General features: G+C 63.9%; 44 protein-coding genes. 12 read left to right on the plus strand and 32 right to left on the minus strand.

Annotation, left to right across the window (positions count from 1 at the left end; genetic code table 11):
- From DDF70_RS22650 to DDF70_RS22670, 5 genes are all read right to left on the minus strand, one after another.
- On the minus strand, window positions 1-467 hold a 467-nt coding region (locus DDF70_RS22650; protein WP_114946241.1), incomplete at its 3' end, for a helix-turn-helix domain-containing protein.
- A gap of 62 nt (window positions 468-529) precedes the next feature.
- Window positions 530-757: a DUF6894 family protein gene (locus DDF70_RS39255; RefSeq protein ID WP_114947082.1), complete on the minus strand. Its 228-nt coding sequence runs from the start codon at window positions 755-757 to the stop codon at window positions 530-532.
- A 712-nt stretch (window positions 758-1469) separates the two neighbouring features.
- On the minus strand, window positions 1470-1733 hold the full coding sequence (locus tag DDF70_RS22665) for a DUF6894 family protein (protein WP_162820586.1): 264 nt from the start codon (window positions 1731-1733) through the stop codon (window positions 1470-1472).
- 31 nt (window positions 1734-1764) lie between these two features.
- Window positions 1765-1980 (minus strand): DUF6894 family protein, encoded by a 216-nt coding sequence (locus DDF70_RS36845; protein WP_162820587.1) that lies wholly within the window; start codon window positions 1978-1980, stop codon window positions 1765-1767.
- A 152-nt stretch (window positions 1981-2132) separates the two neighbouring features.
- Complete coding sequence (locus DDF70_RS22670) at window positions 2133-3257, minus strand: GGDEF domain-containing protein (RefSeq protein WP_162820588.1); 1125 nt, start codon at window positions 3255-3257, stop codon at window positions 2133-2135.
- 213 nt (window positions 3258-3470) lie between these two features.
- Between DDF70_RS22670 and DDF70_RS22675 the strand changes: the two genes are divergently transcribed.
- The gene (locus DDF70_RS22675) at window positions 3471-4022 is read left to right on the plus strand and encodes a DUF2231 domain-containing protein (protein ID WP_114947120.1); all 552 of its coding nucleotides are present in this window, start codon (window positions 3471-3473) and stop codon (window positions 4020-4022) included.
- 58 nt (window positions 4023-4080) lie between these two features.
- On the plus strand, window positions 4081-4407 hold the full coding sequence (locus DDF70_RS22680) for a porin (protein ID WP_162820589.1): 327 nt from the start codon (window positions 4081-4083) through the stop codon (window positions 4405-4407).
- Here DDF70_RS22680 and DDF70_RS22685 read toward each other — a convergent pair.
- From DDF70_RS22685 to DDF70_RS22695, 3 genes are all read right to left on the minus strand, one after another.
- On the minus strand, window positions 4395-4715 hold the full coding sequence (locus DDF70_RS22685; RefSeq protein ID WP_114947087.1) for a hypothetical protein: 321 nt from the start codon (window positions 4713-4715) through the stop codon (window positions 4395-4397). The genes DDF70_RS22680 and DDF70_RS22685 overlap by 13 nt on opposite strands.
- Before the next feature lie 81 nt (window positions 4716-4796).
- Entirely contained in the window at window positions 4797-5612 is an 816-nt protein-coding gene (locus tag DDF70_RS22690) for a hypothetical protein (RefSeq protein WP_114947088.1), read from the minus strand.
- 92 nt (window positions 5613-5704) lie between these two features.
- Complete coding sequence (locus DDF70_RS22695) at window positions 5705-5905, minus strand: hypothetical protein (protein WP_114947089.1); 201 nt, start codon at window positions 5903-5905, stop codon at window positions 5705-5707.
- Between DDF70_RS22695 and DDF70_RS38795 the strand changes: the two genes are divergently transcribed.
- Window positions 5904-6788, plus strand: coding sequence for a calcium-binding protein (locus tag DDF70_RS38795; protein WP_114947090.1), 885 nt, complete (start codon window positions 5904-5906; stop codon window positions 6786-6788). The two genes, DDF70_RS22695 and DDF70_RS38795, sit on opposite strands and share 2 nt — an antisense overlap.
- A 269-nt stretch (window positions 6789-7057) precedes the next feature.
- On the plus strand, window positions 7058-7213 hold the full coding sequence (locus DDF70_RS22705; protein WP_114947091.1) for a DUF1127 domain-containing protein: 156 nt from the start codon (window positions 7058-7060) through the stop codon (window positions 7211-7213).
- An 80-nt stretch (window positions 7214-7293) separates the two neighbouring features.
- Here the strand turns inward: DDF70_RS22705 and DDF70_RS22710 are convergent, their stop codons facing one another.
- A complete protein-coding gene (locus DDF70_RS22710; protein WP_114947092.1) occupies window positions 7294-8052 on the minus strand; it encodes a glucose 1-dehydrogenase in 759 nt (252 codons plus the stop codon).
- 196 nt (window positions 8053-8248) lie between these two features.
- Here DDF70_RS22710 and trmFO point away from each other — a divergent pair, with 196 nt between their 5' ends.
- Both trmFO and DDF70_RS22720 read left to right on the plus strand, forming a co-directional pair.
- Window positions 8249-9667, plus strand: coding sequence for a methylenetetrahydrofolate--tRNA-(uracil(54)-C(5))-methyltransferase (FADH(2)-oxidizing) TrmFO (gene trmFO, locus DDF70_RS22715; RefSeq protein ID WP_114947093.1), 1419 nt, complete (start codon window positions 8249-8251; stop codon window positions 9665-9667).
- 125 nt (window positions 9668-9792) lie between these two features.
- Window positions 9793-10017 carry a hypothetical protein gene (locus DDF70_RS22720; protein WP_114947094.1) on the plus strand — a complete coding sequence of 75 codons (225 nt, stop codon included), beginning with the start codon at window positions 9793-9795 and terminating at the stop codon, window positions 10015-10017.
- A 27-nt stretch (window positions 10018-10044) separates the two neighbouring features.
- Here the strand turns inward: DDF70_RS22720 and DDF70_RS22725 are convergent, their stop codons facing one another.
- The 5 genes from DDF70_RS22725 to yajC form a co-directional block, all read right to left on the minus strand.
- Window positions 10045-10887, minus strand: a complete 843-nt coding sequence (locus DDF70_RS22725) for a phytoene/squalene synthase family protein (RefSeq protein ID WP_114947095.1) — start codon at window positions 10885-10887, stop codon at window positions 10045-10047.
- A 1-nt stretch (window position 10888) separates the two neighbouring features.
- Window positions 10889-11275, minus strand: a complete 387-nt coding sequence (locus DDF70_RS22730) for an Mth938-like domain-containing protein (RefSeq protein ID WP_114947096.1) — start codon at window positions 11273-11275, stop codon at window positions 10889-10891.
- Between the two features lie 4 nt (window positions 11276-11279).
- Entirely contained in the window at window positions 11280-12218 is a 939-nt protein-coding gene (gene secF, locus DDF70_RS22735; RefSeq protein WP_114947121.1) for a protein translocase subunit SecF, read from the minus strand.
- A gap of 12 nt (window positions 12219-12230) precedes the next feature.
- Window positions 12231-13838: a protein translocase subunit SecD gene (gene secD, locus DDF70_RS22740; protein ID WP_114947097.1), complete on the minus strand. Its 1608-nt coding sequence runs from the start codon at window positions 13836-13838 to the stop codon at window positions 12231-12233.
- Window positions 13839-13930: 92 nt separating this feature from the next.
- Window positions 13931-14263, minus strand: a complete 333-nt coding sequence (yajC, locus tag DDF70_RS22745) for a preprotein translocase subunit YajC (RefSeq protein ID WP_245273005.1) — start codon at window positions 14261-14263, stop codon at window positions 13931-13933.
- Window positions 14264-14487: 224 nt separating this feature from the next.
- Here yajC and DDF70_RS22750 point away from each other — a divergent pair, with 224 nt between their 5' ends.
- Complete coding sequence (locus tag DDF70_RS22750; protein WP_114947098.1) at window positions 14488-15363, plus strand: ATP-binding protein; 876 nt, start codon at window positions 14488-14490, stop codon at window positions 15361-15363.
- 85 nt (window positions 15364-15448) lie between these two features.
- Here the strand turns inward: DDF70_RS22750 and DDF70_RS22755 are convergent, their stop codons facing one another.
- From DDF70_RS22755 to DDF70_RS22820, 14 genes are all read right to left on the minus strand, one after another.
- Complete coding sequence (locus DDF70_RS22755; RefSeq protein ID WP_170316110.1) at window positions 15449-16537, minus strand: M23 family metallopeptidase; 1089 nt, start codon at window positions 16535-16537, stop codon at window positions 15449-15451.
- 114 nt (window positions 16538-16651) lie between these two features.
- The gene (locus DDF70_RS22760) at window positions 16652-17335 is read right to left on the minus strand and encodes a protein-L-isoaspartate O-methyltransferase family protein (RefSeq protein WP_114947099.1); all 684 of its coding nucleotides are present in this window, start codon (window positions 17333-17335) and stop codon (window positions 16652-16654) included.
- Between the two features lie 13 nt (window positions 17336-17348).
- Window positions 17349-18113, minus strand: a complete 765-nt coding sequence (gene surE / locus DDF70_RS22765; protein WP_114947100.1) for a 5'/3'-nucleotidase SurE — start codon at window positions 18111-18113, stop codon at window positions 17349-17351.
- 1 nt (window position 18114) lies between these two features.
- Window positions 18115-19476 (minus strand): serine--tRNA ligase, encoded by a 1362-nt coding sequence (gene serS, locus DDF70_RS22770; RefSeq protein WP_114947101.1) that lies wholly within the window; start codon window positions 19474-19476, stop codon window positions 18115-18117.
- Window positions 19477-19577: 101 nt separating this feature from the next.
- Window positions 19578-20381, minus strand: a complete 804-nt coding sequence (gene tatC, locus DDF70_RS22775) for a twin-arginine translocase subunit TatC (RefSeq protein WP_114947102.1) — start codon at window positions 20379-20381, stop codon at window positions 19578-19580.
- On the minus strand, window positions 20378-20989 hold the full coding sequence (tatB, locus tag DDF70_RS22780) for a Sec-independent protein translocase protein TatB (RefSeq protein ID WP_114947103.1): 612 nt from the start codon (window positions 20987-20989) through the stop codon (window positions 20378-20380). Before tatB ends, tatC begins: the two co-directional genes overlap by 4 nt.
- Window positions 20990-21062: 73 nt before the next feature.
- Complete coding sequence (locus tag DDF70_RS22785; protein WP_114947104.1) at window positions 21063-21305, minus strand: twin-arginine translocase TatA/TatE family subunit; 243 nt, start codon at window positions 21303-21305, stop codon at window positions 21063-21065.
- 57 nt (window positions 21306-21362) lie between these two features.
- Window positions 21363-22487, minus strand: a complete 1125-nt coding sequence (locus DDF70_RS22790) for an ABC transporter ATP-binding protein (protein ID WP_114947105.1) — start codon at window positions 22485-22487, stop codon at window positions 21363-21365.
- Entirely contained in the window at window positions 22484-23203 is a 720-nt protein-coding gene (gene scpB, locus DDF70_RS22795; protein ID WP_114947106.1) for an SMC-Scp complex subunit ScpB, read from the minus strand. Before scpB ends, DDF70_RS22790 begins: the two co-directional genes overlap by 4 nt.
- 1 nt (window position 23204) lies before the next feature.
- The gene (locus DDF70_RS22800; RefSeq protein ID WP_114947107.1) at window positions 23205-24005 is read right to left on the minus strand and encodes a segregation and condensation protein A; all 801 of its coding nucleotides are present in this window, start codon (window positions 24003-24005) and stop codon (window positions 23205-23207) included.
- A 40-nt stretch (window positions 24006-24045) separates the two neighbouring features.
- Window positions 24046-25065, minus strand: a complete 1020-nt coding sequence (gene nagZ, locus DDF70_RS22805) for a beta-N-acetylhexosaminidase (RefSeq protein WP_114947108.1) — start codon at window positions 25063-25065, stop codon at window positions 24046-24048.
- 58 nt (window positions 25066-25123) lie between these two features.
- Complete coding sequence (locus DDF70_RS22810) at window positions 25124-26527, minus strand: SPOR domain-containing protein (protein WP_114947109.1); 1404 nt, start codon at window positions 26525-26527, stop codon at window positions 25124-25126.
- Window positions 26528-26633: 106 nt separating this feature from the next.
- The gene (gene argS, locus DDF70_RS22815; protein ID WP_114947110.1) at window positions 26634-28394 is read right to left on the minus strand and encodes an arginine--tRNA ligase; all 1761 of its coding nucleotides are present in this window, start codon (window positions 28392-28394) and stop codon (window positions 26634-26636) included.
- A gap of 50 nt (window positions 28395-28444) precedes the next feature.
- A complete protein-coding gene (locus DDF70_RS22820; RefSeq protein WP_114947111.1) occupies window positions 28445-29659 on the minus strand; it encodes a deoxyguanosinetriphosphate triphosphohydrolase in 1215 nt (404 codons plus the stop codon).
- A gap of 88 nt (window positions 29660-29747) precedes the next feature.
- Between DDF70_RS22820 and erpA the strand changes: the two genes are divergently transcribed.
- Together erpA and DDF70_RS22830 are read left to right on the plus strand one after the other, a co-directional pair.
- The gene (erpA, locus tag DDF70_RS22825; protein ID WP_114947112.1) at window positions 29748-30074 is read left to right on the plus strand and encodes an iron-sulfur cluster insertion protein ErpA; all 327 of its coding nucleotides are present in this window, start codon (window positions 29748-29750) and stop codon (window positions 30072-30074) included.
- 83 nt (window positions 30075-30157) lie between these two features.
- Window positions 30158-32035, plus strand: coding sequence for a hypothetical protein (locus DDF70_RS22830; protein ID WP_114947113.1), 1878 nt, complete (start codon window positions 30158-30160; stop codon window positions 32033-32035).
- Window positions 32036-32100: 65 nt separating this feature from the next.
- Here the strand turns inward: DDF70_RS22830 and DDF70_RS22835 are convergent, their stop codons facing one another.
- A complete protein-coding gene (locus DDF70_RS22835) occupies window positions 32101-34404 on the minus strand; it encodes an NADP-dependent malic enzyme (protein WP_114947114.1) in 2304 nt (767 codons plus the stop codon).
- Window positions 34405-34503: 99 nt separating this feature from the next.
- Between DDF70_RS22835 and DDF70_RS22840 the strand changes: the two genes are divergently transcribed.
- Window positions 34504-35124 carry a CatB-related O-acetyltransferase gene (locus DDF70_RS22840; RefSeq protein ID WP_114947115.1) on the plus strand — a complete coding sequence of 207 codons (621 nt, stop codon included), beginning with the start codon at window positions 34504-34506 and terminating at the stop codon, window positions 35122-35124.
- Here DDF70_RS22840 and DDF70_RS22845 read toward each other — a convergent pair.
- The 3 genes from DDF70_RS22845 to aspS form a co-directional block, all read right to left on the minus strand.
- Window positions 35096-36190 (minus strand): acyltransferase family protein, encoded by a 1095-nt coding sequence (locus DDF70_RS22845; protein WP_114947116.1) that lies wholly within the window; start codon window positions 36188-36190, stop codon window positions 35096-35098. The two genes, DDF70_RS22840 and DDF70_RS22845, sit on opposite strands and share 29 nt — an antisense overlap.
- A gap of 107 nt (window positions 36191-36297) precedes the next feature.
- Window positions 36298-37152: a glycosyltransferase family 2 protein gene (locus tag DDF70_RS22850; protein WP_114947117.1), complete on the minus strand. Its 855-nt coding sequence runs from the start codon at window positions 37150-37152 to the stop codon at window positions 36298-36300.
- Window positions 37149-38957, minus strand: a complete 1809-nt coding sequence (gene aspS / locus DDF70_RS22855) for an aspartate--tRNA ligase (RefSeq protein ID WP_114947123.1) — start codon at window positions 38955-38957, stop codon at window positions 37149-37151. The genes DDF70_RS22850 and aspS overlap by 4 nt, the downstream gene beginning before the upstream one ends.
- A gap of 147 nt (window positions 38958-39104) precedes the next feature.
- Between aspS and DDF70_RS22860 the strand changes: the two genes are divergently transcribed.
- Window positions 39105-39830, plus strand: a complete 726-nt coding sequence (locus DDF70_RS22860; protein ID WP_114947118.1) for an alpha/beta fold hydrolase — start codon at window positions 39105-39107, stop codon at window positions 39828-39830.
- A 1203-nt stretch (window positions 39831-41033) separates the two neighbouring features.
- Window positions 41034-42731, plus strand: a complete 1698-nt coding sequence (locus DDF70_RS22865) for a cadherin domain-containing protein (RefSeq protein ID WP_162820590.1) — start codon at window positions 41034-41036, stop codon at window positions 42729-42731.
- Window positions 42732-42911: the final 180 nt, after the last annotated feature.

Genomic DNA, 42911 nt, shown 5'->3' on the forward strand with positions numbered 1-42911 from the left:
CGGCTCTTCTGCCAGCTCAGGCCCGCCTCGTGCAGGGTGCGCGCGATGGTGAACCGGCTCACCTGCGGCAGGCCGTCCGGGGCTTGGCGCAAGGCCTTCTGCAGCAGGCTCAGCGACCAGGTCGCGGTGCCGTCCTGCTCGCGCTGCGGCGCTCGCGCCCATTCGGCCAGGATGCGCTGCTGCGCGTGAGCCCCATAGCGGATCCGTGGCCCGCCACCGTGGTGCGGGCGCACGGCGGCCAGGCCCTCGCGGTTGAAGCGACTGACCCAGGCCGAGATGGTCTCGTTGTGGCCGCGCCCGACGAGATGGGCGGCGGCGGTGTAGCTGGCGCCTTCGGCAATCGCCAGCAGGGCACGGGCACGGTCGACTTCAGCGGCAGGAGTACTCTGGGAGCGGCTCAGGCGGGTGAGTTCTTTGCGCTCGTCTACGGTGAGCGGGCGTAGTGGATCTTTCTGGTGGCGCGACATGGGGCACCTCGCAACACGAGGATCACCATGCCACTATACCATATCCGACAGCAGACGACCCACTAGTGCACCGTATTGTTCAGCATCAGGGAATGGAGAAGCCTGCCTCGAGGACACACGATATCGAGGCGCCAACCGGACCAATCTTCAATCTCGGCGCCGATCTCCTGGCGCAGTTCGGTGATGGCAAGGAGAGCTTGTGCCTTGGCACTCTCCAAGTCATGAACTTCGATCCCCGAATTGTCGACGATCTCTTCATGATCGTTCACAAGGTGAAAGAAACAGCGCATGTCGTGACCGTCACCCACACGAACAGGATGAAGTCTGCTAACGTTTTTTCACAGCGAAGTGAAGAGATCTTACGCAGCGGAACATCATTCATCTCTGGTCGGTGCTTCGCCTACGGGATCGAAACTATCCAAAGCAACCCAGCCGATATCAACTCGTGCGACAGGTACGAGATAAGCGCGCCCGCCCTCGAGCCGTTCGATCCGGCAGGTAATCGCCCTCTGGTCTCCTGGAGGACGATACACCACCGTGGCTCCCACTTGGATTCCACCGGAATCGCCCAAGTTCGCCCGCACCGGCGATGACACGTTCTCCAAAGGCTGGGACGAGGGGCCATCGCCATGACCGGCCCGGACTCTGTCAAGAGCAGCAATCGCCAGTCTCGCCCGGTCCCGGTATCGTTCGCTCACCGATCTCAGGAGAGTGCCGCGTGTGCGCCCTGGATACCACGAGGTTCCGCCAGCCTTTGCCAGCTCTTCTGCAACGGCTTCAATTTCTTCCTCTGTCACACTCGCCCCCGGACTTCGTACGCCACCCGTGAGAATCATTGCACGATCTGATTGAAGAGTAATTAACGCAAAGTAATGTGCGATTGTACTTTCAGAAATGGCCAACCACTAGAACTTTAGTACTCAGATCGGCATTCCGTCTGTTCGTACCCGTTATTCTTGGTATCAGTTCTTTGTCTTGGAGCCATAAACGGCCCGAACTGCATCAGAGCGATGCCACATGGATGAGTTCATCGCTTTCGTCCGTCACGGCGACCGTCCAGCAATAGACCGGATCGCTCGCTTGCAGATCACCACGCAGTTCTATCGCGGCCCTGTCGGCAGCGCCCCTGGCAATGGCGGGATCGGGCAGATCGATTCCTTCCTGATCCCAGATGAACTGGTCTCGGGAGCGGAGATGGAAAAAGTAGCGGGGCATGTCGTTCCCCTCCATCACGGCGATCACTTCATGATGTTGGAATACTCTCATGCACTGCATCCCTGCGAAGCAAAGATGCACACTACACAGAAAGAACGAATACGATCCGCCCTGCTTCGTCGGTAATGACGGTTGTTCTATTGGGCAGGGCCTCAATGAAACTCAGCACACGTTTCCAGGAAGCATGGGCAGCCTGGGCCTCGGATCCTCGCGCGGTTCTCAGGTTCGGCAGATCGACACCGTCTCGATCCGGTATGAAATAGTCTCCGACCTGTACATGGAAATGATAGCGGGGCATGCGCGCTCCTGACACCCCCGGCTATAGACTACACGTCCGGAGCTTAAGCGCTTTAACACAGGTTACGGGAGGGGTGATTTAGGACAGCCTTCGAGGAAACGCGCGGCATCGCCTTCCCAACTTATCCCATCCAATTTTTTGACTTGGCCCGCTCAGGCCGCGATGACGATGTTCCGACCACCGCGCTTTGCCCGGTACAGCGCCGCATCGGCGCGCCGGAGCAGCGTTCCGGCATCGACGCCCGTTCCCGAGACGCAGCCGACGCTGACGGTGACCCGGTCTAGCCCGCCGAGGGTGTCGGCACCGGCTGCCGAAAAGGCATGTCGGACCCGATCCGCCAGGAGAGCGGCCTCCCCCGAGACCAGCGGCAGGATGGCCCCGAACTCCTCGCCGCCGAGCCGGCCGAAGGTGCCCTCTGGCAGGTGCCTCGCCAGAAGCTCGCCGAAGACCGTGAGGATCCGGTCGCCGGTATCGTGGCCGTGGCGGTCGTTGATGGCCTTGAAGTTATCGAGGTCGAACAGCAGGCAGCTGACAGAGCTGTTGCCGCTCCGAGCGAGCAGCCGGGACGCGTTCTGCATGAAGGCGCGCCGGTTTGGAACGCCCGTCAGCGGGTCGACCAGAGCCGCCTGTTTGTACTCGAACTCGACGCTCTCCTTGGCCATGGACAGGAACGTGAAGGCGAGGCTCGGGCCGAACACGACCAAGAGAAGTGCCATGGATGGTGACCAGCGATGGGCCAAGGCATCGATCCAGGGAACGGAGGTCGGCGCGAGAGCAATCCCTATGCGGGATAAATTAAACGTCGCAAGACCCAGAAGAAGCACCAGCGCAACGCGCGAGGAGGCCAAAGGCCGTGACGCGTACCGCCCCAGTTCCCAGGCCGAGAGGATCGAATAGGCAAAGGTAAGCAGCGACACGAGAAGCAAACGCTGGCTCTGTGAGGCGTAGATGAAGGGAAAGGCACCGAGCCAGATCGCAGCCCCGGCGAGCGGAGCCGCCAGGGGAACGGAGCGCCCGTTGAAGACGCGACAGCCCGTGTAGAGGGCGCCGTAGCAAAGCAGGCCCAAGGCGTTCGCCACGAGCAGAATCGAATAAGCGGGCTGCCCCTGCCGGATATTGGCCGACCCAATCCCAACGGCGATCAGCCAGAATGCGCTCCCCCACCAGGCGAGTGCCCTGACCCTCCGGTTCAATGCCCAGGAGAACAGCAGCAATGTTCCCAGCGCGGCCGAGAGCAGCACGAAGGCGACGGTAAGCGTGGCAGGATCAAGGACCATCGAAGCGGCTGCCGTGGAGTTCGACCAGACGGTCGCAGACGAATTCCCACGACCCATTCCGCAAGGGAATGCATACCTACCGCTATCCCTCATCCTCCCGGCGATGTCCAGAACCCAGACCTGCGGCGGATCGGGGCGGCGCAACACCCCGGCCCCCCGGAACGAAGGTTCGGACGAGGCATTCTTCTCAAACCACACCGGAGAGGGAAAACCATGGGCATGTACCATCGTCACGGCGTCCAGAGCACGGCGGCCATCGCCGGCCACCCACTGCATCATATGTTGATCGCCTTCCCGGTCGCATTCCTGATCGGGGCCTTCGGAACCGACATCGCCTTCATGGCGGCCCAGGATCCCTTCTGGGCCCAGGTTTCATACTGGCTCCTCATCGCCGGCATCGTCACCGCCCTCGTGGCGGCGATTCCTGGCCTGATCGATTTCGTAACCATCAACCGGGTGCGCAATCTGTGGGTGTCCTGGGCCCATATGGCGGCCAATCTCGTGGTAGTCGCGCTGGCTCTCATCAATGTCGGTGTCCGCTTGAGCGATCCGGCGGCAGGCGCACAAGGCTGGGGCATCTGGCTCTCGGGCATTCAGACCGCGTTGCTCCTGTTCAGCGGGTGGCTCGGCGGCGAACTCGCCTACCGCTATGGCATCGGCGCGATCCGGGATTACGGCCCCAAGGCTGAGCAGTTTCACGTCGAGGTGGACCGCCCGGACATCGCGGCCTCCTATGGCCGGCGCAGCGGATCGGACCGGGCTTGAGCCTGGCGGCGCAGCGCCTTGCCATGACGGGATAGGGGCCGCTACACTCGAGCTCATCATGAAGCGGCATGTCTTCGCTCTCGCTCTTTCAGGACTTGTGCTGGCAGGTCAGGTGCAAGCTGCCTCGTCCTGCCCTCCCGGCTTCGCCATGCTGCAAGCCTCCGACACCTGCGTACGCATCAGCGGACAGGTACGGAGCGAGACGCTGGTCGGCCCGTCGCGCCAGCGCGCCTCCGATTCCTTCCAGACGCAGGCCGGCGGCCGCATCCGTCTGGACGTGAGAAAGCAAACGGAATACGGCCCCGTTCGGGCTGTCATCTCCGTCGGAAATCTGGGCGTTAAAGAAAAGAGCGCCCGAGGCGCTCTTTCTACTCAGTACCCGTAATCGTAATACTCTTCCTGGTAATAACTCCGTCGCGGAGCCTCATAGGTTCTGTAATAGGGCCTGTCATAGGTCCGGTATGCGGGCCGGGCCGTGGCTGCCAGGGCTCCGCCGAGGATCGCGCCGGTCACGCCGGCCGCAATGGCGGCATTGTTGTTGCCCCGCCGCTGAACATAGTAACGCGGCGCGCCATGATTCTTGTAATGCCCATAGGCATGTCCTTTGCCCTTGCCGGGCCGGGCATCGGCTGCCCCGGTGAAGGACGTCGCAGCCAAGAGCGCTACGCTGATCGTCACCATAAGCTTCTTCATCGTCAGACTCCTGAACTCAATGGGAGGCGGGCGAGCGGGAGAAGGAGCCGTCGATCAGGCTCCCCCCCTTTGTCGCGGCGATTACTGGTTCGAGCCGTTACTCTGCGACGAGGAACCGCCCTGCTGCAGGCGCGTATTGGTCGAACCGCTGGAGTTCGACGTGTTGCCGCTCGTGTTACCGTTCATCTCCATCCGGCTGCGGGTCGAGACGGAACCGGTCGTATCAGGCGCGCCCGAGCGCGTCCGGCTGGTCGAGACATTCACGTCGTTGGAGCGGCGCTGCTCCACGGACACGCCCACGCTCGGGGAAGTGTCCTGCGTCCGGCGAACCGTCGTGCGGCTCCGCACGGAAACGCTCGGCTCGTTGACCTCCTCATAGCGGCGCACGGTCCGGCGACGGACCTCCACCGGCTGCTCCTCGACCACGTGATAGCGACGCTTCGTCGACACGACCTTGTTGGTTCGCTTCGTCTTCTTCACCGCGACTTTCTTGGCGGGCTTCTTCTTCACCACGGTGCGATGGATCTCGGTGCTGGGCTCTTCATAGGTCGACACGCTGCGGCGGCGCGTTACCGACACGCTCGGCTCATCGATCTCGTGGACGGTGCGGGAGCGAACCGACACGCCGGAGCGCTCGCGCGTCTCGATTCCGACGCGTGCGCCGGTGTCCTGGCGGCTGCCGACATTGACCTGCGCACCGGAGGTTTCGCTGCGCGTCGCACCCGTGGTTTGGGTCTGCGCCCGGTCGGTGCTGCCGGACTGGCTGCGCAGCAGCGTATTCGAACCGGAGGAGGTCTGAGAACTCGTGCTGGTGTTCGTATTCGTCTGCGTCGAAGTCTGTGCGTAAGCCGCGCTGCTCAACAAGAGAAGGGCGGCGCCGAGAGCAATTTTCTTCACGGAACGATCTCCACAATAGTAAAGCTGGGAGATGAACGCCAACAGTCAGAGACTGTTCCCAACAACTTTAAGTAACAGGTTTTATACGATTTTTACCGGCTGAAGATGAACAGACGTTCAAGATTCGACGCTTCGGCATCTCCCAAGAAAGAACCCATGAAGCAGGCAACCGAACGCCCAACAAAATCTTTACCCTTTTCCTGAATGCTGATCCCAGCGGGCATACAGCTCAAATTCACGTTCATCGTCCTAGCTTGACGATATCGGACGTTCATCGGGAACAGCGCAGCCATGGCAGTTTTTCAGGCTTTCAACGCAGCGGGTGTCGGCTTCGACATGTCCAGCACCAGCAGCTCAGGCTGGGCGTTCATCGGGGCCAATCCCTCCGTGACGACGGATCGCGTCCACGACAACGGCACGGTCGCCGAGTACGAGGTCTATGGCAGCACGCTCGTGGATTACTTCACCGCCCGATATTGGAGCGACGGATACACGGTCATCATCGATGACCTCTTTTACGAGAACCACGGCGCGGACATCCTGACCATCCAGGACCTCGATCTTTATACGACGGTCGACGCGCTCCAGGGCTATGCCTGGTACGTGAACCTGAACGGGGGCCACGATACGTTCCACGGCAACGATTACGACGATCTCATCCGTGCCGGAACGGGCAACGACGTGGTGTATGGGTATGACGGCGACGACATCGCCTACGGAGATGCGGGTGCCGACGCGCTCTATGGGGACTGGGGCGACGACGACCTGTATGGCGGTACAGGTCGCGATACCCTGGCCGGCGGGGCCGGCAGCGACTATCTCAACGGCGGCGCAGACAGCGATCAGCTGACCGGCGGCACCGGCAAGGACTACTTCGTCTTCGACACGCGGCCATCCAAGAACAACGTCGACCGCATCGTCGACTTCCGGCCCGTGGACGATACGATCATGCTCGACAACCAGGTCTTCACGCGGGTCGGGCGGGACGGATGGCTTTCGGGCGGCGCCTTCACCACCGGCTCCGGCGCCAGGGATTCCTCCGACCGGATCATCTACAACAAGCAGACTGGCGCCCTGCTCTACGATGCCGACGGCATCGGTGGCGCCGCAGCCATCAAGTTCGCGCAGCTCAGCTCGGGACTCTCGCTGACGAAAGCGGACTTCTTCGTTCTATAGTCGAGAGCTCGGGCATCGCTCCCGAAACCTGGATCCTTCCCCGCCACGTGCAAACGGCCCCGTTTTCGGGGCCGCTTTCCGTTCGGGGGCCGCAGCCATTCGTCGCTCGCAACACGGTTAACGTGGCATTAGGTCGGTATGCTACTAAAGCATAACAGACCTACATTATTACCACTCGTCTTTTGCACTGCACACACTTATATCCGCACTGCAAACGCAAGAACAAAGGCCACCGGTCATAGGGGCCGGTCACTTCTCAGGAGCTTCCCATGTTCGTTACCTACATCCTTTCCAAAGTCCGCGCTTATATGCGTTATCGCGAAACCGTCCGCGAGCTGTCCCTGCTTTCGGACCGCGAGCTCGACGATCTCGGCATCTCCCGCTTCCAGATCGACAGCATCGCTCGCCAGAACGCCGTCGCGTAAATTTACGCTGCATCGCAGCAAAAGGCCCTAGCCCGCCCTCCGGCGGGCTTTCGCTTGTCTGGAGCCTCGCTTCCGGATCCTCAGCGGCCGCCCGAGACCGGGATGTTGGCGCCAGTGATGTAGGATGCGGCGTCCGACATCAGGAACAGTACGGCCTCGGCGATCTCCTCGGGCTCCCCGATCCGGTTGAGGGGAATGAAGGGGCGGAGGCGGTCCAGGCGGCCGACATCCTGGGTGCTGCGCTCGTGGATGTCCGTCTTCGTCATGCCAGGCGAAACCGCATTCACCCGAATGCCCTCGCCTGCCAGCTCCTTCGCCAGTCCCACGGTCAGCGAGTCCACGGCTCCTTTCGAGGCCGCATACCAGACATACTCGTTCGGGCTCCCAAGCGAAGCCGCCACCGACGAGATGTTGACGATGATGCCGCCTGCCCCGCCGCGGCTTGTGGAGAGCCGCCGCGCCGCCTCGCGCGCCACCCAGATGGCACCCATGACGTTCACGTCCATGCAGGTGCGGATCGTCTCGGCCGATGCCTGATCCAGTCTGCTGGACTTGCCCGTGATTCCCGCATTGTTGACCACATGCGCGATGGGACCCAGGGCCGCTTCAGCCTCGTCGAACACGCGCACCACGTCACCCTCGACCGCCACGTCGCCTTGGCAGGAAACCGCAGCCGCCCCCGATGTCCGGCAGGCGGCGAGCACCTGCTCGGCCGCATCCCGCTCGGACCGGTACGTGATGGCGACATCGTAACCGCGCGCCGCCGCAAGCTGCGCCACCGCAGCCCCTATGCCGCGGCTTCCACCTGTAATAAGGACGACGGGACGCTTGGATTGCATGGGGTTCTAGCCTTTCCGACGGCACATCGTGCGGAATAGGATTCAGCCTTTCCGCTCCGAGCGACACATGAACTGAAAATCAGCATCGTGCAGATCCCGAAAGTGGTCTCCGCTTTCGAATCCGATGCTTTCGTGAAGCGGCTCAGCTTGACCAGGGGTTTCCAGGGAGTCAACAAAGCCGCTCGGGAGAATGACCATGAGCACCATCGAACCCATTCACGTCATCGGCGGCGGCCTCGCCGGTTCGGAAGCGACCTGGCAGATCGCCCAGGCCGGTGTGCCAGTCGTCCTCCATGAGATGCGCCCGGTGCGCGGCACGGATGCCCACAAGACGGAAGGTCTTGCCGAGCTCGTCTGCTCGAACTCCTTCCGCTCGGACGATGCCGAGACGAATGCCGTCGGTCTGCTGCACCAGGAAATGCGCAGCCTCGGCTCCCTGATCATGGCGAAGGGTGACGCCAACCAGGTCCCGGCCGGCGGCGCGTTGGCCGTCGACCGCGACGGCTTCTCCGATGCCGTGACGGCGGCGCTCGAAGCGCATCCGCTCGTCACCATCGAGCGCGGCGAGATCGCCGGCCTGCCCCCGGAGGAATGGTCCTCCGTGATCGTCGCCACCGGTCCCCTCACCTCGCCGGCCCTGGCCGAGGCGATTCTGGGCCTGACGGGCGAGACGTCGCTGGCGTTCTTCGACGCCATCGCGCCCATCGTCTATCGCGAGTCCATCAACATGGACATCGCTTGGTTCCAGTCGCGATACGACAAGGTCGGGCCTGGCGGCACCGGCAAGGACTACATCAACTGCCCCATGACACGAGAGCAGTACGACGCCTTTGTCGACGCCCTGATCGCCGGCGACAAGACCGAGTTCAAGGAGTGGGAGGCCGACACTCCCTATTTCGACGGCTGCCTCCCCATCGAGGTCATGGCCGAGCGCGGCCGGGAAACCCTTCGCCACGGGCCGATGAAGCCCGTTGGCCTGACCGATCCACGCAATCCCGACAGGAAGCCCTACGCGATCGTGCAGCTGCGCCAGGACAATGCGCTTGGCACCCTGTTCAACATGGTCGGCTTCCAGACCAAGCTGAAATATGGCGCGCAAGGCGACATCTTCCGCATGATCCCCGGTCTGGAGAATGCCGAGTTCGCACGGCTCGGCGGCATCCACCGCAACACCTATCTCAACTCGCCCAAGCTCCTCGACCCGACCCTTCGCCTGAAGGCGATGCCGCGCCTGCGCTTCGCCGGCCAGATCACCGGCTGCGAGGGCTATGTGGAAAGCGCCGCCGTGGGCCTGATGACCGGCCGCTTCGCCGCCGCCGAGCGGCTCGGCCGACCGATCCAGCCCCTGCCGCACACCACGGCCCTCGGCGCCCTGATCAATCACATCACGGGCGGCCACATCGAGACCATCGACGAGGGGCCGCGCTCCTTCCAGCCGATGAACGTCAATTTCGGACTGTTCCCACCGCTCGCCCAAGCGCCGAAGTCCGAGGACGGGAAGCGCCTGCGCGGCCCGGCCAAGGCCGTCGCCCGCAAGAAGGCGCTGACGGACAGGGCAAGGGCCGATCTGGCAGCCTGGATGTCCGGCACCGCACTGCCCGAGGCGGCGGAGTGAGGGCCCGATCGGCCTGATCCAGGAAGACGCACGGTTTTACAGGCGGGGCGTTCAAATCGTCCCGCCTCTCTGGGCATGGCTTACGTTTCGTTATATAGTTGAATCGCCCTTGAGGAGGTTCAACAGTGAAACGCACGATCCTGGTTGGCTTGATGGTCGCCTTCGGCCTCTCGCCTGCCCCCTACGGTCAGGACGACACGAAGCCAAAGCAAGAGCTGAAATGCGACCCCAACCCGGCGCCTGGAGAAGCGCCCAAGAAGATCCAATACCGCCACAACGGCAAGACCTATATCGAGTACTGCTCGTTGGGTAAGAAGCACGTTATCGTCGATCATGGCCAGAACGGCTGATCGCCGCTTGAGACCTGTGCTCGATCCTCAGAATGGCCCGCGCCAAAGCGCCCAGATTCGGCGCCATTGCGGCAGGTCCACCGGCGTGTGGAACGGATCGTAATCCCGCCGCTCCATGGCCTTGAGATAGGGCTCGACCAAGGCAAGTGGTTGGAACGCGGGCTTCGCAGAAGCCGGAATGGTGGTTCGCAGCCGGCGCGTCTGTTCGAGATGCCGGCGCGCAACGGCGCGGAGATCGGCGAGAGCGCGTTCGAGCCCCGGACCGCCGCGTCCGGTCACGATGTCCTCCCGCACCACGCCGTGGCGGGTGAGGATGTCGGCGGGGATGAAGACCTGTCCCTGTCGCGCATGATGCGGAAAGGCGCGCAGGAGACCGGTGATCGCATAGGCGACACCCGCGTGACCGGCAGCATCCGCCGTACCGGGGTTTGAGCCGTTGGCGAGGATGAGGCTCGCGAGCTGGATCAGGCTGGACGACGTCTCGCCGCAATAACCCTCGAGATCGTTTAAGGAAGGCATCGGGTCATCGTACAGATCGAAGATCCGGGCATCGATCAGGTCGACGAAGGATTGCCGCGGCAGACGGAACTGCACGATGGTGTCGTCGAGAGCGGCAGCAACCGGATTGGCGCGCACGTCCCCCCTCGCCTCGCCTTGAAGAGCGTCGCGCCACCATTGCAGGCGTATCTCGCCGACGAGCGCCTCGCGCACGGCCTCGCGAACGCGCGAGACCTCGAAGTTGAAGGCATAGAGCGCGTGGAGATGCGGACGCTTGTCGGCGGGCGCGAAGAGGCTGGCCCAGTAACGGTCCGGATCGGCCTCGCGCACGAGCGCTTCGCAATGGGCGAAGTTCGAGATTGCCTCTGCCATATCAGGGGACGGCGATCAGCGCCGCGGCCACCTTGCGGTTCTCGGCCAGCAGGATGTTGTAGGTGCGCGCGGCGGCGCCCGTCTGCATCACGTCGAGACCGATCCCTGCTTCACGGAACCGGGTGCGGAACGCACCTGGGATCGCCGCGATGTCGGCCCCCGTGCCGAGGAGAAGGAGATCGATGGAATCGGCCTCGGCGAAGATCGGGTCGAGCGTCTCGTCCGTGAGCTCAGCCACGGCGTTCACCGGCCACGCCCTGATGCCCGACGGCAGGGCGAGCAGCGAACCCCGGTGGGACATGTCCGCGAAGCGGAAGCCACCATTGCCATAGGCATCAAACGGATGGCGTCCCGGAAGGAAGCCATCATAGAGGCGACCATTGCTCATGGCCCTACTCCGCTGCGGCGGCCCGGCCCTCCGGCACCTTGACGCTCTCCGACCCGCGCAGGCCGATATAGATCAGCATGGGGGACGAAATGCAGATGGCCGAATAAGTACAGATGACGACACCATAGAGCATGACCTGTGCGAAGCCCTGGATCGCCTGTCCACCGAAGAGGACGAGCGCCAGCAGCGAGAGCGCAGTGGTCACCGCCGTCATGATCGTACGGGACATGGTGTGGTTGATCGACAGGTTCAGAAGCTCTTCGGCCGGCATCGTCTTATAACGGCGCATCAGCTCACGGGTTCGGTCGAACACCACCACGGTCTCGTTGAGCGAATAGCCCACGATGGTCAGGATCGCCGCGATGGACGTCATGTTGAACTCATGACGGGTGATCACGAAGAAGCCGATGGTGAGCACGATGTCGTGCAGCGTGCCAATGATGGACGCAACCGCCAGCTCGCGCTCGAAGCGGAACCAGAGATAGAACAGCACCGCGATGACCGATAGCACGACGCCGATGGTGCCGGACTGCACGAGCTCTCCCGACACGCGTGGACCGACCGTCTCGACGCGGCGGAAATCGTATTCGTTGCTGAAGGTGTCGCGGGCCTTCTGCACCACGGCCGTCTGCGCGGACTCGCCGCCGGCCTGGATCGGGAAGCGGAGGGAAACCTCGCCGCCCGTGCCGAACTCCTGCACCTCCACGTCGCCGAAGCCGAAGCCTTCGGCCGTCTGGCGGATCTGGGCGACATTGGCCTGGCCGGACTTGGCCTGGATCTCCATGAGCGTGCCGCCCTTGAAGTCGATGCCGAAGTTGAGGCCGATCGTCACGAGCACGATCGCCGTGGCGACGGAAATGACGGCGGACAGCGGGAACGAGAAGCGCCGCAGGCGCATGAAGTCGAAGTGGGAGTTTTCGGGCCAGAGGCGAATGAGGCGCACGATACGCACTCCTTAGAACGGAAGGACTTTGGGACGCATCCACTGATACCAGAGCGCGATCATCATGCGCGTCAGGGTGACTGCGGTGAGCACGGTCGTCAGGATGCCGAGAATGAACACGACGGCGAAGCCGCGCACGGGGCCGGAGCCGAGGAAGAACAGGATCAGGGCCGCAATGGCCATGGTGCTGTTGGAATCGACGATGGTGGCGAAAGCCCGGTCGAAGCCCGCCTGGATGCCCGATACGATGGAACGTCCGGAACGCACCTCTTCGCGGATGCGCTCGTAGATGAGCACGTTCGAGTCCACCGCCGTGCCGATGGTGAGCACGATGCCCGCGATGCCCGGCAGGGTCAGCGTGGCTTCAAGCACCGACATGAGGCCGAAGATGAGGCCCACGTGGACGAGGAGCGCGATGTTCGCGATCAAACCGAAGACGCCGTAGGTCGCGAACATGAAGATCACGACGAAGATGGCCGCCACATAGGTCGCCATCTTGCCGGCCTGGATGGAATCGCGGCCGAGGCCCGGACCCACCGTACGCTCTTCGACGATCGTGAGCTTGGCAGGCAGGGCGCCGGAGCGCAGCAGAACCGCCAGGTTGTTGACCTGCTCGACGGTGAAGCTGCCGGAGATCTGACCGGAGCCGCCGGTGATCGGCGACTGGATCGTCGGCGCCGAGATCACCCGGTTGTCGAGCACGATGGCGAGCTGACGGCCGAGATTCTCCGTCGTCGCCTGACCGAAGCGCTGGGCGCCGCGGATGTTGAAGCGGAAATTGACGATGGGCTGGCGCGTCTGGCTGTCGAAGGCCGGCTGCGCATCCGTCAGGTCGCCGCCTTCGGCAATCACCCGGCGCTCGACCGGAACGCGCTGACCGCCCGCATCTTGCATGGGGAGCATATCGACGTCGGTCGCGCCCGGCTGAGCCAGCAGGCGGAATTCGAGATTGCCGGTTTCACCCAGAAGCGCCTTCAGCTGCTGCGGATCCTGCAGGCCCGGAACCTGGACGAGAACGCGGTCGGCGCCCTGGCGCTGAATGCTCGGCTCCGTCGTGCCGGTGGCATCGATACGTCGACGGACGACTTCGATGGATTGGTCGACGGCGCGGCGCACGCGCTCGTTGATGCCGGCATCCGTGTAGGTCAGCGTGATCACGCCATCCGGTGTCGTGCTGATCTGGACGGCATTGCCGCCGCTCTGGCCCAGCATGGCATTGCCGATGGGCTGCGACAATTCCCTCAGGCGCGGCATGAGCCGCTCGCGGTCGGCGGCATCCGGCACGCGAATCTGCACGCCCCGCTGAACGGTCTGGATGCCGTTCTGAGACGACACGCGGGTATCGCGCAGGATGCGGCGGACGTCGTCACGCAGGAGTGTGATCTGGCCGCGCAACAGGTCCTGCGCATCGACCTCTAGGAGGACGTGGGAGCCGCCCTGTAGGTCGAGGCCCAGCACGATGGCGCGGGACGGAACGAGCCAGGACGGGACCCAGCTCGGAATGGCATTCAGGTAGGCCTGACGCTGCTCGCGATTCATCGTGCTCGGAACCGCAAGAAGCAGGCCGATCACAATGATCGCCATGGTGGCGATGATCTTCGACCTCGAGAAGCGCAGCATCGTCAGCTCAACCTTTCTCACACACCCTGCCGCATTTGCTCTGCGGCGAACCGGCCCATGTCGGATACGTCGAGGGCCGGCTTCTTTTCACATCAAGCCTTGACCGGCTCGCTCTTGGAGCGGACCTCGGAGATCATGGCCCGGGCCACCTTCACCTTCACGCCGTCGGCAATCTCGACTTCGATGTCATTCGAATCCTCGAGGACCTTCGTGACCTTGCCGATGATTCCGCCCGAGGTGACCACCGTATCGCCACGGCGCACGTTCTTGATCATCTCCTGGTGGGTCTTCACCCGGCGCTGCTGGGGCCGGATGATCAGGAACCACATGATCACGAATATGAGGATGAACGGAACGAATTGAAGGATCATCTCCGTTCCGCCCCCGGCGGGGGCCCCTTGTGCGAAGGCAGGTGAAATGAACAAGCGGCTCTCCATGGATAAAGGCGCGTGGCAGGCCCGTTTTGGGCCCACCCGCGCCGGACGGGATTACAAAGCGTGGCGGACTATACCCATCGACTCGCCGAAATCAATGAAGTTCAAGGCCTTTCCCAAGGCTCCTGCACGGTCGAGGTCCTCTCTTTCATGGACCGGATAGCCATTTTCGCGCTAAGCACGGCATCCTCACTATTTCTTGAAGCCGAAAATTCATGCCCGCCGATCTGAACTCTCCCGAATCCCTGGCGCTTTTGACGCGGATCGCCGATGCCCTGGAGCGCCTCGTCCCCACCGGCACGGCCCACGCCGACTTCAAGGAGGCCGACGCCTTCGTCTGGCAGGCCGCCGGGCGCAGGCTCTCGCCGGTTCCGAAGGTCAACCGGGTCGAGATGAGCCTTCTGCGTGGCATCGACCGGGTCCGGGACCAGCTCGCGGAGAACACCCAGCGCTTCGCCAGGGGCCTGCCGGCCAACAACGCCCTCCTCTGGGGCGCCCGGGGCATGGGCAAGTCGTCCCTGGTCAAGGCAGTCCACGCGGAGATCAACCACGCCAAGCCAGCCGACGCGCTTCCCCTCAAGCTGATCGAGATCCACCGGGAAGACATCGAGACCCTGCCGGACCTCATGGGCCTTCTGCGACAGGATCCTCACCGCTTCATCGTCTTCTGCGACGATCTCTCCTTCGATGCTGACGACACCTCCTACAAGTCGCTCAAGGCCGTGCTGGAAGGCGGGATCGAGGGGCGGCCCGACAACGTGATCTTCTACGCCACCTCCAACCGCCGCCACCTGCTGCCGCGCGACATGATGGAGAACGAGCGCTCCACGGCCATCAACCCGGGCGAGGCCGTGGAGGAGAAGGTCTCCCTCTCCGACCGCTTCGGCCTCTGGCTCGGCTTCCACAAATGCAGCCAGGACGAATATCTCGACATGGTCTTCGCCTATGTCGACCATCTCGGCCTGCAGGCGGACCGCGACACCATCCGCGCCGAGGCGCTGGAATGGGCCACGACCCGCGGCGCTCGCTCCGGCCGCACGGCCTGGCAGTTCATCCAGGATCTGGCCGGACGGCTTGGGAAGGCGATCTGAAACGACAAAGGGACGGTGGCTGAGCTCCACCGTCCCCTCATTCGACCGGCCTCTCGATCGAGACCGATCTAAACCATTGGCCCGATCAGCCGCCGAGATGCTTCATCGGGTCGACCGGGGTCGCACCCTTGCGGATCTCGAAGTGGAGCTGCGGCGAGGTCACGTTGCCGGTCTGGCCGGAGGTGGCGATCACCTGACCGCGCTTCACCTGCTCGCCGCGCTTCACGCTGAGCGAGCCGTTATGGGCGTAGGCCGAGACATAGCCGTTCTCGTGCTTGATCAGGACGAGGTTGCCGTAGCCCTTCACCTCGCTGCCCGCGTAGGTCACGGTGCCGGCCTCGGCGGCCTTGACCGGTGTGCCTTCGGGAACGGCGATATTGATGCCTTCATTGCCGCCATTGGCGCCGAACCCGGCGATGACGCGGCCGCGGGCCGGCCAACGGAAATCGCCTGACACGCTAGCGGTCTGCTCGGGCTCCTGCACGGGAGCCTTGGCAGCCTCCGGCTGGGGAGCCGGAGCGACCGGCTGAACGGCGGGTTTCACTTGCTCGGGCTGGGTGAGCGCCGCGACCTTGGGCTGCTCCACGACCGGCTTCGGAGCGGACACGAGAGGCTTGGGCGCGGAGACCAGCGGCTCGTCGGTCGCGGCAGCGACCTGCATCGGCGCGGACCGGGCATGAGCCGGAGCGGACGGAGCGGGAGCCTGGGCCGTCGCGGTCATCCCAGGACGGACGCGCTTCGCCGGCTCGGCAGCGGCGACAGGCGTCGTCGCGGCCGGCACCTTTGACGTATCGACGAGGCGGAACTGGGGACGGCCCGCAGGCTGTGCCGGCGCGGCCTGAGCGACAGGCGCGGGCCGCGCCTGAACCGGAGCGGGAGCAGGAGCGGAGGCGATGCGGGCAGGTTGCGACAGGGGCTGGGACTGCACGGGAGGCAGAGCCTGGGCCTGAACGCTCGGCGTCGGCATCGGCGCAGCCGAGTAGGACGGAGCGGGTTGGGGCGCCATGGAAGCCGTGGTGTCCATGCGCTCGCTCGCCGCGAAGGGGTTCGAGAACGGGTTCTCGGCGAACCGCGCGCTGTCGGTACTGCAGGCCGCTGCTGCACTCCCGATCATCCCCACCAGGGCGATCCGCGACACCGCACCCCAATGCCCAGAACACACACGCAACCGCATCACTCAACCCCAACCGAACGCAACTCGATGGAGCCATTAAAAGCCTGTTCAGGTTAAGCAACGGTTGACGTTGCGCGGATTGTCGTAACCCTGTCCGAAAATATTTCGTTCCGGTCAGAGAGTTGCCGCAATCCCCGTGACGAGGGGTGAGATGCGCAAGGCCGCACCGACCGATTGCGCGAGTTCACCCTCGGTATTGCGCTCGATCCGCACGAGATGCGGCACGCCCTCGATGGCGACGGCCCCCACCAAGCGGCTCCCCGGCCCAAGGAGGGACGTCACGGTCTCCGGGATCTCCGGACAGGCGCCGTTGAGCAGGATGCGATCGAAGCGGTCGCGCACTCGCGCAGCCAAGCCGTCGCCCACTTCGAGGCGGATCTTTCCCGCATCCACGATCTTCAGATGCTGAGCCGCGCTTTCCGCGAGCGTGTTGAAGCGCTCAACGCTCGTGACATCCGCGCCGAGCCTTGCCAGCAACGCGGTCACGTAGCCGCTCCCCGTTCCAACTTCGAGAACGCGCTGACCCGGCTGTACACCGAGCGACAGCAGCATGGCCGCGACCGTGGCAGGACCGGTCATGGTCTGTCCGCAGGGCAGCGGGAGCGCCACATCCGTGCGGGCGAGGTCGGTGAAGCGGCGCGGCGCGAAGACCTCGCGTGGGACGAGTTCCATGGCGCGCAGAAGAGCCGTGTCGCGGATACCTTTGGCGCGCAGGGACAGGATGAAGGACGCAGCGCCGATCGCCTCCTGCTCGTCGCGGGCTTCCGCTTCAGGCAGGAATGGCATGTCCTGGTTCATCGCGCCTGCTCTCTCATCCGCCGAATGCCTGTGCGTAGCGCGTCAGGGTCGGCTCGTCCGTCATGTCGATGCGAAGCGGCGTGACGGCGATGCGCCGGTTGGCGATGGCCCAGAGATCCGTGCCGTTCCCAGGCGTGAACGGGCGGCGCTCGAAGGCGATCCAGAAATAAGGATTGCCGCGCCCGTCCTGGCGCTCGTCGAGACGCAGGAGTTCCTGCGTGCGCTGGCCTTGGTTGACGAGCGCCGTCCCTTCGACCTCATCGGGTTCGCAATCGGGAAAGTTGACGTTGACGAGGATGCCCTTGTCGACGCCCGCCTCGAGGATCCTGCGCACGACCTTGGGGCCGTGATGCTCCGCGCATTGCCAGCGCGGCGCGTTGCGCGTGCCCGGCCCATAGGCCTGCGAGAGAGCGATGGACGGAATACCGAGGATCGTGCCCTCGATGGCGCCGGCCACCGTGCCGGAATAGGTCACGTCCTCCGCCACGTTCTGCCCCCGGTTCACCCCGGAGAGCACGAGGTCGGGCCGCGCGTCCCGCATGAGGTGGCGGACGCCCATGATCACGCAATCGGTCGGCGTGCCCTTCACGGCGAAGTGTCGGCTCGAAACCTCGCGCAGGCGCAAGGGATCGTTGAGCGAGAGCGAATGGGCGACGCCGCTCTGATCGGTCTCGGGCGCGACGACCCAGACATCGTCCGACAGGTTGCGCGCGATGGCCTCGAGAGCCTTCAACCCCGGAGCATGGATGCCGTCGTCGTTGGTGCAGAGAATGCGCATGTCAGGCCTGACGCTCGATGCGCGTCATCCCGCCCATATAGGGCTGGAGCGCAGACGGGATCGTGACGCTGCCGTCCTCGTTCTGGTAGTTCTCCAGAACGGCCACGAGCGTACGCCCGACCGCGAGGCCGGAGCCGTTGAGCGTGTGCACGAAACGAGGCTGCTTCTCACCGGCAGCGCGATAGCGGGCATTCATGCGCCGCGCCTGGAAATCGGAGCAGACCGAGCAGCTCGAAATCTCGCGATACATCCCCTGCCCCGGCAGCCAGACCTCGATGTCGTAGGTCTTGGTCGAGGAGAAGCCCATGTCGCCCGTGCAGAGTGTCATGGTGCGGAACGGCAGTTCGAGTTTCTTCAGCACGTTCTCGGCGCTGGTGAGCATGCGCTCATGCTCGTCGGCTGATGTCTCGGGCGTGGTTATGGAGACGAGCTCGCACTTCACGAACTGGTGCTGGCGGATCATGCCGCGCGTGTCACGTCCGGCGGAGCCCGCCTCGGCCCGGAAGCTCGGGGTGAGCGCGGTGAAGCGCAAGGGCAGCTCTTCCTCGGATAGGATCTGCTCGCGCACGAGATTGGTGAGCGTGACCTCCGCCGTGGGGATCATGCCGTAGCGTGTGTCCTTGACGAGCTTGGCGACCGCGTCACGCGCCTGACCTTCGAGTGCGGCAGCCACGATCTGCTCGAGCGAGTTGCCGGGGAAGGCCCAGAACTGATCGTCCTCGAACTTCGGCAGCTGCGCCGTGCCGAACATGGCGTCGTCCCGCACCAGCAGCGGCGGGTTCACTTCCGTGTAGCCGTGTTCGGTGGTGTGCAGGTCGATCATGAATTGACCGAGCGCGCGCTCCAGGCGAGCCAGGCCGCCTTTCAACACGACGAAGCGCGAGCCGGAGAGCTTGGCCGCCGTCTCGAAGTCCATGAGGCCGAGAGCCTCGCCGATCTCGAAGTGCTGCTTGGCGTTGTTCATGGTCGGCGGCGTGCCGAAGCGGTGACGCTCCACGTTGCCGTGTTCGTCGGCCCCGACCGGCACATCGTCCTTTGGAATATTGGGAATGGCGGCAAGAGCCTCGAACAGCGCCTTCTCGGCATTCCGCTCGCCCTCCTCCAACTCGGGCATCGTCTCCTTGATCCGGGCGACCTCGGCCATCAGCTCCTGGGCCCGGGCTTCGTCCTTTTTGGCCTTTGCCTGGCCGATCTCCTTGGATAGGGCATTGCGGCGCTCGGTGGCGGCCTGCAGGGCGGAAATCGCGGCCTTCCGGGCATCGTCGAGGGCGATGAGCCGAGCGGACAGGGGCTCCATGCCCCGGTTCCGGAGGCCTTGGTCGAAAGCCGCGGGGTTTTCGCGGATGGAACGGATGTCGTGCATGGGATGAGGACCTGCTTCGCCGAGCGGCCCTGCCCTTTCCGACGAGACCGCCCCTTCAACTTATGCCGAGGATGGCGGCCGATGTGGAGTCCTTTCGGCCTCTAACCCTCTGCCGCGCGCGCGGCCTCGGCTTCCGCACGCTTCTTCTCGACCATGGTCACGGAGAAGATGGATGCCTCGTAAAGAAGCAAGGTGGGGATCGCAAGGGCGAACTGGCTGATCACGTCCGGCGGCGTGAGAACCGCGGCCAGCACGAAGACGAAGACGATCGCGTAGCGGCGCTTGTCCTTCAGGAACTGCGAGTCGATGATCCCGGCGCGGGCGAGCAGGGTCAGGACGACCGGCAGCTGGAAGCAGATGCCGAAGGCGAAGATCAGCGTCATGATCAGCGACAGGTACTCGCTGACCTTGGGCAGGAACTCGATGGCAGGGCTCGTGTCCGTCGCCAGCTGCTGCATGCCCACGGAGAAGCGCATGAGGAGCGGCATGGCGATGAAATAGACGCAGGCCGCGCCGATGACGAAGAGGATCGGTGTCGCGAAGAGGTACGGGACGAAGGCCCGCCGCTCGTTCTTGTAGAGTCCCGGCGCCACGAATTTGTAAATCTGGATGGCGATGACCGGGAACGCCAGGAACCCGGCGCCGAAGGCGGCGACCTGAATCTGCGTGAAGAGGTACTCCAGGCCATGCGTATAGACGAGGTGCGCCTTCTCGGGCGAACCGACAGCGAGGACGTAGGGCCAGACGAGCGCGTTGTAGATGTACTTCGCGGCGGCGAAGCAGAGAAAGAACATCACCACGAACGCGACCAGCGCCTTGATCAGGCGCGATCGCAGCTCGGTCAGGTGCTCGATCAGAGGCGCGCGCGAAGCTTCGACCTCATCGTCTTCAGCGGCGGTGGTCATCCGGCTTTCGCGTCCGATTTTACTGGTTTTTCTGAAAGTTGCTCGGCAAGGGCAGCCTGCTGGGCCTCGTATTCGGCCTCCCGTCTCAGAGATTCGGCGATCTCCGTGGCCGGATCGACGCTCGGCGGAAGCGGCAGCTCGACCAGGGGATCGGCAGGTGCCGGCTCACGCCCTTCCACCACCGCTTGAACCGAGGCGTCGGAGGCTGCTTCCTTCACAGGCGTTTCCGGCTCGGGCGCCGTGACCTGATCCGCCGTCACCGGCGGAACATCCTGCTTGGTCTCGGTCTCGGGAGCCTGGACGGCTGGCGCCACGGGCGCTTCGATCGAGGTCTTGAGCTCGTCTCGGATCGTCTGGATGGGGTTGAAGTTCGTATTCCCGACGGAGGAGACGGAGTCGTTCATCCCCTGAAGCTGCTTCTTGACCTCGTCGAGCTCGGCCTCGCGCATGGCCTCGTTGAACTGCCCCTGGAACTCCGCCGCCATGCGGCGAAGCTTCCCTGTCACCTGCCCGACCGTCCGCAGCGCTTTCGGCAGATCCTTCGGGCCGATCACGATCAGCGCGACGGCACCGATCACCATGACCTCACCCCAGCTCATGTCCAACATGACGTGGCCTCGAACCTGCCTCTTAGGTACTCACGCGTACTGACACGCCGCTCCGAGCGGCGGCGCACGAAGCTTAGCCGACCTTGTGGTCCGTCGTTGCGGTGCTCGTCGGAGCGCCGGCCTGATGATCGAGGGTGCGGACGGGCTCGGACGGCTGCACCGGCTTTGCCGGCGTATCGTCCTCGGACATGCCCTTCTTGAAGGCTTTGATACCCTTCGCGACGTCACCCATCATGTCGGAGATCTTGCCGCGTCCGAACAGAAGGACGACGATCAGACCGACGACGATCCAGTGCCAAATACTCGTGCCACCCATGGCAATTCCTCCTGCGCCTGGAAAGGCGCGGCTTCTCGATATGAACTCGCCGCCAACCTATGCGTCGGAGGCGGCGAAAACAAGGACATCCTTAGTAGCGATTTCGATGCCCACATCCTGTCCCTCCTTCACGCCAACGGGATCGTGAACGCGGGCCTGCAAGGGGCGGTCCACCCCCTGCACGTCAATGTGCACCAGATCGACCTCGCCGAGAAAGCGACGAGACACCACACGTCCCGGCAGGCAGAAGCCCTCGGGCTTGAGCTTCAACCCTTGAGGCCGCACGCAGACGATGGCGGGCCCATCGCTGAGATGCGGCGCCGGAAAGATGCCCACCGGGCAGGAGACCTGGCCGTTGCGAACCACGCCCTCAAGCTCGTTGAAGTCGCAGAAGAAGCGGGCGGCGAACAGGTTCGCCGGGCGGCGATAGATCTCCTCCGCCTCGCCCTGCTGAATGATCGTGCCGGAACGCATGAGCACGATCCTGTCGGCGATCCGCATCGCCTCCTCCGGATCGTGCGTGACGACGATGGTCGTAGCGCCGGTTTCTCTCAGAATTGCGACGGTCTCGTCCCGGATCGCGTCGCGCATGCGCCGGTCGAGGTTCGAGAACGGCTCGTCCATGAGCAGGACGCCAGGGCGCGGCGCGATCGAACGGGCCAAGGCCACCCGCTGCTGTTCGCCGCCGGACAGGGTATGCGGATACTCGTTGGCGTAATGTTCGAGACCGACGCGGGACAGGGCGCGACGCGCGGCGATGCCGGCTTCTGAGGCCGAGAGATCCTTGAGCCCGAACATGATGTTCTGGAGGATCGTCATGTGCGGGAAGAGGGCATAATCCTGGAACATGAGGCCGATGCCCCGTTTCTCCGGCTCCAGGAACGTCCGTGGTCCACTGACCTCACGCCCATCCATCAGAACTCGGCCTGAGGTCGGCATTTCGACACCCGCGGCGATGCGCAGCAGGGTGGTCTTGCCGCAGCCGGAATGACCGAGCAGGCAGACGATCTCTCCCGGCTCGATGGTCAGCGACACGCCGTCGAGCGCCCGCTGGCTGTCGTAGGCCTGGACGATGCTCTCGAAGGTCAGCTGGGCCGGGATGGAAGCGCCCGCCGTCCCGCGCTGCCCCCAACGGGGCAGACGAAACAGGTCGCGGGCAGACCCGGCGGGTCTTGCGTTCATTCCTCGCCCACCTCGGTCTGGTGCATGTCGAGAGGCTGAAGAGGATCGTCCTCGAGCGGGTCCTCGTCCTCGCGCAGGGCGTCCGCGTCGGAGGGTGTCGGCACCGAGAAGTCCGAAGGCACGCGGCCCTCGATGAAGCCCGCTCCCTTGAGTTCCTCAAGGCCTGGAAGATCCTCGATGGCGTCGAGGCCGAAATGCTCCAGGAAGCCGGGTGTCGTGCCATAGGTCACGGGGCGCCCGGGAGCCTTCCTGCGCCCCCTCAGGCGGATCCAGCCGGTCTCCAGGAGGGTGTCGATGGTGCCCTTCGACGTGGCGACACCGCGGATCTCCTCGATCTCGGCTCGGGTCACCGGCTGATGATAAGCGATGATCGCCAGGGTCTCCATCGCGGCGCGGGACAATCTGCGCTGCTCGACCACGTCGCGGGCGAGCACGAAGGACAGGTCGCCGGCCGTGCGGAAGGTCCATTTCCCCGCCACCCGGACGAGGTTCACGCCCCGAGGAGCGTAGAGCTCGGTCAGGTCCTGGAGGATCTTCTCCACATCCGCGCCTTCCGGCAGGCGCCCGCTCAGCTCATCCGCGCTCAAGGGCGCAGGCGCGGCGAACAGGAGCGCCTCGGCGATCCGCATGGCCTCGCCGTGATCGGGAACATGGCTGATTTCCGGAGCCTCGGCTTCCGGCACCTCGGTCGCGTCTTCCTGCATATCGGGCAGCATCCTAAACTCCTGCCTCGGCCGGGTCGGCAACGGGCTTGACCCAGACCGGAGCGAAGGCCTCGTCCTGCCGGACCGTCAGCTTGCCCTCGCGCACCATTTCCAGGGTAGCGGACAGGGCAGAGGCGAGAATTGTCGGTCGCATGGCAGGTTCGACCATGTATTGCATCAGGTAGGTGTCGAGCGTCACCCAGTCGTTCAAGTGGCCGACCAGCCGCTCAAGAGCTTCCCGCGCATCGACCAGCGACCAGACGTTCCGCTTGTGCAGGGACACCTTGGCGTTGAACTGGATCTGCCGCTGCTGGGCATAGGCCTTGAGAAGGTCGTAGAGGCTCGCCTCGTAGCGTGAGTCCCGGAGGACGATCACGGGCTCGGGTGCGCCGCGGGCGAACACGTCGCGGCCGAGCCACGCACGTTCGCCCATCTTCTTGGCGGCCTCGCGGATCGCCTCCAGGCGGCGCAGGCGCAGGGCCAGGGCCGAAGCGAGCTCCTCGGCGCTCGGCTCCTCGCCCTTCGGCGGCTCGGGCAGCAGGAGGCGGGACTTGAGATAGGCGAGCCAAGCCGCCATCACGAGGTAATCGGCCGCCAGCTCGAGACGCATGCGGCGCGCCGCCTCGATGAAGGTGATGTATTGCTCGGCGAGCGCCAGGATCGAGATGCGGTGGAGGTCCACCTTCTGGCGGCGGGCGAGTTCCAGCAGGAGGTCGAGCGGCCCTTCGAACCCATCCACGTCCACGAGCAGGGCGGGCTCGCTCTCGGCCCGCTCCGTGCGCTCAACGTCCTCGAAGGGTAAGGGATTTGCCATCGACCGTACTCAACTCATGAGGTTCGAAGCTTCATTAGCTTTAGGCGATCATCGCAAGCGCAGAATCGAGCCTGGACCGGGCATCCACAGGATCCAAAGGCTCCGGATCATGCGTGATGCGCGCTAACGCTGCGTTAGCGCGGCGCAGGGCCTCTCCGCTCAGGACAGGGGCGGCCTCGGCGACGGCGCTCATTTCATCCATCTGGCCGTTGCAGTGAAGAGCCATGTCGCAGCCGGCCGCAAAGGCGGCCTCCGTCCGGTCCCGGAACGAGCCGGAAAGGGCATGCATCGACAGGTCGTCGGTCATCACCAAACCGTCATAGCCGATATGGCCCCGGACGATCTCCTGCATGACGATGGGGGAAGTCGTGGCGGGCCGCTCCGGATCCAGGGCGGTGTAGACAACATGCGCCGTCATGGCGAGGGGCATGTCGGTCAGCATGCGGAACGGCGCGAAGTCGTGGCGCTCCAGCTCCTCGCGGGAGGCATCGACTACGGGCAGCGCCAGGTGACTGTCGGCCCCGGCCCGGCCATGGCCCGGCATGTGCTTCACCACCGGCATCACGCCGCCGGCCAGCAGGCCTTCGGCGGCGGCCCGGCCCAGGATGGCGACCTGGCCCGGCGTCTTGCCGTAGGCCCGATCGCCGATCACGTCGTGGGCTCCCGGCGAGGGCACGTCCAGGACCGGCAGGCAATCAACCGTGATGCCGACCGAACGGAGATCGTGAGCGATCAGGCGGGCTCCGAGCCGTGCGATCTCGCGCTGGACGAGCGGATCGTTCGCGTGAACGCGGCCATAGGAGCTGCCGGAGGGGTATTTGGGCCAATGGGGCGGGCCCAGGCGCTGGACGCGGCCGCCCTCCTGGTCGATCAGGATCGGAGCATCCGCCCGACCGACCGCCTCCCTCAGGGAGGCGCAGAGCGCCCTCACCTGCTCGGGCGCCTCCACGTTGCGGCGGAACAGGATGAAGCCCCAGGGATCCGCCTCCTTGAAGAAAGCGACCTCGTCCGGGGTGAGCTCGATGCCGGAGCAACCGGCAATAAAGGCGCGGGTTTTCATACCCGCGCCTTAAGTCTCCTGCTCGACAGGGTCAAGGAATCTCGACCGGCGAGCCGTCTCAGTTCTTGGCGACGAAGCACTGACCGCCTTGGCCCTGCAGCTTGGAGCAGAGGGAGGAAGCCTCCTCCTTGGACAGGGGGCCGACGCGAACGCGATAGATGGTGCTGCCGTTGACCTCGGCCTTGCGGATGAGAGACGGCATGCCTTCGAGATCGGGATACTTGCGCTGGAACGACGCAAAGGCGGTTTGGGCACCGGCCTCCGAATTCGCGAGGCCAAGCTGCACGGCGAAGCCGCCGCTGGGCGTCGTTTCCGCTGCGGCTGCCGCGGGAGCAACCGGCTGAACCGATGCGACCTGCGTCGGTGCGGGCGTGGCTGCCGCAGGTTTCGGGGTCGGAGCAGGCGTGGCGGGAGCTGCGACCGGGGTGCTCGCGGCCGCTCGGGGCTGGGCCGATGCCGTCTGGACGGGCGTCGGCGCGGACTGAGCCTGGGGCGGCAGTGTCATGGCGGCGGGCGCCGCCGGCTGGGCGGCCTGATGCTCCGAACCCGCGACCGTGCCGTCAGGGCGGATCGTAACCGTGCGGACCTTCTTCGGCTCGCCGAGATTCAGGCTGGCAGTCTGCTGCGGCTTGACCGTGCCGGCGGGGATCGTGCCGCCCGTGGCGTCGGCGACGGCACCGCCATTCATGCGCACGGCCTGCTGGAGGTCGACCGGCTGCTCCTCCCGGTTGACGACCTTGGTCGCCGTATTCTGGTTGGCGCGCTCGTAGATCTGCTTGTTCTGGTTCGGGATTTCGACCCCGCCCGGGTTCTGCGGCTGGATCTTGGTGGGTTCGTTGTTGGCCTTCACGAGCGGCGGTTCACCCCCTGTGACCACCGACGAGCCCGACGCCATGTAGGCTCCGCCACCGCCAAGCACGACCGCGCCCACGACCGCCGCAATGGCAACCATGCCCTTGCGGGAGCGCCGCTTCTCGACAGGTGCGTAATCCTGCTGCTGATCGTAATCCTGGTCGGCGTAATGCCCGGCCTGATCGGCATAGTAGTCCTGCGCATAAGCCTCGTTGCCGTAGGCATCCTGATCGTGGGGAGCGGGCTGGCGGGCGTAGGCGGACTCAGGGGCACGGACATTGCTCTGCGGGTATCCGCCGAGATCGAACGACGGCGCGGCATGACCTCCTTGGGGGGCACGGACCGGCACCTCGCGCGCTCCTTGCGACACGGTGTCGCGGACGGCGAAAAGATCGTCGATCGAGGTGCCCTGCTGGCGCGGACGGGCGGAGCCGTCATTGGCCAAAATGCTTTGAAATGGGTCGTCTTGCCCCACGATCCGGGCCAATTCCGCGAGCGGATCGTTCCGCCCGGCGGTGGCCGGCTGGGATTGCGGGGTGCCCGCCTGCGCGAGTTGCCGTTCGATCTCGTTGAGGTCGACGGCAAAACGGGGCTTCACTGATTCGCTCATGCGCCGGATCTCCAGTTACGCGACAGGAGCACCGTTGCTCCGCCTGCACGACGTGACGAGACCCGACGCGAATGCTTCGTAAGCGATTGATCCGCTTAGAGAAACACTATCGCATTTCATCGGGTGCCGTGACGCCCAGGATTGCGAGACCAGATGCGAGCACACCCTTGAGGGCATGCACGAGAGCGAGCCTCGCTTGTGTTGAATCTTTATCAGTTAGATTAACAAAGCGTAATTGCGGCAAGTCTTTGCCCTTATTCCATAGACTGTGGAAGGCGCTCGCCAAGTCATAAAGATAAAATGCCACCCGGTGGGGCTCGTGAGCTTCGGCTGCGGCCTCGATCGTCCGCGGAAACTGAGCGATACGATGGATGACGTCCGTTTCCGCTTCGTCATTGAGAATCGACAGGTCCGCCTTCGCAAGCTGAGCCGCCGAGAAGTCGGTGCCCGGGAACGCCTCCGCCGCCTGACGGAAGACGGACGCGCAGCGGGCATGGGCGTACTGGACGTAGAAGACCGGGTTGTCCTTGGACTGCTCGACCACCTTGGCGAGGTCGAAATCCAGGGTCGCGTCGTTCTTGCGGAAGATCATCATGAAGCGGGTGGCGTCCCGGCCCACCTCGTCGACGACCTCGCGCAGGGTCACGAAGTCACCCGAGCGCTTGGACATCTTCACCGGCTCGCCCCCGCGCAGCAGCTTCACCAGCTGGCAGAGCTTCACGTCGAGGTCGGCCTTATTGTCCGAAACGGCCTTCACGGCCGCCTGCATGCGCTTCACGTAGCCGCCGTGGTCCGCGCCCCAGACGTCGATCATGGAGGCGAAGCCCCGCTCGAACTTGGAGCGGTGATAGGCGATGTCGGAGGCGAAATAGGTGTAGGAGCCGTCCGACTTCAGGAGCGGCCGGTCGACCTCGTCGCCGAAGGCAGTGGCGCGGAACAGAAGCTGCTCCCGATCCTCCCAATCCTCGTCCTTCTGGCCCTTAGGGGGCGGCAGGCGGCCCATATAGACGAGATCGCGGCCGCGAAGCTCCGTGATCAGCTCCTTGACCTGATCCACCGGGCCGGACTGAAGGGACTTTTCAGAGAAGAACACGTCGTGATGGATGTTGAGGGCCGCGAGGTCGTCCCGGATCATGTCCATCATGGCGTTAATCGTGAACTCACGCACGATCGGCAGCCATTCGGCTGGCGCCATGTTAAACAGGCGCTCGCCATATTCCTCGAAAAGGCGTTCGCCCACGGGCTTCAAGTACTCGCCCGGATAAAGCCCGTCTGGGATTGGACGCTCCTGTTTCTGAAGCACATCCATGTATCGATTGAAGGCAGACTGGGCGAGGACGTCGACCTGCGCGCCGGCATCGTTGATGTAGTATTCGCGGGTGACCTTGTAGCCGGCGAAATCCAGGAGGCCCGCCAGGGCATCGCCGAAGACCGCGCCCCGGCAATGGCCCACATGCATCGGCCCGGTCGGATTGGCCGAGACATACTCGACATTGACCGGCGAGCCCGCACCCTGCCCGCTCCGGCCGAAACCGTCGCCGTCGACGACGGCGGCACGCAGGACCTCGTGGAGGACGGAAGGCGCGAGGCGGATGTTGATGAAACCGGGACCGGCGATCTCCACGCTGGTGACGCGCGGATCGTCCTTGAGGTCGGTGACGAGAAGCTCGGCCAGGGCGCGCGGGTTCATCCGCGCCTCCTTGGCCAGCACCATGGCGGCGTTCGTGGCGAGGTCGCCATGGGAGGGATCGCGCGGCGGCTCGACCACGACGCGGCTGACATCCAGCCCCGACGGTATCTTACCCGTCTCGGCCAACCGGCCGAGCGCATCCGCAACCCGCTTCTCAAACAGCCCGAAAATGTTCATGGTACTTTGTCTCTGAAGGGCCTTTGGCCCTGGAATTCCATGGGTGCCGCCTAGCGCAGGTCCGGCGTCACGTCAAACAGACGCCGGTGCTCAAGGATCGCATAGCGGTCCGTCATGCCGGCGATGTAATCGGCCACGCGCCGGGCGAGCCGGGGCTCGTCGTCCTTCGGCAGGTCCGCCTGCCATTCCTCCGGCATCAGCTCCGGCTCGGCCTTGAAGCGCCTGAAAAGGTCCCGCAGCACGGCGTCCGCCTGGGCGCGGACCCGCATCACGTCCGGGTGCCGGTACATGCGGGCATAGAGGAACCGCTTGATGGAGGCATCGGCCTCCTTCATGGCTTGCGAGAAGCAGACCATGGTATCGCCGGCACGCCGGATATCCTCCGCGCTCTGCGGAGACAGCGCCGAGATCCTGCGCTCTCCTTCCGCGACCACGTCCTCGACGAAGCGGGTGATGACGCGCCGGGTCAGCTCGTGGATCCGCCGGGAGAGTTCGAGGGTTGGATAGCGCGCATCGATGTCCGTCAGGAGGCCATCGAGAAACGGCACCTCGCGCAGCTCCTCGATCCTGAAAAGCCCTGCCCGCAAACCGTCGTCGATATCGTGGGCATCGTAGGCGATGTCATCGGCAATGGCCGCCGCCTGGGCCTCTCCTCCGGCATGGGTGGCAAGTTCCAGGTCCTGAAGGGCGTTGTATTCGAGGATCGCCAGCGGAACGCCTCGCGCGGCGTAGCGCAGGGTCGGTTGTCCGTCGGCCTCCAGGAGCGGGCCGTTGTGCTTGACCAGGCCCTCCAGGGCTTCCCAGGTGAGGTTGAGCCCGTCGTACTCCGCGTAACGGCGCTCCAGGCGGGTGACGACCCGCAGCGCCTGGGCGTTGTGATCGAACCCGCCGAACCCGGCCATGCACTCGTCGAGGGTATCCTCTCCCGTATGGCCGAAGGGCGTATGGCCCAGGTCGTGGGACAGCGCCAGCGCCTCGGCCAGATCCTCGTCGAGGCCGAGGGAGCGGGCGAGCGCCCGGGCGATCTGGCTCACTTCGATCGTGTGGGTCAGCCGGGTGCGGAAATGGTCGCCCTCGTGATAGACGAACACCTGCGTCTTGTGCTTCAGGCGCCGAAAGGCCGAGGAATGGATGATCCGGTCCCGGTCGCGCTGGAAGTCGCTGCGGGTCGGCGAGACCGCCTCCGGGAACAGCCGGCCTCTGCTTCCCCAGGGGTCGCAGGCATATGGGGCTCGCCATCTCTCGCCAAAGGGCCGCACAATCATCCCCGGGTTGAAGCCTTGTCAGCGCGCACTTACCTTGCTCTTAACATCTTATGCAAGAATTGCGTCCGCCTGAGGACTGGAAGTGCCCATGACCGGTATCACCCTGACTGACCGAGCCGCCCGCCGCATCAACGAGATCATGTCGTCCGAGCCCGTCGGGTCCCACCTGAGAATCAGCGTCAACGGAGGCGGCTGCTCCGGATTCCAGTATGCCTTCGACGTGGATCGGACCCGGCAGGACGACGACCTCGTGATCGAAAGGGATGGGGCGACGGTGGTCGTGGACGAGGTGTCGATCCAGTACATGGACGGTTCCGTCATCGACTTCGTGGACGACCTGATCGGCCAGTCCTTCAAGATCGAGAACCCCCATGCCACCGCCTCCTGCGGCTGCGGCACCTCGTTTTCATTGTAAAATCGTTACACAAGGCCCTATTCTGCCTCCCGCACTTGACTTTGAGGCGACCAGCGCAGATTCGCTCGGTCAGGGGGATAAGTATGGGATTTCGTTATCGCGCAGGCGTTTGCGCACTCGCTTTGATCACCGGCTTCGCGGCCTTACAGTTCGAGCCCGCCGTGATCCGCGATCTGGTTGTCGAAAAGGCCGGACAACGGATTGCCGTAGGAGCCGTCAAGGTTCCGCTCTGGAGCGCGGCTTTCGCTCAGGGCGCAGACAGCTTCTCCCTCGATAACGTAAGCTTCTCCTTCGGCGGAGCGCGGTATGAAGCCAAGCGCATCGAACTTTCCGGCGCCGCTTCTGCAAGGGCCGATATCGAGGCGTTGCTTTCGAGCAGTTCATCCGAGCCTTTGGCCGACCGTCTGGCGAGGATCAGCGTCAAGCAGGTCCGAATTCCTGAGGTCAAGCTTACGCAACAGGCCAACGGGCACGCCGTCACGGTCACGTACTCGAACGTGACGCTGAGCGATATTGTGAAGGGCAAGATTGCCTCGACCACCGTGGAAGCCATGGCCATGGACCAGAAGGGGCCTGAGGCCGATTTAGTCGCCAGCTTCGGGCGTGCCTCGATCAGCGATTTCGATCTGCCTGCTTTCGCCCGCCTCTACGAAACCAAGGCCGTCTCCTCGTCCGATGCCCTGGTTCCGATACACGGCCCGTTCTCCATCGAGAAAACCGAACTACGTGACGTTAAGGACCAGATCGGCTTCAAGATCGCGCGCATCAGCGGCCGTGACTTCATGGCACGGCCAACCTTGGATTCCTGGACCGGCACCTCGGCTCTCATGGAGAGGCTCGCCGGCAAACCCGATCTGTCAGAGGTAGAACAAAAGCAGCTGATGACGTCGATTGCCGACCTGCTCGGTGCTTTCAACATCGCTTACGCGGAAGCGGCGGGCATCGAGTTTACAGTTCCCAAGAAAGACAAGAACAAGCCGTCTTCCGTTCCCGGCCGCATCGAACGCATTGCCTATACGGGCGCGACAGGCTCGGAGGCCGCTCAGGTCCGCATGGAAGGGTTCTCGGTCAACGATCAGGACATGCATGTCAAATTCGGCAGCATCAGTCTAACCGGCTTTTCTTTCGAGCCGACGCTGAACGGCTTGAAAGCCCTTCAGGACAAGTCTCTCGACAATCTCGACCAAGCGGATATGCGGACCTTGATCCCGACGGTGGGGACACTGCGTATGTCCGATGTCGATATCGATGGCCCGAGCGACAAGGAAGAAGACGGCAAGCCTGGGCGCATCGTCGTGACCTTGAAGGGTCTTGAGCTGACAGCTGACAAGCCTGTGAATGGCATTCCAACGAATATCAGGTACGAAGCACGCGATGTAGCGATGACCCTTCCCTCGGGTGGTTCGGACAAGTTTATCGCCGATCTCCTGGGCCCCGACTTCAAGAACCCGACCTCATCCTTCCTGCTTGAAGCAACCTGGAACGAAAGCACGAACGAAATCGTGCTCAAGCAGATTTCAGGCGAGACGAAAGGATTGGGCCGCTTTTCCCTGACGGGCGTGATCGGCAGTGCCACCAAGGATCTCTTCAGCACAGACGAGGCTACGGCCGCCGCTGCGGTGATCGGCCTGAAGGCCAAGTCCGCGAATCTCGTGGTCGAGGACAACGGAGTGTTCGATCGTTACCTCGCCGAAACCGCCAAAAAGCAGAAGATCAAGCCGGAAACCCTGCGCAAGCTCTACGCGGATGCGGCGCCTCTGGTGCTCGCCTCGTTGATCGGCGATTCCGAACAGACCTCGGCTTTAGCGCGTGCAATCGCAAGCTTCATCGCTAAACCGGGAAAGCTCACCGTCGACGCAACGCCGAAGAATCCTTCCGGTTTCGGATTCATGGATGTCGCGCTGGCACCGAAGCCTGCCGATGCGATTCAGAAGCTGAACATCAAGGCAAAGGTGGAGTAAACCACCTCATCGTCATCGCCGGTATAAGGCCGGCGATGACGTGTGCGTGCACCGACTCCGTCGGATCAAATCAGCGTCGGCTGATCCTCTTCCGCCGCCTGCGCCTCCACGACCGCGATGGCCGTCAGGTTGACGATGCCACGGGCCGTCACGGACGGGGTCAGGATATGCGCGGGCTTGGCCGGGCCGATGAGGATCGGGCCGACGGGGAGCGAATCCGCCAGGACCTTCGTGAACTGGAACGCGATGTTCGCCGCGTCCAGGTTCGGCATGATCAGCACGTTGGCCTCGCCCTTCAGGCGCGAGTTGGGATTGATCCGGTCGCGGATCATCTGGGACAGGGCCGCGTCCGCCTGCATCTCGCCATCGACTTCGAGATCCGGTGCGCGCTCGTTGATGCAGGCCAGGGCCTCGCGCATCTTCAGCGCCGAGCGGCTGTCCGCGGCGCCGAAATCCGAGTGGGACAGGAGCGCGATCTTGGGTTCCATGCCGAAGCGGCGCACGTGACTGGCGCAGGCGATCGTCATGTCGGCGATCTCTTCCGCCGTCGGGTCGAACTGCACATGCGTGTCGGCGAGGAAGTATGCGCCCTTCGACGTGATGACGAGCGACAGGGCCGCCATCTCGTGCACGCCGGGCGTGAGCCCGATGATGTCCTTGATGTGCTTGACGCGCGATTGGAAGCGGCCTTCGAGACCGCAGATCAGCGCGTCCGCGTCCCCTCGCCTCACGGCGAGCGCTCCGATGACGGTGCTGTTGGTGCGCACCAGCGTCCGCGCCGCATCGGGCGTGATGCCCTTGCGTCCCGCAGCCTCGACATAGGTGGCGACGTAGTCGCGATAGCGCGGGTCGTCCTCCGGGTTCACCAGCTCGAAATGCCGCCCGATCTCCATGGACAGGCCGAAGCGCTTCATGCGCGCCTCGACGACGTTCGGGCGCCCGATCAGGATCGGCTTGGCGATGCCTTCCTCGACGATGACCTGCACGGCGCGCAGCACGCGCTCGTCCTCGCCCTCCGCATAGATCACACGCTTCGGATCCGCCTTCGCCTGCGAGAACAGCGGCTTCATGATGAAGCCGGAGCGGAACACGAAGCGGCCGAGCGATTCCGCGTAAGCGTCCAGGTCCGCCAGGGGCCGCTTCGCGACGCCGGAATCCATGGCCGCCTTCGCGACCGCCGGAGCGATGCGCAGGATGAGGCGCGGATCGAAGGGGCTCGGGATGAGCGACTTGCGCCCGAAGGGATGCGCCTCGCCGCCATAGGCGCGCGCCACCACCTCGGACGGAGCTTCACGGGCGAGGCCCGCGATGGCCTTCACGGCAGCCGCCTTCATCTCCTCGTTGATCGTGGTCGCCTGCACGTCGAGCGCGCCGCGGAAGATGTAGGGGAAGCACAGGACGTTGTTGACCTGGTTCGGATAGTCCGAACGGCCGGTGCAGATCATCGCGTCCGGACGGGCAGCCTCGGCCTCCTCCGGCATGATCTCGGGGTAAGGATTGGCGAGCGCCATGATCAGCGGGCGCGGCGCCATCTGGGCGAGCAGCTCCTTCTTGAGGACGCCGCCGGCCGAAAGGCCGAGGAATACGTCCGCATTGGGGATGACGTCGGCGAGGGTGCGCGCATCGGTCTTCTGCGCATAGACCGATTTCCAGCGGTCCATGAGCTCGTTGCGGCCCTCGTGAACCACGCCCTCGATATCCGTGACCCAGATGTTCTCGCGCTTGGCGCCGAGCGACACGAGCAGGTTGAGGCAGGCGAGCGCCGCGGCGCCTGCCCCCGAGGTGACGATCTTCACGTCCTCGATGCGCTTGCCGGCGAGTTCGAGCGCGTTCGTCACCGCCGCGCCCACGATGATGGCCGTGCCGTGCTGGTCGTCATGGAAGACCGGGATGCCCATGCGGGCCTTCAACCGCTCCTCGACCTCGAAGCATTCGGGTGCCTTGATGTCCTCGAGGTTGATGCCGCCGAAGGTGGGCTCGAGCGCGGCGACCACCTCGACCATCTTGTCCACGTTCTTCTCGGCGAGTTCGATGTCGAATACGTCGATGCCGGAGAACTTCTTGAACAGGACCGCCTTGCCCTCCATCACGGGCTTGGAGGCGAGCGGCCCGATATCGCCGAGCCCCAGAACGGCCGTGCCGTTGGAGATCACGGCCACGAGGTTCTGGCGCGACGTGAGGTTGGCGGCCTCCGCCGGATCGGCCGCGATGGCCTCGCAAGGGGCGGCCACGCCGGGAGAATAGGCCAAGGCCAGGTCGCGTTGGTTGCCGAGGGGCTTGGTCGGCTGGATCTCGAGCTTTCCGGGGCGCGGATGCTGATGGTAGAACATCGCTCCTGATTTCAGATCCTGCGAGATGTTGTCTCCCATCCCCGACGCTCCTTGCACTGACCAAACCACTTTGGAGGCTCTTGTGCGCGCCCTTCACCCTGCCGTCAATGTCCTTGTCTTAAGCTGCGGGGTCGCACGATGAAGCTGAGGCAGCGCCTGAAAAATTGGCGCAACCCGCACAATCAGACCCGCGTCCACCTGGCCGGCATGGCCGGACGTTACGGTTACGAGATCGGCGAGTTCACTTACGGCAAGCCCAAGGTCCGGTTCCCTGAGTCCGGCCGCAAGCTCACCATCGGACGCTATGGCTCCATAGCCGACAAGGTGGAGATCCTGCTCGGCGGCAACCATCGCACGGACTGGAGCACCACCTATCCCTTCTCGGCGTTCCGGGACCTGTGGCCCGGGGCGCCCATGAGCGAGGACTACCACACCTCCCGCGGCGACGTGGTCATCGGCCACGACGTCTGGCTCGGCTCCGGCGCCATCATCATGTCAGGTGTGACCGTAGGGCATGGCGCCGTGGTGGCGGCCCATGCCATCGTGACCAGGGATGTGCCGCCCTACGCCATCGTCGGCGGCAATCCAGCCAAGGTGATCCGTTATCGTTTCGACGAGGAGACGATCGCTGCCCTGCTCGACGTGCAATGGTGGGACCTGCCTCGGGACAAAATCGCAACCCTGATCCCGCTCCTGCAGAGCGACCGGATCTGCGAGCTGGTCGCGGCCGTCAGGGTGCTGCGGGCTCAATCGTCCTGAGTGTCCGACGGCCGAGCGCCCGGGCTTTCAGGCCCAAGGCCGGCTTCTCGATCAGGTACCATGACACGGCCGCGACCATCAGGGTGATCGCCAGCGACGGCACCAGCAGCACGCCGGCGGCCATGCCCGGCCAGAGCGCGTGCAGACTCTGCTGGATCGGCCAGCCATACAGGTACGTGCCGTAGGACAGGTCCGCCTTCGGCTCGTAGGAGAAACGCGTGAGCGCCGGCGCGAAGGCAAGCCACAGGACGCCATAGGTGGAGCCGATGAACAGCAGCGTCTTGTAGAGGAAGGTTCCGGCGCTCAGCCACGTGGCGAGGAGGAGCACCAGCACGAGGAGCCCCGAAAGCCGAACCCGGCCGCGCCACACATAGAGCGCACCTCCAAGGGCAAAGATCAGCGGCAGGCGCAGGGCCGTTTCCATGCCCTTCGGTGCATCGGGCAGCAGGAGATCGAGCCCCACCGAGCCCAGCGCCAGCCCAACCACGAGAACGAGCGCAACGGTCCGGGACTGCAGCAATCCCACGAGGCCCATGAGGAACACGCCCGCATAGCACATGACCTCGTATTTGAGGGTCCAGACGGTTCCCATGGGAAGCACGAGGGTGTTGTTGGAGAACACCCCCGGCAATTCGGTGTTGCTCTTGAAGCTCGTGAGCGTTGCCGTAATGAAGCGGCGCAGGGCCGGGCTCCCGAGATACTCGCCGATGGGCAGCGTGGTCATGGCGCTGCCCAGGAGGAGCGACACCGCGAGCACCGCCACGATCAGGCCGGGTGCGATGCGCAGCGCCCGGGCCATGGCGTAGTCGCGCCAGCCACGCCGGTCGAAGCTCATGGTGACGAGAAATCCGGAGATGGCGAAGAAGCCGTTCACCGCATGCTCGCCCAGGGTGAACCCGGTGGATGCGACCAGCGGCTCGTCGGAGAGTTCACCGGTAGTGACGCTGAAGGCATGGGAGACCACGACGGCGAGGGCGAGGCCCAGGCGGATCAGGGTGAGGTTGTTGTGGGGCCCGGCGATCGCGCTCTCGACCTTTACACCTTGCCAGGAACGCGGAGGAACCATCGTGCCGGGATACCTTTTCTCCTGCGCCCTGTCGTCGGAGCCTGTCCGGAACGGGCATTAAATCAGCCGCCTTGTAACGGCACTATGCCGGAGCTTTAGCCCTCTCGTCAAAACGCCTTGCGCCCCCTCATCGCCGCCCAGGCTCCGGCCGCCGAGCCGCCGTAGCGCTCGACGAGCTTGCGCCGGAACGTCAGGCTCGCGCCCATGGTCTTGAGGGCATTGACGGCGAACATGCCCGGCGCCGGGTTCGGCAGCCCGTATTTACGGCTCACATAGGCTCGCGACCAGGCCTGGTGCCAGCGGGAGGTGAAGATGCGGCCCGGCTTTTCGCCGCTCGACCGGCCGCGTCCATGCCTGACGACGGCCTGCGGGACATAGACCAAAGCGGCGCCCGAATCCGCCACGCGGCGGCACAGGTCGTCGTCCTCGTAGAACAGAAAGATGTTCTCGTCGAAGCCGCCGAGCCGCAGGAACGTTTCGCGGCGGATGAGGAAACAGGCGCCCGAGAAGAACGGCGCGCAGGCCTCGCCTTCCGGCACCACGAGCTTGCCGCCGGGATTGGTCAGCGAGGTCGCGAGCAGGGAGCGCGGCTGATAGAACACCCGCCCGCTCGGCTCCACGATCTGCGGCGCGAAGAGAGCCGCATCGGGATAGCGCCGGGCCGCATCGACCAGGGCGGCGACCGCGCCCCTGTCGACGATGCAGTCCGGATTGACGATCAGCACGAACTCGGTTTCGGACGCCCGAACGCCGATATTGTTGGCGCGGCCGTAGCCCTCGTTGCGGGCGTTGCGGATGACGTGGGCGCCCTGCCCTTCGGCCATCGCGGGCGTGGCGTCCGCCGAGGCGTTGTCGACCACGATCACCGGCACGCCGTCCGCCTGCAACTCGCCGAGACACTCCGGCAGCGCATGGGCACTGTCGAAGGTCACGACGATGGCGGTCACATGATGGCCGCTCATTTCTCCGGCAGGTTCGTCCGGATGTGGAGCTCGCGCAGCTGCTTCGGGGTCGCCTCGGACGGCGCGCCGAGCAGCAGGTCTTCCGCCTTCTGGTTCATGGGGAAGAGCGTGATCTCGCGCAGGTTATGCGCGCCGCAGAGCAGCATCACGATGCGGTCCACGCCCGCCGCCATGCCGCCGTGGGGCGGCGCGCCGTACTGGAACGCGCGGTACATGCCGCCGAACCGCTCCATGACCTCCTTCTCGCCGTAGCCGGCGATCTCGAAGGCCTTCACCATCCGGTCGGGACGATGGTTGCGGATGCTCCCTGAGGCCATCTCGTAGCCGTTGCAGACCATGTCGTACTGGAAGGCCGTGATCTTGAGGATCGTGTCCTTGTCCTTCGGGTCGAGGGCCATGAAGGCGTCATGGTCGAAATTCGCCATGGAGAACGGGTTGTGCGAGAAGTCGATCTTCTTCTCGTCCTCGTTCCACTCATATTGCGGGAAGTCGACGATCCAGCAGAACTCGAACCGGTCCTTGTCGATGAGGTTGAGCTCCTCGCCGATGCGGGTGCGCGCCTTGCCGGCGAGCGACGCCGCCTTGTCCTCGACGCCGGCCGAGAAGAACACCGCGTCGCCGGCCTTGATGCCGGCCTTCTCGCGGATGGCGGCCTGCGCGGCTTCGGGAATGAACTTGGCGATCGGGCCCTTGCCGGTGATCTGGCCGTTCTCCTCCTCGAACACGATGTAGCCGAGGCCGGGCGCGCCTTCCGAGCGGGCCCAGTCGTTGAGCTTGTCGAAGAAGGAGCGCGGCTGCGAGGCGGCACCCGTGGCTGGGATGGCGCGCACGACGCCGCCGGACTTGATGACGTTCTTGAACGCGTTGAAGGTCACGTCCTCGCGGGTGAATACCTCCGACACGTCGGCGATGATCAGCGGGTTGCGCAGATCCGGCTTGTCGTTTCCGTATTTCAGCATGGACTCGAAATACGGGATGCGGGGGAAGACCTCGGTCACCGGCTTGCCGTCCGCGAATTCCTTGAAGGTGTCGCGGATCACCGGCTCCATGGTCTGGAAGATGTCTTCCTGCGTGACGAAGCTCATCTCCACGTCGAGCTGGTAGAACTCGCCCGGCAGACGGTCGGCGCGCGGGTCCTCGTCGCGGAAGCAGGGAGCCATCTGGAAGTAGCGGTCGAAGCCGGAGATCATGATCAGCTGCTTGAACTGCTGCGGCGCCTGCGGCAGGGCGTAGAACTTGCCGGGATGGATGCGCGACGGCACGAGGAAGTCGCGCGCGCCCTCAGGCGAGGAGGCGGTCAGGATCGGCGTCGTGAACTCGAAGAAGCCGCTCTGCTGCATGCGCGAGCGCAGCGAGTTGATGATCGCGCCGCGCTTCATGATGTTGTTGTGCAGCTTCTCGCGGCGCAGGTCGAGGTACCGATAGGTAAGCCGGGTCTCCTCCGGGTATTCCTGATCGCCGAAGACCGGCATCGGCAGCTCGGCCGCCGGCCCCAGCACCTCGATGTCGGTGATGTAGACCTCGACCATGCCGGTCGGCAGTTCCGGGTTTTCGGTGCCGGCGGGGCGCTTGCGCACCTTGCCGTCGACCCGGATCACCCATTCCGACCGGGCCGCCTCGGCCTGCTTGAAGGCCGGCGAATCCGGATCGATCACGCATTGCGTCATGCCGTAATGGTCGCGCAGGTCGATGAACAGCACGCCGCCATGGTCGCGGATGCGGTGGCACCAGCCGGAAAGCCGGGCAACCTGGCCGACATCGGATTCGCGGAGCGCGCCGCAGGTATGGGAACGGTAACGGTGCATGGAGGCGGACATGGAAAAAGCCTGCTGGTTCGATTTGAAGCGCAACATCCATGGGAGGCCAGGGAAGTCAAGGCGGAACCGGATGATTGTGCTCCGCACCTTTCTGTAACAAAGTTCAAAAGCTGAACCATACCACCGGAACCGCTTATGCCGATGCCGAGCCTGAAGCCAAAAGTGATCATATTCCCCGGCATCGATGGGCGCCCGGAGTTGCGGGAGCGTGCCGCAGCGGTCCTGGGCAACCGTTTCGAAGTTCAGGTCGCCGCTCTGCCGGAGGATTTGGGCCTGGACTACCCGGCCTTGGTCCAGCATTTCATGGAACGGTTGCCCGAAGGACCACTGATCCTGGCAGGAGAATCCTTCAGCGGCCCCTTGGTGGCCTTGATTGCCGAAAGATGCCCTGACAGGGTCGTGGGCGTCGTTTTTATCGCTTCGTTTCCGAAACTCGCTATCCCACGAATAGCCGCTACCCTGCTTGACTATGTCCCGCTTCGAGCCATCCCCTTCGGGCTGGTGAGTTGGGTGATGATGGGACGGAGCAGAAACGGTGACGTGACCCGCCAAATGCGGCAATGCCTGAGCCTTCTGCCGGATCGCCTTGTCAAACATCGCGCCAGGCTGGCCCTGCAAATCGATGTCCGCGAGACCATCAAGCGGCTGCGCCAGCCGGTTCTGGTCGTGCATGGCAAGAGAGATCGACTGCTGCCGCTTTGGTATGTTGAGCGATTTCGCGATCTGCGGCCGGATGCCCACGTCGTAACAATCGACGGCTATCATATGATCCTTGAGACAAACCCTGAGCAGGTTGCAGAGGCTCTCGGGACTTTTGCCGATTGTTTGTCGTACCCTCATGAGCATTCTCGGTTTTCATAGTCGTGCCTTTGCATTCCCTCCCCTGACGGGGCGGGCGGCTGCCGGCTGGTCCTGGCTCGTCTCGTCTGTCGAGGGAAGCGCGGGACTTGGATGTCTTCTCCCGCTCCAGGGGAGCGCGCGAAGATCGGGTCGGGACGGGAGATCCGCCCGGACGGGAAGACAACCGGCCTCCCGCGCACGGCTTTTCGATCCTGAGCCTCGCTCTCCAGCCCGTCAGGGACGAACCCTCAGAGGGCGCTACGGCGCGTCTTGTCGCGCAGCCCCGGGTGCGCCGGTGCCGGCGAGGCTTGGGAGGAGCGGAGACAGGAGCCTGCCCGAACAGGTCGGTCTTTCTGCCTCCTCCACTCAGGACCCCGGCATGGCGGGACAGCGTCTTTCCCGTCAGCGGCCAGAACCGTATCCGGCCTCCTTCGCCGACGCCTCGGGCGCGTCCCTCGTGAGACCGGACAGAAACGATATAGCCAAGGTTGAGAGAAAAGTCAAGAACAAAAAGGGAACACAATGTTCAGTTCCACCCCGTGTCATCTCGGACCTCGTATTGGTGATCTCGCTTCGGAAAGTTGATTTCTGCCTGAGCTATGCTCCGCAAAATCTCCAATGAACGCCATTGAATGCGATAAGTGAAATGTTATTATATAAAAATATAATCGAGTGTATTCATGTCCGCTGCAGAGACATATCCATATTGAAGGAGCACCCGAAATGACGACTACGATCGATGGACCTACGAGTCAGCCGGTGCAAATTCGGCCTTCCGAACCCATCATTGTCACGGAAAATGGAAGCATCAATTTAATAAATGGCGGCCGTTGTATCTACACTGATGGCACTATCCGTGCCGAGATCACGATCAATGGAACGGTCAAGACCACCGGCTCCAGTGTAGCTCTTTATCTATGGAAAGGTAATGTCACACTTGGAACATTTGGCCTTATAGAAACCAGCGGAACGGCCCTAAATTTCTTAGATTATGGTGGCCAGAGTTCCAACACAGACAGGGTTGTATCAAATAGTGGTACGATAAAAGGAAAGATCGGCATTGCCGGGTTGACATTGAGTATAACGAATTCAGGCTCCATTAATGCAAGCGAAACTGGAGTAGAAGCATCTGGACTCACCAATGTCACCAATACTGGGATTATAACAGGCCAAGTAGCCATCAAATCCACTGGCAACAATAGCAGAGTCATCAATTCAGGCCGTTTGGAGGGAGGCGTTCACGCCGTCCTGTTCGGAGACGGAAACGATCTCTACGACGCCCGCGGCGGCGGCACGTCCACGGGGCTCATTGAGCTCGGCGGCGGCAACGATACCGCCTATGGCGGGGCGGAAAGCGAAGCTTTCAAAGGTGGCGCTGGCAACGACACCATTGATGGCGGTGGGGGCATCGACACGGTTATCTTCACGGGAAGCGATACAATCATCGTCGATCTCAACATCACAGGAGATCAGAATACCGGCGCAGGATTGGATAAACTTCTCAATATTGAGAACGTGACGAGCGACGCGGGCAACGATCTGCTGATCGGCAGCGCGTTGGCAAACAGATTAGCCGGCGCTGACGGCAGCGACACACTCGAGGGCGGAGCCGGTGACGATGTGCTCGACGGTGGCATTCAGGCAGCCGATGGCTTCGACACGGCTCGCTACTTGGGAACCGCAGATGCAATGGTCAGCCTCATGGCAACGGGAGCCCAGGATACCCGTGGCTACGGCCTTGATACGCTGATCGGCATTGAGGCGCTCGAGGGCGGCCAGGGCAACGATCACTTCACTGGCAACGACCAAGCCAATCGTCTGTGGGGCAATGGTGGCAACGATACGCTCATCGGCGGAAAAGGCGACGATACTCTCGATGGCGGGAGCGGCAGCAATACCGTCATCTTTGCCGGCTCCCGCGCGGAATATGAAGTCGGCGGTCCCGATGCCGATGGGGTCCGCACCGTCCACGACACCCAAGCCGGTCGGGACGGCACCGATACGCTCAAGAACGTGCGGTTTATCAAGTTTGAGGGCGACGATGAGACCGTGGCCCTCTACAACACCAGGCCGGACAGCATCGCGTTCTCCAAGACCGCCTTCGCCGAGAACCTCCTCACTGGCACGCCGCTGGCCACGCTCTCGGCGCATGATGCCGAGGGCGACGCGATCACCTATACGCTGAGCGACCCCACCGGAACGTTCACGCTGGACCAAGGCGCTCTCGTGCTGCTCAAAGCCCTCGATTACGAGACCAAGACCAGCTACACCGTGACCGTGGAGGCCAAGGACGCCTATGGGGCTGTCACCACGCAGGAGATCACCCTCACCGTCACCGACATCGCCGATACGCCGGGCAATCCTGACGCACCGGGCACGCCGAGCAATCCCGGGACACCGGGCGATCCCGGCAGCCCCAGCGACCCTGCGCTCACGCTCACCGGCACACCCGGGGCGGATACGCTCGCGGGACGTGGCAACAACGACGTGCTCGTCGGCTTGGCCTGCAAGGACCAGCTCTCCGGCAATGGCGGCAACGACCGGCTCTCCGGCGGGCTGGGCAACGACACGCTCACCGGCGGGGCCGGGCAGGACATCTTCGTGTTCGACGCCAAGCTAGCGAAGACCAACACGCTGAACAAGAAGCAGAACCTGGACAAGATCCTCGACTTCGTCGTCGCCGACGACACGATCCATCTGGCGAAAAGCGTGTTTTCCAAGATCGCCAAGAAGGGCGTGCTCAAGAAGGGCGAGTTCTTCAGCGGCAGCGCGGCGCATGACCGGGACGATCACGTGATCTACAACAAGAAGACCGGGGCGCTGTTCTACGATGCCGATGGCAATGGCGCCAAGGAGGCGATCCAGGTCGCCACCCTGTCCAAGAACCTCAAGCTCACCAACCTCGACTTCTTCGTCGTCTGACACCATCCCGGTCTGGCAAACGCCACCGTCATGGCCGGCCTCGTGCCGGCCATCCCGATGCTGAAAAGCGCCGCGCCTTTCCGATCGAGATCACCGGCACAGGGCCGATGATGACGTAGCGGGCGTCATTCCCGGCGGCCGCAGGCCGGGAAGGGGCTCCCCTCACATGCTCAGCGCTAT

It is taken from the genome of Microvirga calopogonii (genome assembly GCF_003347665.1).
GTDB classification, from domain to species: domain Bacteria; phylum Pseudomonadota; class Alphaproteobacteria; order Rhizobiales; family Beijerinckiaceae; genus Microvirga; species Microvirga calopogonii.

Coding starts and splice junctions, on each gene's coding strand:
- tatC (WP_114947102.1), bottom strand. CDS start 20,381: ATGACCACCGCCGCTGAAGACGATGAGGTCGAAGCTTCGCGCGCGCCT.
- nagZ (WP_114947108.1), bottom strand. CDS start 25,065: ATGAAAACCCGCGCCTTTATTGCCGGTTGCTCCGGCATCGAGCTCACC.
- surE (WP_114947100.1), bottom strand. CDS start 18,113: ATGCGCATTCTCTGCACCAACGACGACGGCATCCATGCTCCGGGGTTG.
- DDF70_RS22710 (WP_114947092.1), bottom strand. CDS start 8,052: ATGCAATCCAAGCGTCCCGTCGTCCTTATTACAGGTGGAAGCCGCGGC.
- scpB (WP_114947106.1), bottom strand. CDS start 23,203: ATGCTGCCCGATATGCAGGAAGACGCGACCGAGGTGCCGGAAGCCGAG.
- erpA (WP_114947112.1), top strand. CDS start 29,748: ATGACCGGTATCACCCTGACTGACCGAGCCGCCCGCCGCATCAACGAG.
- DDF70_RS22830 (WP_114947113.1), top strand. CDS start 30,158: ATGGGATTTCGTTATCGCGCAGGCGTTTGCGCACTCGCTTTGATCACC.
- DDF70_RS22750 (WP_114947098.1), top strand. CDS start 14,488: ATGCCCGCCGATCTGAACTCTCCCGAATCCCTGGCGCTTTTGACGCGG.
- DDF70_RS22725 (WP_114947095.1), bottom strand. CDS start 10,887: ATGGCAGAGGCAATCTCGAACTTCGCCCATTGCGAAGCGCTCGTGCGC.
- trmFO (WP_114947093.1), top strand. CDS start 8,249: ATGAGCACCATCGAACCCATTCACGTCATCGGCGGCGGCCTCGCCGGT.
- DDF70_RS38795 (WP_114947090.1), top strand. CDS start 5,904: ATGGCAGTTTTTCAGGCTTTCAACGCAGCGGGTGTCGGCTTCGACATG.
- DDF70_RS22685 (WP_114947087.1), bottom strand. CDS start 4,715: ATGAAGAAGCTTATGGTGACGATCAGCGTAGCGCTCTTGGCTGCGACG.
- DDF70_RS22760 (WP_114947099.1), bottom strand. CDS start 17,335: ATGAACCAGGACATGCCATTCCTGCCTGAAGCGGAAGCCCGCGACGAG.
- DDF70_RS22810 (WP_114947109.1), bottom strand. CDS start 26,527: ATGAGCGAATCAGTGAAGCCCCGTTTTGCCGTCGACCTCAACGAGATC.
- DDF70_RS22800 (WP_114947107.1), bottom strand. CDS start 24,005: ATGGCAAATCCCTTACCCTTCGAGGACGTTGAGCGCACGGAGCGGGCC.
- DDF70_RS22860 (WP_114947118.1), top strand. CDS start 39,105: ATGCCGATGCCGAGCCTGAAGCCAAAAGTGATCATATTCCCCGGCATC.
- DDF70_RS22695 (WP_114947089.1), bottom strand. CDS start 5,905: ATGGCTGCGCTGTTCCCGATGAACGTCCGATATCGTCAAGCTAGGACG.
- DDF70_RS22835 (WP_114947114.1), bottom strand. CDS start 34,404: ATGGGAGACAACATCTCGCAGGATCTGAAATCAGGAGCGATGTTCTAC.
- DDF70_RS22680 (WP_162820589.1), top strand. CDS start 4,081: ATGAAGCGGCATGTCTTCGCTCTCGCTCTTTCAGGACTTGTGCTGGCA.
- DDF70_RS39255 (WP_114947082.1), bottom strand. CDS start 757: ATGCGCTGTTTCTTTCACCTTGTGAACGATCATGAAGAGATCGTCGAC.
- DDF70_RS22840 (WP_114947115.1), top strand. CDS start 34,504: ATGAAGCTGAGGCAGCGCCTGAAAAATTGGCGCAACCCGCACAATCAG.
- DDF70_RS36845 (WP_162820587.1), bottom strand. CDS start 1,980: ATGCCCCGCTATCATTTCCATGTACAGGTCGGAGACTATTTCATACCG.
- DDF70_RS22755 (WP_170316110.1), bottom strand. CDS start 16,537: ATGCGGTTGCGTGTGTGTTCTGGGCATTGGGGTGCGGTGTCGCGGATC.
- argS (WP_114947110.1), bottom strand. CDS start 28,394: ATGAACATTTTCGGGCTGTTTGAGAAGCGGGTTGCGGATGCGCTCGGC.
- DDF70_RS22790 (WP_114947105.1), bottom strand. CDS start 22,487: ATGAACGCAAGACCCGCCGGGTCTGCCCGCGACCTGTTTCGTCTGCCC.
- DDF70_RS22730 (WP_114947096.1), bottom strand. CDS start 11,275: ATGAGCAATGGTCGCCTCTATGATGGCTTCCTTCCGGGACGCCATCCG.
- serS (WP_114947101.1), bottom strand. CDS start 19,476: ATGCACGACATCCGTTCCATCCGCGAAAACCCCGCGGCTTTCGACCAA.
- DDF70_RS22850 (WP_114947117.1), bottom strand. CDS start 37,152: ATGAGCGGCCATCATGTGACCGCCATCGTCGTGACCTTCGACAGTGCC.
- DDF70_RS22670 (WP_162820588.1), bottom strand. CDS start 3,257: ATGGTCCTTGATCCTGCCACGCTTACCGTCGCCTTCGTGCTGCTCTCG.
- DDF70_RS22785 (WP_114947104.1), bottom strand. CDS start 21,305: ATGGGTGGCACGAGTATTTGGCACTGGATCGTCGTCGGTCTGATCGTC.
- tatB (WP_114947103.1), bottom strand. CDS start 20,989: ATGTTGGACATGAGCTGGGGTGAGGTCATGGTGATCGGTGCCGTCGCG.
- DDF70_RS22665 (WP_162820586.1), bottom strand. CDS start 1,733: ATGAGAGTATTCCAACATCATGAAGTGATCGCCGTGATGGAGGGGAAC.
- DDF70_RS22845 (WP_114947116.1), bottom strand. CDS start 36,190: ATGGTTCCTCCGCGTTCCTGGCAAGGTGTAAAGGTCGAGAGCGCGATC.
- DDF70_RS22705 (WP_114947091.1), top strand. CDS start 7,058: ATGTTCGTTACCTACATCCTTTCCAAAGTCCGCGCTTATATGCGTTAT.
- aspS (WP_114947123.1), bottom strand. CDS start 38,957: ATGCACCGTTACCGTTCCCATACCTGCGGCGCGCTCCGCGAATCCGAT.
- DDF70_RS22820 (WP_114947111.1), bottom strand. CDS start 29,659: ATGATTGTGCGGCCCTTTGGCGAGAGATGGCGAGCCCCATATGCCTGC.
- DDF70_RS22675 (WP_114947120.1), top strand. CDS start 3,471: ATGGGCATGTACCATCGTCACGGCGTCCAGAGCACGGCGGCCATCGCC.
- secD (WP_114947097.1), bottom strand. CDS start 13,838: ATGCTGCGCTTCTCGAGGTCGAAGATCATCGCCACCATGGCGATCATT.